Source organism: Sphingobium sp. RS1, assembly GCF_056156825.1.
In genome coordinates this window covers 452,092-509,762 of record NZ_JBLZXE010000002.1, presented here as the reverse complement: position 1 = coordinate 509,762, position 57,671 = coordinate 452,092, and the positions used below count along the sequence as shown (strand labels likewise).

The 57,671-nt window shown below is 64.1% G+C and carries 49 protein-coding genes and 1 pseudogene (2 of these 50 only partly in view); 22 read left to right on the top strand and 28 right to left on the bottom strand.

From position 1 onward, the window contains the following. From istA to ACNHGR_RS04085, 4 genes and pseudogenes are all read right to left on the bottom strand, one after another. Positions 1-1,387: the 5' portion of an IS21 family transposase gene (gene istA / locus ACNHGR_RS04100; RefSeq protein ID WP_011950768.1), read on the bottom strand. 107 nt of this gene lie to the left of the window's left edge; 1,387 of the gene's 1,494 nt are visible here — the first part of the coding sequence; the start codon lies at positions 1,385-1,387; the stop codon falls past the left edge of the window. A 97-nt stretch (positions 1,388-1,484) separates the two neighbouring features. Then, positions 1,485-1,712: pseudogene (locus tag ACNHGR_RS04095) on the bottom strand (methylmalonyl-CoA mutase family protein); the annotation flags it as partial. Between the two features lie 179 nt (positions 1,713-1,891). After that, positions 1,892-2,344: a methylmalonyl-CoA epimerase gene (gene mce / locus ACNHGR_RS04090; protein ID WP_475284224.1), complete on the bottom strand. Its 453-nt coding sequence runs from the start codon at positions 2,342-2,344 to the stop codon at positions 1,892-1,894. A 109-nt stretch (positions 2,345-2,453) separates the two neighbouring features. Further along, positions 2,454-3,986, bottom strand: coding sequence for an acyl-CoA carboxylase subunit beta (locus tag ACNHGR_RS04085; protein WP_475284223.1), 1,533 nt, complete (start codon positions 3,984-3,986; stop codon positions 2,454-2,456). A gap of 184 nt (positions 3,987-4,170) precedes the next feature. On the opposite strand from ACNHGR_RS04085, the gene ACNHGR_RS04080 reads away from it, so the two are divergent. Beyond that, positions 4,171-5,586, top strand: coding sequence for a helix-turn-helix transcriptional regulator (locus tag ACNHGR_RS04080; RefSeq protein WP_184264862.1), 1,416 nt, complete (start codon positions 4,171-4,173; stop codon positions 5,584-5,586). An 83-nt stretch (positions 5,587-5,669) separates the two neighbouring features. Here ACNHGR_RS04080 and ACNHGR_RS04075 read toward each other — a convergent pair whose 3' ends face one another. Continuing rightward, a complete protein-coding gene (locus tag ACNHGR_RS04075) occupies positions 5,670-6,641 on the bottom strand; it encodes a nucleoside hydrolase (protein WP_475284222.1) in 972 nt (323 codons plus the stop codon). A gap of 143 nt (positions 6,642-6,784) precedes the next feature. Next, positions 6,785-7,681 carry a LysR substrate-binding domain-containing protein gene (locus ACNHGR_RS04070; protein ID WP_475284221.1) on the bottom strand — a complete coding sequence of 299 codons (897 nt, stop codon included), beginning with the start codon at positions 7,679-7,681 and terminating at the stop codon, positions 6,785-6,787. A gap of 103 nt (positions 7,682-7,784) precedes the next feature. Here ACNHGR_RS04070 and ACNHGR_RS04065 point away from each other — a divergent pair, with 103 nt between their 5' ends. Then, positions 7,785-8,564: an SDR family NAD(P)-dependent oxidoreductase gene (locus ACNHGR_RS04065; protein ID WP_475284220.1), complete on the top strand. Its 780-nt coding sequence runs from the start codon at positions 7,785-7,787 to the stop codon at positions 8,562-8,564. Between the two features lie 147 nt (positions 8,565-8,711). Beyond that, positions 8,712-9,425 carry a 2OG-Fe dioxygenase family protein gene (locus ACNHGR_RS04060; RefSeq protein WP_475284219.1) on the top strand — a complete coding sequence of 238 codons (714 nt, stop codon included), beginning with the start codon at positions 8,712-8,714 and terminating at the stop codon, positions 9,423-9,425. A gap of 90 nt (positions 9,426-9,515) precedes the next feature. On the opposite strand, the gene gor is transcribed toward ACNHGR_RS04060, so the two are convergent. Together gor and pgi are read right to left on the bottom strand one after the other, a co-directional pair. Continuing rightward, complete coding sequence (gene gor, locus ACNHGR_RS04055) at positions 9,516-10,862, bottom strand: glutathione-disulfide reductase (protein ID WP_475284218.1); 1,347 nt, start codon at positions 10,860-10,862, stop codon at positions 9,516-9,518. Positions 10,863-11,030: 168 nt separating this feature from the next. Further along, the gene (pgi, locus tag ACNHGR_RS04050) at positions 11,031-12,536 is read right to left on the bottom strand and encodes a glucose-6-phosphate isomerase (protein ID WP_475284217.1); all 1,506 of its coding nucleotides are present in this window, start codon (positions 12,534-12,536) and stop codon (positions 11,031-11,033) included. A gap of 187 nt (positions 12,537-12,723) precedes the next feature. Here pgi and lepB point away from each other — a divergent pair, with 187 nt between their 5' ends. The 4 genes from lepB (at position 12,724) to ACNHGR_RS04030 (ending at position 15,997) form a co-directional block, all read left to right on the top strand. Beyond that, complete coding sequence (lepB, locus tag ACNHGR_RS04045; protein ID WP_475284216.1) at positions 12,724-13,548, top strand: signal peptidase I; 825 nt, start codon at positions 12,724-12,726, stop codon at positions 13,546-13,548. Continuing rightward, entirely contained in the window at positions 13,497-14,228 is a 732-nt protein-coding gene (gene rnc, locus ACNHGR_RS04040) for a ribonuclease III (RefSeq protein WP_475284215.1), read from the top strand. The genes lepB and rnc overlap by 52 nt, the downstream gene beginning before the upstream one ends. A gap of 83 nt (positions 14,229-14,311) precedes the next feature. Next, positions 14,312-15,208: a GTPase Era gene (era, locus tag ACNHGR_RS04035; RefSeq protein ID WP_475288315.1), complete on the top strand. Its 897-nt coding sequence runs from the start codon at positions 14,312-14,314 to the stop codon at positions 15,206-15,208. A 72-nt stretch (positions 15,209-15,280) separates the two neighbouring features. Beyond that, on the top strand, positions 15,281-15,997 hold the full coding sequence (locus ACNHGR_RS04030) for a GGDEF domain-containing protein (RefSeq protein WP_475284214.1): 717 nt from the start codon (positions 15,281-15,283) through the stop codon (positions 15,995-15,997). Positions 15,998-16,006: 9 nt separating this feature from the next. On the opposite strand, the gene topA is transcribed toward ACNHGR_RS04030, so the two are convergent. After that, complete coding sequence (gene topA / locus ACNHGR_RS04025) at positions 16,007-18,595, bottom strand: type I DNA topoisomerase (protein WP_475284213.1); 2,589 nt, start codon at positions 18,593-18,595, stop codon at positions 16,007-16,009. 133 nt (positions 18,596-18,728) lie between these two features. On the opposite strand from topA, the gene ACNHGR_RS04020 reads away from it, so the two are divergent. Beyond that, positions 18,729-19,598, top strand: coding sequence for a DUF4253 domain-containing protein (locus ACNHGR_RS04020; RefSeq protein ID WP_475284212.1), 870 nt, complete (start codon positions 18,729-18,731; stop codon positions 19,596-19,598). Between the two features lie 21 nt (positions 19,599-19,619). On the opposite strand, the gene dprA is transcribed toward ACNHGR_RS04020, so the two are convergent. The 3 genes from dprA to ACNHGR_RS04005 form a co-directional block, all read right to left on the bottom strand. Then, positions 19,620-20,702 (bottom strand): DNA-processing protein DprA, encoded by a 1,083-nt coding sequence (dprA, locus tag ACNHGR_RS04015; protein WP_475284211.1) that lies wholly within the window; start codon positions 20,700-20,702, stop codon positions 19,620-19,622. Further along, entirely contained in the window at positions 20,699-21,310 is a 612-nt protein-coding gene (plsY, locus tag ACNHGR_RS04010) for a glycerol-3-phosphate 1-O-acyltransferase PlsY (protein ID WP_475284210.1), read from the bottom strand. The genes dprA and plsY overlap by 4 nt, the downstream gene beginning before the upstream one ends. A 287-nt stretch (positions 21,311-21,597) precedes the next feature. Next, positions 21,598-22,140, bottom strand: coding sequence for a sugar O-acetyltransferase (locus tag ACNHGR_RS04005; protein WP_475284209.1), 543 nt, complete (start codon positions 22,138-22,140; stop codon positions 21,598-21,600). Between the two features lie 99 nt (positions 22,141-22,239). On the opposite strand from ACNHGR_RS04005, the gene murI reads away from it, so the two are divergent. Then, entirely contained in the window at positions 22,240-23,043 is an 804-nt protein-coding gene (murI, locus tag ACNHGR_RS04000) for a glutamate racemase (RefSeq protein WP_475284208.1), read from the top strand. A gap of 177 nt (positions 23,044-23,220) precedes the next feature. Next, a complete protein-coding gene (gene hemA / locus ACNHGR_RS03995; RefSeq protein ID WP_475284207.1) occupies positions 23,221-24,447 on the top strand; it encodes a 5-aminolevulinate synthase in 1,227 nt (408 codons plus the stop codon). A 209-nt stretch (positions 24,448-24,656) separates the two neighbouring features. Here hemA and ACNHGR_RS03990 read toward each other — a convergent pair whose 3' ends face one another. The 3 genes from ACNHGR_RS03990 to ACNHGR_RS03980 form a co-directional block, all read right to left on the bottom strand. Continuing rightward, entirely contained in the window at positions 24,657-24,863 is a 207-nt protein-coding gene (locus tag ACNHGR_RS03990) for a GIY-YIG nuclease family protein (RefSeq protein ID WP_475284206.1), read from the bottom strand. A gap of 126 nt (positions 24,864-24,989) precedes the next feature. Next, positions 24,990-25,634: a class I SAM-dependent methyltransferase gene (locus ACNHGR_RS03985; RefSeq protein WP_475284205.1), complete on the bottom strand. Its 645-nt coding sequence runs from the start codon at positions 25,632-25,634 to the stop codon at positions 24,990-24,992. Beyond that, positions 25,631-26,863: a BtaA family protein gene (locus ACNHGR_RS03980; protein WP_475284204.1), complete on the bottom strand. Its 1,233-nt coding sequence runs from the start codon at positions 26,861-26,863 to the stop codon at positions 25,631-25,633. Before ACNHGR_RS03980 ends, ACNHGR_RS03985 begins: the two co-directional genes overlap by 4 nt. A gap of 232 nt (positions 26,864-27,095) precedes the next feature. On the opposite strand from ACNHGR_RS03980, the gene ACNHGR_RS03975 reads away from it, so the two are divergent. The 3 genes from ACNHGR_RS03975 (at position 27,096) to ACNHGR_RS03965 (ending at position 30,320) form a co-directional block, all read left to right on the top strand. Then, the gene (locus ACNHGR_RS03975; RefSeq protein ID WP_475284203.1) at positions 27,096-28,088 is read left to right on the top strand and encodes a ligase-associated DNA damage response exonuclease; all 993 of its coding nucleotides are present in this window, start codon (positions 27,096-27,098) and stop codon (positions 28,086-28,088) included. A gap of 273 nt (positions 28,089-28,361) precedes the next feature. Then, positions 28,362-29,945 (top strand): cisplatin damage response ATP-dependent DNA ligase, encoded by a 1,584-nt coding sequence (locus ACNHGR_RS03970; RefSeq protein ID WP_475284202.1) that lies wholly within the window; start codon positions 28,362-28,364, stop codon positions 29,943-29,945. A 27-nt stretch (positions 29,946-29,972) separates the two neighbouring features. Beyond that, positions 29,973-30,320: a GFA family protein gene (locus ACNHGR_RS03965; protein WP_475284201.1), complete on the top strand. Its 348-nt coding sequence runs from the start codon at positions 29,973-29,975 to the stop codon at positions 30,318-30,320. A gap of 61 nt (positions 30,321-30,381) precedes the next feature. On the opposite strand, the gene ACNHGR_RS03960 is transcribed toward ACNHGR_RS03965, so the two are convergent. Continuing rightward, entirely contained in the window at positions 30,382-31,392 is a 1,011-nt protein-coding gene (locus ACNHGR_RS03960) for a hypothetical protein (protein ID WP_475284200.1), read from the bottom strand. A gap of 62 nt (positions 31,393-31,454) precedes the next feature. Between ACNHGR_RS03960 and ACNHGR_RS03955 the strand changes: the two genes are divergently transcribed. The 3 genes from ACNHGR_RS03955 to ACNHGR_RS03945 all read left to right on the top strand — a co-directional run bounded on the left by ACNHGR_RS03955 (position 31,455) and on the right by ACNHGR_RS03945 (position 35,385). Then, the gene (locus ACNHGR_RS03955; protein ID WP_475284199.1) at positions 31,455-32,660 is read left to right on the top strand and encodes a saccharopine dehydrogenase family protein; all 1,206 of its coding nucleotides are present in this window, start codon (positions 31,455-31,457) and stop codon (positions 32,658-32,660) included. 103 nt (positions 32,661-32,763) lie between these two features. Further along, a complete protein-coding gene (locus ACNHGR_RS03950; protein ID WP_475284198.1) occupies positions 32,764-33,936 on the top strand; it encodes a carboxynorspermidine decarboxylase in 1,173 nt (390 codons plus the stop codon). A 249-nt stretch (positions 33,937-34,185) separates the two neighbouring features. Beyond that, a complete protein-coding gene (locus ACNHGR_RS03945; protein ID WP_475284197.1) occupies positions 34,186-35,385 on the top strand; it encodes a type III PLP-dependent enzyme in 1,200 nt (399 codons plus the stop codon). 172 nt (positions 35,386-35,557) lie between these two features. Here the strand turns inward: ACNHGR_RS03945 and ACNHGR_RS03940 are convergent, their stop codons facing one another. The 7 genes from ACNHGR_RS03940 to ACNHGR_RS03910 are packed head-to-tail and all read right to left on the bottom strand — an operon-like array spanning position 35,558 to position 43,394. Further along, complete coding sequence (locus tag ACNHGR_RS03940) at positions 35,558-36,763, bottom strand: class I SAM-dependent RNA methyltransferase (protein ID WP_475284196.1); 1,206 nt, start codon at positions 36,761-36,763, stop codon at positions 35,558-35,560. After that, positions 36,760-38,124, bottom strand: coding sequence for an NAD(P)H-hydrate dehydratase (locus tag ACNHGR_RS03935; RefSeq protein ID WP_475284195.1), 1,365 nt, complete (start codon positions 38,122-38,124; stop codon positions 36,760-36,762). The genes ACNHGR_RS03940 and ACNHGR_RS03935 overlap by 4 nt, the downstream gene beginning before the upstream one ends. Beyond that, the gene (locus tag ACNHGR_RS03930) at positions 38,121-38,498 is read right to left on the bottom strand and encodes a hypothetical protein (protein ID WP_475284194.1); all 378 of its coding nucleotides are present in this window, start codon (positions 38,496-38,498) and stop codon (positions 38,121-38,123) included. The genes ACNHGR_RS03935 and ACNHGR_RS03930 overlap by 4 nt, the downstream gene beginning before the upstream one ends. Next, positions 38,495-39,211, bottom strand: coding sequence for an N-formylglutamate amidohydrolase (locus ACNHGR_RS03925; protein WP_475284193.1), 717 nt, complete (start codon positions 39,209-39,211; stop codon positions 38,495-38,497). The genes ACNHGR_RS03930 and ACNHGR_RS03925 overlap by 4 nt, the downstream gene beginning before the upstream one ends. Beyond that, positions 39,208-40,101 carry a 4-(cytidine 5'-diphospho)-2-C-methyl-D-erythritol kinase gene (locus tag ACNHGR_RS03920; protein WP_475284192.1) on the bottom strand — a complete coding sequence of 298 codons (894 nt, stop codon included), beginning with the start codon at positions 40,099-40,101 and terminating at the stop codon, positions 39,208-39,210. Before ACNHGR_RS03920 ends, ACNHGR_RS03925 begins: the two co-directional genes overlap by 4 nt. After that, the gene (locus ACNHGR_RS03915; RefSeq protein WP_475288314.1) at positions 40,088-41,722 is read right to left on the bottom strand and encodes a tetratricopeptide repeat protein; all 1,635 of its coding nucleotides are present in this window, start codon (positions 41,720-41,722) and stop codon (positions 40,088-40,090) included. Before ACNHGR_RS03915 ends, ACNHGR_RS03920 begins: the two co-directional genes overlap by 14 nt. Positions 41,723-41,741: 19 nt before the next feature. Further along, positions 41,742-43,394, bottom strand: coding sequence for an electron transfer flavoprotein-ubiquinone oxidoreductase (locus ACNHGR_RS03910; RefSeq protein WP_475284191.1), 1,653 nt, complete (start codon positions 43,392-43,394; stop codon positions 41,742-41,744). 131 nt (positions 43,395-43,525) lie between these two features. Here ACNHGR_RS03910 and ACNHGR_RS03905 point away from each other — a divergent pair, with 131 nt between their 5' ends. The 4 genes from ACNHGR_RS03905 to ACNHGR_RS03890 all read left to right on the top strand — a co-directional run bounded on the left by ACNHGR_RS03905 (position 43,526) and on the right by ACNHGR_RS03890 (position 47,930). Further along, positions 43,526-44,266: a uracil-DNA glycosylase family protein gene (locus ACNHGR_RS03905; protein ID WP_475284190.1), complete on the top strand. Its 741-nt coding sequence runs from the start codon at positions 43,526-43,528 to the stop codon at positions 44,264-44,266. Next, on the top strand, positions 44,263-46,044 hold the full coding sequence (locus tag ACNHGR_RS03900; protein ID WP_475284189.1) for a lytic transglycosylase domain-containing protein: 1,782 nt from the start codon (positions 44,263-44,265) through the stop codon (positions 46,042-46,044). Before ACNHGR_RS03905 ends, ACNHGR_RS03900 begins: the two co-directional genes overlap by 4 nt. Beyond that, positions 46,044-46,571, top strand: coding sequence for a molybdenum cofactor biosynthesis protein B (gene moaB, locus ACNHGR_RS03895; RefSeq protein ID WP_475284188.1), 528 nt, complete (start codon positions 46,044-46,046; stop codon positions 46,569-46,571). The genes ACNHGR_RS03900 and moaB overlap by 1 nt, the downstream gene beginning before the upstream one ends. 291 nt (positions 46,572-46,862) lie before the next feature. Further along, complete coding sequence (locus tag ACNHGR_RS03890; RefSeq protein WP_475284187.1) at positions 46,863-47,930, top strand: PA0069 family radical SAM protein; 1,068 nt, start codon at positions 46,863-46,865, stop codon at positions 47,928-47,930. 191 nt (positions 47,931-48,121) lie between these two features. Here the strand turns inward: ACNHGR_RS03890 and dnaE are convergent, their stop codons facing one another. Continuing rightward, positions 48,122-51,664, bottom strand: coding sequence for a DNA polymerase III subunit alpha (gene dnaE / locus ACNHGR_RS03885; RefSeq protein ID WP_475284186.1), 3,543 nt, complete (start codon positions 51,662-51,664; stop codon positions 48,122-48,124). A 156-nt stretch (positions 51,665-51,820) separates the two neighbouring features. On the opposite strand from dnaE, the gene ACNHGR_RS03880 reads away from it, so the two are divergent. After that, positions 51,821-53,629, top strand: a complete 1,809-nt coding sequence (locus tag ACNHGR_RS03880) for a GGDEF domain-containing protein (protein ID WP_475284185.1) — start codon at positions 51,821-51,823, stop codon at positions 53,627-53,629. 113 nt (positions 53,630-53,742) lie between these two features. Here ACNHGR_RS03880 and ACNHGR_RS03875 read toward each other — a convergent pair whose 3' ends face one another. The 3 genes from ACNHGR_RS03875 to ACNHGR_RS03865 form a co-directional block, all read right to left on the bottom strand. After that, a complete protein-coding gene (locus ACNHGR_RS03875) occupies positions 53,743-54,420 on the bottom strand; it encodes an ABC transporter ATP-binding protein (RefSeq protein WP_184264778.1) in 678 nt (225 codons plus the stop codon). Continuing rightward, positions 54,413-55,663 (bottom strand): lipoprotein-releasing ABC transporter permease subunit, encoded by a 1,251-nt coding sequence (locus ACNHGR_RS03870; protein ID WP_475284184.1) that lies wholly within the window; start codon positions 55,661-55,663, stop codon positions 54,413-54,415. Before ACNHGR_RS03870 ends, ACNHGR_RS03875 begins: the two co-directional genes overlap by 8 nt. Before the next feature lie 431 nt (positions 55,664-56,094). Beyond that, the gene (locus tag ACNHGR_RS03865) at positions 56,095-56,373 is read right to left on the bottom strand and encodes a hypothetical protein (protein ID WP_475284183.1); all 279 of its coding nucleotides are present in this window, start codon (positions 56,371-56,373) and stop codon (positions 56,095-56,097) included. A 23-nt stretch (positions 56,374-56,396) separates the two neighbouring features. On the opposite strand from ACNHGR_RS03865, the gene ACNHGR_RS03860 reads away from it, so the two are divergent. Further along, entirely contained in the window at positions 56,397-56,861 is a 465-nt protein-coding gene (locus tag ACNHGR_RS03860; RefSeq protein ID WP_311269710.1) for an Hsp20 family protein, read from the top strand. 72 nt (positions 56,862-56,933) lie between these two features. On the opposite strand, the gene ACNHGR_RS03855 is transcribed toward ACNHGR_RS03860, so the two are convergent. Further along, positions 56,934-57,671, bottom strand: partial view of a potassium transporter Kup gene (locus ACNHGR_RS03855; protein WP_184264772.1) — the 3' end only. 1,188 nt of this gene lie beyond the right edge of the window; only the last 738 of its 1,926 coding nucleotides appear in the window; the start codon falls outside the window, past its right edge; its stop codon occupies positions 56,934-56,936.

Sequence of the window (57,671 nt, the reverse complement as noted above, 5' to 3'; positions counted from 1 at the left end):
GCGGTACGCGTTCGATCCGGCACAGGACGAGGTGCTTGACGGCATCGAAGCCGATGGCGCCAAGATCGATGGCCTGTTCGACCGCCGCCTGGAGATCGGCGAGGGTGAACGTTTCCAGCAGGCGCAGTACCTGCACATATTCGCGCCTGCCATGTTTGTGCATGCGCCCTTCCATCAACCGCTGCAGTGTCGTGAACGCTTCGGGCAGGTCCCAGCCCTGCAAAGGCGCAGCCTGGTCGAATGCGTTGATCTTCTGCTCGATCAGCGGGAGATAATGGAGCGGGTCGAAGACAACCTCCTCGCGGGCATAGCAACGAGGATGACGGGCGATGACTTCGCTGCGGCAGCCGATCACCACCTCATCGACATAGGCCCTGATCCAGACCTCCTGATGGCCCCAGGCCACCGGAACCGAATAATCGTTGGTCCTGTAGCGCACCAGGGATTGCGAGGAGACCCGCCCGCCTTTCTGATCGCAGGCCTCGAAGGGTGTAGCGGGCAGAGGCTGCATGGCCGCGAGATCGCGCTGCAGCCGCTCACCGATCGTCTCGCTCTGCCCGCGCACCTTGTCCTGCTGGCGCTTGCGGCATTGCTCCTCCAGCCACAGGTTGAACGCCTCCCAGGTCGGGAACTTCGGGATCGGCACCATGAAGTTGCGCCGGCAATAGCCTACCAGCCCCTCCACATTGCCTTTCTCGTTCCCCTTGCCCGGGCGAGCATAGCGGTCGCGGATCACGTAATGTGACAGGAAAGCGCTGAACAGCGTGGCACGCTGCCGCGTGCCGTCGGGCAGGATCTTCGTCACAAGGCAGCGATCGTTGTCATAGACGATCGAGCGCGGTACCGCGCCGAAAAACGCGAAGGCATGCACGTGTCCGTCCACCCAGGCCTCCGCCACCGCCGCCGGATAGGCCCGCACATAGCAGGCATCACTGTGCGGCAGATCGAGCGCGAAGAAGTAGGCCTTCTGCTCCACCCCGCCGATCTCCACCAGCGCTTCCCCGAAATCGGCCTGCGCATCTCCCGCAGGGTGCGCCAGCGGCACGAACATCTCCCGGCTGCGCTGTTCGCGCTCCCGGATGTAATCCTTGATGATCGTATAGCCGCCGGTGAAACCATGCTCGGTGCGCAAACGGTCGAATACCCGCTTCGCCGTATGGCGTTGCTTGCGCGGGACACTGCGGTCACCCTCAAGCCATCCATCAATGATCGCCACAAACCCGTCCAGCTTCGGGCGCTGCGGTACGGACTGGCGCCGGTAACCCGGCGGCGATGAAAACGACAGCATCTTGCGTACCGTTTCGCGCGACACATTGAAACGCTTCGCCGCCGCCCGTTGGCTCATGCCATCCGCGCAAGCCAGACGGACCTGAAGATAAAGTTCCACGCTGTAGATCCCCACACCTCCCTGACTCGGCAGAAAGGCTTCAAGGTGGACGACTTTTACGCCGCCCGCAGCAGGACTATCCCGCCGCTACCGTGGTCGAATATTGCTCCGCCGTTCTCATCCAGGGGCGTCCCGCATACATGGAGGCGCGCACGCCGCGCGTGAACGGCGCAAAACCCGGCAGGCCCGGATCGACGCTGACGTCATCGGCCGTGTAAAGCGGCTTTACCGTGATACCTTCCGGGGTATCCCAGTTCAGATCCTTGCCCTTCACTTCCTTGGCGGCAGCGGCGGCCCACTGGTCCAATGTCGGCTTGTCGGTCATCTTTGCTCTACCCCAGCTTCTACCCCCTCCCGCAAGCGGGAGAGGCAACGAGACTTAGGACCGCACAGCGGGCCTTAGTCGCAGTGGCGAGGGTCTTTCGCTACCCATCCCCTCACCAACTTCGCCTAGGCGGGCAAGCCGCCAAGGCTTCATATCCTCTCCCGCTTGCGGGAGAGGCGTTAATGCGCAGCGCCCTTCGGCGTCTCCATGATCTCGGTCAGCACCCCGTTCATGTCCCTGGGGTGGACGAAGAAGATCGGCGTGCCATGGGCGCCGATGCGCGGTTCGCCCAGTATCTTCTTGCCCAGTCCCTCGAACCAGGCTTTCGCTTCCATGATATCGGGCACTTCATAGCACATATGATGCTGCCCGCCGGCCGGGTTCTTCGCGATGAAACCGTGGATCGGGCTGTTCTCGCCCAGCGGCTCGATCAGTTCTATCTGCGTGCCCGCCGTTGGTCCATTCGGGCCATGCTCGCCCGGCGTATCGACGAAGCACACCTTCACGCCCTGCGCTGGCAGGTCGAAGGGTTCGTGCGTCAGCGTCGCGCCCATGACGTCGCGATAATAGGCCAGGCTCGCCTCCAGCGAAGGCGTGGCGATGCCGATATGGTTGAGACGGCCGAGTTTCATGGCTTCACCTATTATGTCATCCCAGCGAAGGCTGGGATCTTATGCCTTAACAGACCAGACGAGCCGCCCAAGATCCCAGCCTTCGCTGGGATGACGACCTTTCAGGCCGTCACAGCGGAATATTGTCGTGCTTCTTCCAGGGGTTTTCCAGCGCCTTGTTCTTGAGCTTGCGCAGGCCCAGCGCGATCCGCTTGCGCGTCGAATGCGGCTGGATCACCTCATCGATGAAGCCCTTGCTCGCCGCCACGAAGGGGTTGGCGAAGCGCGTTTCATACTCAGCCGTCTTCTGCGCAATCTCTTCCGGCGTCTTGCCGCGGAAGATGATCTCGACCGCGCCCTTGGCCCCCATCACCGCGATCTCGGCGGTCGGCCAGGCATAGTTGAGGTCGCCGCGCAGATGCTTGGACGACATGACGTCATAGGCGCCGCCATAAGCCTTGCGGGTGATGACGGTGATCTTCGGCACGGTCGCCTCGGCATAGGCGAACAGCAGCTTGGCGCCATGCTTGATGATGCCGCTATGCTCCTGCGCGGTACCCGGCAGGAAGCCCGGCACGTCGACAAAGGTCACGATCGGAATCTCGAACGCATCGCAGAAGCGCACGAACCGCCCGGCCTTCTTGGACGAATTGATGTCCAGCACGCCCGCCAGCACCATCGGCTGATTGGCGATGATGCCCACGGTCTTGCCCTCGATCCGGCCGAAACCGCAGAGGATATTGCCGGCATGGGCGGGCTGCACCTCGAAGAAATCGCCCTCGTCCACCACCTTGCGGATGACTTCGTGCATGTCATAGGGCTGGTTGGCGTTGGCGGGGATGACCGTGTCCAGGCTGTCCTCGATCCGGTCCCACGGGTCCGCGCTCGGCCGCTCCGGCACCGGTTCCTTGTTGGAAGCCGGCAGGAAGTCCACGAAATCGCGCACGGCCAGCAGCGCCTCGATATCATTGTCGAACGCCACGTCCGCCACGCCCGACTTGGTCGTATGCGTTACTGCGCCGCCCAGTTCCTCCTGCGTCACCACCTCGTTGGTGACGGTCTTGACCACGTCCGGCCCGGTCACGAACATGAAGCTCGAATCCTTCACCATGAAGATGAAGTCGGTCATCGCCGGCGAGTAAACCGCACCGCCCGCGCACGGCCCCATGATCACGCTGATCTGCGGCACCACGCCCGAAGCCAGCACATTGCGCTGGAAAATCTCCGCATAGCCGCCCAGCGAGGCGACACCTTCCTGAATACGCGCACCGCCCGAGTCATTCAGCCCGATCACCGGCGCGCCGACCTTCAGCGCCATATCCATGATCTTGCAGATCTTCATCGCGTGCCGTTCCGACACCGCGCCGCCATAGACGGTGAAATCCTGGCTGAATACGAACACCAGCCGGCCGTTGACCGTGCCCGATCCGGTAACGACGCCGTCGCCCGGAATATGCTGCTCGTCCATGCCGAAATCGATGCAATTATGCTCGACATACATGTCCAGCTCTTCAAAGCTGTCCTCGTCCAGCAGCACGTTCAGCCGTTCGCGCGCGGTCAGCTTGCCCTTGGCATGCTGCGCGTCGATCCGGCGCTGGCCGCCGCCCATCCGCGCGGCTTCGCGCTTGGCTTCCAGCTGTTCGATGATGGCGAGCTTCGACATGTAAGGCTTCTCTCCGGTTCAGGCGAACGGTTGTTATGCCACTCCCCTACCCAGCCTCATGCAAAGTTCGCAAATGTAAATTTGCTAATTTGCAAATCGCGACTTCGCAATTAAGGTCCATCTTTGCGTCACCATCACAGCCTTAGCAAAGCGGTGCGTGGCGCAGAGGGAAGGCAGAAAACATATGGCACGCGGCAACCGCATCTTCGCAGGTCCTCGCCTGCGCCAGCTTCGTCTGGATCATCGGATGGATCAGGCGACGATGGCGCAGGCACTGGGCATATCCGTATCCTATCTTTCGCAGATGGAAAATGACGATCGCCCCCTGACCGCCAAGGTCAAGGCCGCGCTCGCCAGCGCCTTCCCGACCGACTGGGCCAGCTTCGACAGCCGCGAGGAGGAACAGCTTCTGGGCGCCTTCACCTATGCGCTCGCCCATCCCGAACTGCCCGGCAACCAGATGGAGCCGGAACGGATAGAGAAGCTGCATCTGCAATTCCCTGAATTCGCGGCGCGCTATGTCGATCTCTACAACGCCCATATGCGCGCCAACGAACGCATCAACATGATCGAGGAGGCGATCGCCAACGATCATGAAGTGCAGGCCCGCCTGCCATGGGAAGCCGCGCGCGACTGGTTCCACGAAGCCGGCAATTATGTCCACACGCTCGACTGCCTGGCCGAGGAGATGGCGGAAAGCTTCACCCAGGGACAGGTGCTGGACGAAGGCATGCTGGTGGAGGCTCTCGCCCGCCGCCACGGCATCGAAACGCTGATCGCCGACACGCCGGACAGCGCGCTGCGCGCCTATCGCGCCTCGGAACGCAAGCTGTTCATCAACGCCGCCCTGCCGACCGAAAGCCGCAAATTCATGCTCGCGCATCAATTGATGATGCTGGAGGGGCAGGCGGTGATCGCCGACGTGGTGAAGAAGGCCGCCCTGCCCGTCCCCGGCGCCGACCGCTTGCTGGCGATCGGCCTTGGCAATTATGCCGCCGGCGCACTACTCCTCCCCTACGCCGCCTTTCGCGAAGCCGCCCGCACCATGCGTCATGATATCGACCGGATTGCGCGCACCTTCGGCGTCAGCTTCGAACAGGCCTGCCACCGCCTCTCCACGCTCCAGCGCCCCGGCCTGCGCGGCATCCCCTTCTTCTTCTGCCGCGTCGACATGGCCGGCAATATAACGAAACGCCACAGCGCCACCCGCCTGCAATTCGCCCGCTTCGGCGGCGCCTGCCCGCTCTGGAACGTGCATGAGGCCGTCGCCGTACCCGACCGCATCAACGTCCAACTGGGCGAAACCCCCGACGGCGTCCGCTATGTCTCCATGGCGAAAGGGCTGGTAAAGCCCTCGGGCAGCTACAAGCGCACCCCGCGCCGCTATGCCGTGGTGCTGGGCTGCGAAACCGCCCATGCGGCGAACTTCGTCTATGCCGACGGCCTGCATCTGGCCGAGGAAGGCGCAGCCACGCCGATCGGCATCACCTGCCGCCTCTGTCCCCGGCAGAGCTGCGACCAGCGCGCCTTCCCCCCCGCCGACCGCCCCATCCATGTCGATCCCGACAATCGCCAGATCGTGCCCTACTGGATTGGGTAGGGATAGCCCCTCACTCCAAGTCCGTTCGCTTCGAGCGAAGTCGAGAAGCCGGGGGCGCTACATCTGGATGAGCACGCCCCCGCTCACCCCTTCGCCGCGTGCATCCGCATCAGCGACAGGAAATCCTCGAAGGTCAGGCGTGCGTCCAGCATTTCATAGACGCGCACCATCCGCCCTTTGCCGACCGGGTCGCCATAGCTGCCATCCGGCTTGATCCGCAGCGCCGGGCGATCGACATATTGGCTGCTTTCCCCGGAAATGGCGCTCAGCAAAACGGTCGGGCTGTCCCCCAGCGGCCAGCTTCCGCCGACATCGACAAAGGCAGGCGGCGTCGTGAACTTGTCGTACAGCCAGCCCCCGAAGTCCGAAATCGGCCGCATCCGATCCTGCAATTCCGCGACGGAAAACTGCATCTGGCGATAGGCGTTCTGCGGTATCTGCCAGATCGGGATCGCCGACTCCTCGATCACGATCCGCGCCGCCGCCAGATCGGCCGACAGATTATATTCCCATCCCCCCTGCGGATAGCGCCCGCCACCGATCCAGATCAACGTCATCCGCCCGGCGATCTCCGGTTTCAGCCGGATCGCCGCCGCGACATTGGTCAGCGGCCCGCCGCAAGTGATATAGAGCGGCAACTTGTCGTCGCGCATCGCCTCCGTCACGATCGCCTTCGCCGCCAGACTTGCCTCGGGTTCATCCAGGTTGAGCCGTTCGGACCCGGCCTCCACCGGCGGCGCGTCGCTTATCTTCGCCCGCCGGATCAGTTCCAGCGCGATATCCTTGCCAACCGCAGCGGAACGATCCGGCGGCACGCTGCCGACCAGCTTGCGGTCCAGCGCCGATGACGTGCACAGCACCGTGCGCGTCTTGGGCGTCAGCAACTGGTGCGCCAGCGCCACCAGCCCGTCCGGGTCGCCCGAAAAATCATTGTCCACGATAACGCGGGCGGAGGCGCGCTGCGGTATCGTACGGAAGGGGGCAGCCCATGCCGGGCCGGACAACAAAGCCGCCGATCCGCCCAACGCTTTCCCGAACTGACGGCGTGTCAACATGCCCTCCCCCTCCATAATAGAATATTTATTCTGATATAGCCGGATTTGACAATCTGGCAATGGCGTCATTGCCGACATGCGCCCATGCGGTAAAATATGATTATCATGCCTCGCCATAGCCCCTCACTATGGCAAGCCGAGCGTCACCCCTCGATCACCATCGCCTCGTCCAGAAAGTCGAGAAAAGCCCGCACCCGCGCCGCCGCCCGGTCCTCCGCCGCATAAAGCGCGTGAATATCCTCGCCATCGCCGGCGTTATGATCCGCCAGTACCTCCACCAAACGCCCTTCGCGCAGGTCGCGCGCAACATGGAACCGCCCGTGCCGCGCAATGCCGGCGCCCGCGACCGCCATCTGCCGCACCACCTCGCCCGAATTGCCAAAGAAGCGCCCCTGCACCGGCCGCTGCACCAGTTTCCCCTTCACACGAAACGGCCAGCTATCCACCGACCGGCGGAAGCTGAAGCGCAGGCAGTCATGCGCATCCAGATCGTCGGGTGTCGCGGGCGTCCCGCGCCGCGCCAGATAATCGGGGCTGGCCACCAGTAACATTCGGCTATGCCCCAGCTTCTTGGCGCGCAGGCTGGTATCGCGCAGCGGCCCGATGCGAATGGCGATGTCCGCGCGTTCCTCGACCAGATCGACAATCTCGTCGGTCAGCGTCAGGTCCACCGTCACCGCCGGATGGAGTGCCCCGAACTGCGGCAGGATCGGGATCAGATATTCCATGCCGAAGGATGGCGAGGCGTTGATCCGCAGCAGCCCGCGCGGCCCCTGCCCTTCGGTTCGCAGGCTGTTCTCGGCCTCATACATGTCGCCCAATATCGCGATCATCCGGTCATGATAGGCCTGCCCCTCGCGCGTCAGCGCCAGCGACCTTGTAGTGCGCCGCACCAGCGCCACGCCCAGCCGCTGCTCCAGCCGCGCGATCGACCGGCTCACCGCCGATGGGGTCAGGCGCAGCGCCTTGGCGGCGGCGGCAAAGCTGCCTGCGCCTGCCACCATCAGGAAATTCTCGACGTCGCCGAAGCGGTTATCCATGATTTCAATTCACTTCTGAAGTGATGTCATTCCCTCTAATCATCAATACGCAAATATCTATCTACCTGTCCAACTCGCTGTCTCACTGGAAAGGGAAACACCCATGGACATGAAACTCACTGGCAAGAGCGCCATCGTCACCGGATCGACCGCCGGCATCGGCCTCGCCATCGCCAGGCGCCTCGCGCAGGAGGGCGTCGCCGTCACCATCACCGGCCGTAACCAGGCCAAGCTGGACGCCGCTGCGGCGGAAATCGGCCTGCCGGTCAACGCCGTCCTCGCTGATCCTGCCACGGCGGAAGGGGCCGCCGCGCTCATCGCCGCCGTCCCCGCGACCGACATCCTCGTCAACAATCTGGGCATCTACGAAGCCAAGGATTTCGCCGACATCAGCGACGCGGACTGGCACCATCTGTTCGAAGTCAACGTCGTCAGTGGCGCCCGCCTCTCGCGCCATTATTTCCCGAAGATGCTGGAAAACAACTGGGGTCGCGTGATCTTCATCGCCAGCGAAAGCGGCCTGCTGCCGCCCGCCGAGATGATCCATTACGGCATGACCAAGTCGGCCCAACTGTCCATTTCGCGCGGCCTTGCCGAACATACGCGCGGCACCGGCGTCACCGTGAACAGCGTGCTCCCCGGCCCGACCCGTTCGGAAGGGATTGTCGATTTCATCCGCTCCGTGGTGGATAACAAGGACGCGCCCGAAGCGGAACGCGAAGCCGAGTTCTTCACGAAGCTCCGCCCGCTCTCGCTCATCAAGCGGCTGATCGAAGCGGATGAGGTCGGCGCCATGGTCGCCTATCTCGCCAGCCCCCTCGCCGCCGCCACCAATGGCGCCGCCCTGCGGGTCGAAGGCGGCATGGTGCCGACGATCGCGTAAATATACACGTCATTGCGAGCGTAGCGAAGCAATCCATCGGAGTGACATTGGATTGCTTCGCTGCGCTCGCAATGACGAATGGCCCACAATCCGCCTTGCGGAAACTGGCCCTGTCGCTCGTCTCCTGCCTCCACTAGAGGAATGATGATGAGCGACACGGACAGCCTTTCCAGAATCGAAGACGCCCTTTTGACGGACGGCTATGCCCGCCTGTCCGGCGCGACCATGTTCGACCGGCTGGACATTGCCGAGCCCGACTGGGCGGCCTTCGCGCAAAGCTGGAACGATCTCGGCCCCGATCTCTACATGGCCGATGGCGGCCGCTACCGCCGCCGTCGCCACGCAGCCTTCGCGCTGGAACAGGGCCGCTTTACCCGCAAGCCGCACCAGCCCCATTATCAGAGCCGCGACTATAACCCGCTCAACGGCGATGTGCAGCGCTGGTTCGATCCGGTCGAGGACGCCACGGTCGACAGCCCCGTACTCCGTTCCATCTTCGCCTTCTGCGCCGACAGCTTCGATCCCTCCGCCAAGGGCAAGTGGCATGTCGAAATGCACCAGTTCCGGATCGAGGCGAAACCCGACGAGCAGGGCCGCCCCACGCCCGAAGGCATGCACCGCGACGGCGTCGATCATGTGCTGGTGATGCTGGTCGAACGCCGCAATGTCCGCGAAGGCGTCACCCGCATCGGCGCCCCCGACGGCACGGCGCTGGGCGAATTCACCCTGACCGACCCGGCCGACACGATGCTGATCGACGATCATCGCATCCTGCACGGCGTCACGGAAATCCACCCCGTCGATCCCGCCGCCCCCGCCTGGCGCGACGCGCTGGTGGTGACGTTGGTGGCTGCCGCATAACCAAAAGCCGTTCGCTTCGAGCGCAGTCGAGAAGCGGCCAGCGCTACGCTTCTCGTTTCTCGACTATGCTCGAAACGAACGGATTTTAGCTTACTTCAACAGCACCAGCTCTTCCGCCATGCTGGGATGCAGCGCGACCGTGTCGTCGAAATCCTGCTTGGTCAGCCCCGCCTTCACCGCAATCGCGGCGGCCTGCAATATCTCCGGCGCATCCGGCCCGATCATGTGCAGCCCGACCACCCTGTCGGTCGTCGCGTCCACCACCATCTTGTAGAGCGCCCGTTCCTCCCGGCCCGCCAGCACATTCTTCATCGGCCGGAAATCGGACGTATAGACCTTCACCGTGCCATATTGGTTCTTGGCCTCCGCCTCGGTCAGGCCCACGCCCGCCAGCGGCGGATGACTGAACACGGCGGAGGGGACGCAGCCATAATCCACCTTGCGCTTGTTGCCCCCGAATACCGTGTCGGCAAAGGCATGCCCCTCGCGGATCGCCACCGGTGTCAGTTGCAGCCGGTCGGTAACATCGCCCACGGCATAGATGCTCTCGCATGTGGTCTGGCTATAGTCATCGACCTTGATCGCGCCCTTCTCGGTCAGGTCCACCCCGGCCGTTTCCAGCCCCAGCCCGTCGGTCAGCGGCCGCCGCCCCGTCGCAAACAGCACCACGTCGGCCGCGACCGGATCGCCATCCTTGAAATGGACGCACAGCGTGCCGTCCTCATTCTTCTCGATCCGCTCCATCTTCGCATTGAAGCGGAAATTGATCCCCTTGGTCATGCTGATCTGTAGCAGCCGGTCGCGGATCTGCGCATCGTAGCCGCGCAGCAGGTCGCTGCCGCGATTGACCATCGTCACATGGCTGCCGAACTGGTGGAAGATGCCGGCAAATTCATTGGCGATATAGCCGCCGCCGACGATCACGATCCGCTTGGGGCATTCGTCCAGATGGAAGACTTCGTTGCTGGTGATGCCATGTTCGGCGCCATCCACGTCCGGCACCACCGGCCAGGCGCCGGTCGCGACCAGAATGACCTTGGCCGTCACCTCGCGCCCGCTCGCCAGCCTGATGCCATGCGGCCCGGTGATGGTCGCCCGCTCGCGGATCACCTCGACCTTGTGGCTGCTCAGCGTATTGCCATAAAGGCCCTCCAGCCTATCGACATCGGCCAGCACATTGTCACGCAACGTGGTCCATTCAAAGCCGCATTCCGGCACGTCCCAGCCAAAGCGGCGTGCGTCCTTCAGATCCTCGGCGAAATGCGCACCATAGATGAGCAGCTTCTTGGGCACGCAGCCGCGAATGACGCAGGTGCCGCCGACCCGAAATTCCTCGGCCACCGCGACCTTCGCGCCATGCGCCGCCGCGACGCGGGAAGCGCGTACGCCGCCCGATCCTGCACCGATGACGAAAAGGTCGAAATCAAACTCGCTCATGCCTGGCCTCCGATTATTGAGGCGGGATATGGCGGCTAGGGCCCGGAGTTACAAATGGGAATCTTGTTGCTGGTAGCCAAACCACCTCCGTTCGCTTCGAGCTTGCCGAGAAGCGGGTAGCACTGTGCCCACGTTTCTCGACTTCGCTCGAAACGAACGGATGTTGGGTTACTCCCCGCCCAGCGCGAGGTCGATCAGCGCCATGGTCGACGGATCGAAACCGGTAGGCCCATTGGCCTCGATCGACTTGGCAATCTCCTTGCCCAGCTCGACGCCGAACTGGTCGAACGGATTGATCCCCATCAGCACCGCATTGGCGAAGGTGCGATGCTCGTAGAAAGCGATCAGCGCGCCCAGCGCCTCGGGCGTGACATCGTCCAGCAGGATCGTCGTGGACGGCCGGTTGCCGGGATAGGCCCGCGCCGGATCATCCGCATTCTCCTTGCCGCGCAGCAGCGCCGCGCCCTGCGCGAAGCAATTGACCAGCAGCGCGCGATGATGCGCCGGGTCGAGCACATGGCCCGGCTCGATCGAGGCGATGAACTCCACCGGCGACACGACCGTGCCCTGATGCAGCAACTGGAACACCGCATGCTGCGCATCGGTGCCCACCCCGCCCCAGGTGATCGGCGCGCTCGGCCCGACGACCGGTTCATTGTCGCGGGTCACGCTCTTGCCGTTGCTCTCCATCTCCAGCTGCTGAAGATAGGAGGGCAGCAGCGCCAGCCGCTCGTCATAGGCAAAGAGGGCGCGGGTCTGATAGCCCAGCACGCGCGCATAATATTGGTCGACAAAGGCCGCGATCAGCGGCGCATTTTCGGCCGGGGCGGACAGGCGGAAATGGCGATCCATCGCCGCCGCGCCCTCCAGCAGGCTCTCGAACGCATCCCAGCCCAGCGCCATCGCGGCGGGGAAGCCGATCGAGGACCAGAGCGAATACCGCCCGCCCACGCTTTCGGCAAAAGGCAGGATGCGGGTTTCATCGACGCCCCATTCCATCGCCTTTTGGGGCGCGGCGGTCAGCGCGATCACCTTGCCATAGGGATCGTCCACGCCCGCTTCGACCATCCAGTTGATCGCACTCGCCGCGTTCAGCATCGTCTCGCTGGTGGTGAAGGTCTTGGACGCGATCGCGATCAGCGTCGTGTGCGGGTCGAAATCCGCGATCGCCCGCTCCAGCGCGGTGCCGTCGACATTGGACACGATCGCCACGTCATAGCGCACGCCATCGCCGTCCAGCGCATCGACGATCAGCTTGGGGCCAAGCGCCGACCCGCCGATGCCGATATGCAGGACATGGCGCACCTCGCCCAGCGCACCTGCCTCGATCGCGTCGATCAGGCCGCGCATCCGGTTGTGCAGCATCTTGGCATGGGCGACGCTGTCGGCATTACCCTCGCCCCGTTCGGCGGGATGTTCCGCCGCGCGGCCTTCGCTGTTGTTGACCGCCTGCCCCGCAAACAGCGCATCGCGCCAGCCAGCGAAATCCTGTTCCTGCGCCAGCGTCAGAAACTGCGTTAGCACATCGTCGGTCAGATGGGTCTTGGACCAGTCGAACCGGATCGGTCCCTGGCTCAGCACCAGCTTGGACAGGCGATCGGGATCGGTCGTGAAAATCGACTTGAGATCGGCTTGCGGGAGCGCGGCGATGGACGCCAGTGCAGGGCTGGTCATGCAATTTCCTCTATGACGTTGGTCGATATCGACGCTGCACCGGTCGATTCCCGCTATGCTTAGCCGAAAGCGGCGCGCTTTGCCCAATGCTTTACAAATCCAAGGACTGCTTGACGCGCTCCGCCCCAGGCTCCAAAAGCCGCCACGGCCGCTTTATCGGCTCCATCAAGGGATCAGACGACACTCCATGACTGCCAAATCGGAAACGCGGGACTTTCTCTGGTTTCTCGCCAAGCTCGGGCTGTTCGTCTTCATCCTGCGCAGCTTCATCATATCGCCGTTCAACATTCCGTCGGAATCGATGCAGCCGCGCCTGCTGATCGGCGACTATCTGCTGGTCGCTAAATGGCCCTATGGCTATTCGCGCTACTCGCTGCCGTTCAGCATCCCGCTGATCCCCGGCCGCATCCTCGCCTCCACGCCCGAACGCGGCGACGTGGTGGTGTTCAAGGCGCCGCCGAACCAGAAGAACGACTATATCAAGCGCGTCATCGGCCTGCCGGGCGACATGGTCGCCGTGCGCGGCGGGACTGTCTATCTGAACGGTCAGGCCATTCCGAAGCAGAAGGTCGCCGATCTCGTCATTCCGGTGACGCAGAACATGATCGACGCTTCCGCCAGGGAAGGCGCCCCCTCGCCCTGCTATCGCCCCGATTTCGAGGAAGCCGCGCCCGGTGGTGGCAAGCAGTGTCGCTACCCGCAGTTCCGCGAGACGCTGCCCGGCGGAAAGAGCTACAATGTCCTCGATCTGCTGCCCGATGGCGCGGCCGACGACCGCGACACCGTGCTGGTGCCGCAGGGCCATCTCTTCATGATGGGCGACAATCGTGATCGCAGCGCCGACAGCCGCTTCCCCGCCGTCGAAGGCGGCGGCATTGGCCTCGTCCCCGAAGAAAATCTGGTGGGCAAGGCGATGATCTCCGTCTTCTCGACCGACGGCAGCGCCAATTGGCTATTGCCATGGACCTGGTTCACCGCCGCGCGCTGGAGCCGGATCGGGGAAGGCTTTTGAAGCTGACCGTTCATGCGCCTGACACCGCCGGCTGGCTTAGCGAACTTATCGGCCGCGCGCCGCAAAATCCTGCGACCTTCGAACAGGCGCTGACCCATGGCAGCGCCAAGGCCGTCAATTATGAACGGCTGGAGTTCCTCGGCGACCGCATCCTTGGCCTGCTGATCGGCGAATGGCTGTTCGAACGCTTTGCGGAGGAGCCGGAAGGCAAGCTGTCCCGCCGCTTCAACGCATTGGTATCGGGCGAAACCTGCGCCGAAGTTGCGCGCGGTGCCGGCGTGCCCAAACATCTGGTTCTGGGCAAGCAGGCGCGCGACGACGGCGCCGCCAACAGCGACAATGTGCTGGGCGACGTGATGGAGGCGCTGATCGGCGCCCTTTATCTGGAAGGCGGGCTGGAAGAGGCCCGCGCACTCGTACGCCGCCTCTGGGCTGACCGGGTCGACACCCAGACCAGCGCCCCTCGCCATCCCAAATCCTATCTTCAGGAATGGGCTGCGGCCAATAAGCGCAAGCCACCCGAATATGTCCTGACCGACCGCTCCGGTCCGCACCATGCGCTGCGCTTCACCGTGACCGTCTCGATCAAGGGCGCCGGCGAAGCCAGTGCGACCGGCGGGTCCAAGCAGGAAGCCGAAACGGCAGCGGCCAAGGCCCTGCTGGAGAAACTGGCGGGCTAAATCTGATTTTATGTTATGAGGCAGGTCTGCAATTGCAGGCCCGCTATGCGTTGTGAATGGATGGAATGAATTTGACGGTTGATATGGATAACCAGCGCTGCGGCGTCATCGCCATCGTCGGCGCGCCCAATGCGGGCAAATCGACGCTGGTGAACGCACTTGTGGGGCAGAAGGTGGCGATCACCAGCCCCAAGGCGCAGACCACCCGCACCCGCGTCATGGGCGTCGCGATCGAGGGCGATGCGCAACTGGTGCTGGTCGACACGCCCGGCGTCTTCGCACCCAAGCGGCGGCTGGACCGCGCCATGGTGCAGGCGGCCTGGGGCGGCGCACAGGGCGCGGACCTCATCGCCATGGTGATCGACGGCAAGGCGGGCCTTGGCCCCAAACTGGAGCCGATCGTCGAAGCGCTCAAGCATCGCAGCGAACGCAAATGGCTGATCATCAACAAGGTGGACATCGCCACCAAGGAACGGCTGCTGGTCCACACGGAAAAGCTGAACGACCAATTGGGTTTCGATGAAATCTATTTCGTCTCAGCCGCGACCGGCGATGGCCTGCCCGAACTCAAGACCGCCTTCGCGAACGCCATGCCGCAAGGGCCGTGGCACTTCCCCGAAGATCAGGTGTCGGACGCCACCGACCGGATGCTGGCGGCGGAAATCACCCGCGAGCAGCTTTATCACCAGCTCCACGCCGAACTCCCCTATGCCGCCGCGGTCGACACGGAGCAGTATAAGGAACGCGACGACGGCTCGGTCGAAATCCACCAGCAGATCCTGGTCGGCCGCCCGACCCAGCGCGCCATCGTGCTGGGCAAGGGCGGGCAACGCCTCAAGGAAATCGGGTCGAAGGCTCGCGCCGAACTGGCCAGCCTTTTGGGCGTAAAGGTCCATCTCTACCTTCACGTCAAGGTGAAGGAAGATTGGGAGGATGATCGCGGAATCTATCGCGATATCGGCCTCGACTGGGTGGAATGACGATCGGGAGGGTAGCGGTAAGGAAGACAGGGTAAATCCATTCTTTACCTTGTCTCGTTACGGCCCCGTTCCATGGGACCGAAACAGAAAATCGCCTTCGCCGTGGGCATCTCCGTTTTCGGTACGATCATCATCATGGTGATCGTGTCGGCCATCCCCGGCATGTTCATCCCGCTGCGCTATTTCGGCGTCGGCATCTTCTGTTCGGGCAGCATCTCGACGCCCGTCTGCGTCCTCCTCGTCCGCCAGGGCGAGGAGAACCGCCGGTTGCGGCAGGAACTGGAATTGCGCGTGGCCGAACTGGCCCGGCTGGCCCAGATTGACGGGCTGACCGGCCTACTCAGCCGCAACGCCTTTTTCGACCGGGCCGGGCAGGTCCATCGCCAGCCGGGCAACTGGTACCTGCTGATCGACATCGATCATTTCAAGCGCTTCAACGACGATCATGGCCATCAGACCGGCGACGCCGTGCTGCATGCGGTGGCGACCGCGATCGGGGAAGCCCTGCGCCCCACCGATCTGTGCGGACGGCTGGGCGGCGAGGAATTTGCCGCCTGCCTGATCGACTATGACGAGGATCAGGCCGAACGGCGCGCCGAACGTGTTCGCATATCGATCCAGACGCTGCGGGTCCGCGCGCCAACAGGCGGCACGGTCCGCGTCACGGCCAGCATCGGCCTCAGCGCGTCGGAGCCGACCCAACCGATCGAGGCCAGCCTGCATCTGGCTGACCTCGCCATGTATGCCGCCAAGACGGGCGGTCGCAACCAGGTGCGCCGCGCCGCCTGAGCGTCCAGCTTATTCGGCCGCCTCAGCCTTCTTCTTGGGCGCTGCCTTCTTCGCCGGGGCCTTCTTGGCCGCAGGCTTCTTTTCAGCCGCATCCTTCTTGGGCGCAGCCTTCTTTTTCGCCGGCGCCTTCTTGCCCTTCTTCGTCGGCGCAGCGGCGGCGCGGGCGTCGATCAGCTGCGCCGCTTCCTCCAGCGTCAACTGGTCCTTGTCGACCGTCTTGGGCAGCGTCGCATTGGTCGTGCCGTCGGTAACATAGGCACCATAGCGGCCCTCCATCAGCTTGATCTCGGCCTCGGTCCGCGGATGCGCGCCCAGGATCTTCAGCGGCTCGCGCCCGCCGCTAGACCGACCGCCCCGGTTCGCCGCCTCGGCCAGCTTGACGACAGCCATGTTCATGCCGACCTCGAAAATCTCCGACGTCGATGACAGCCGGCCATATTTGCCGTCATGCAGCAGATAGGGGCCAAAGCGCCCGATATTGGCCACGATCGGCTTGCCCGTTTCCGGGTGCAGACCGACTTCACGCGGCAGGCTCAGCAGCTTGATCGCCCAGTCGAGCGTCATTTCGCCGTCGGGCAGATCCTTCGGGATCGACCCGCGCTTGGCCTCCTTGCCCTCGCCCATCTCGATATAGGGACCAAAACGACCGGACTTCTTCACAATATCCTGCCCGGTCTCGGGATGCTGGCCCAGTATTTCCGGCCCGGTATCGGCGCCATCGCTGCCGCCCGGCTGGCCGAACTTGCGGGTATATTTGCACTCGGGATAATTGGAGCAGGCGATGAACGCCCCAAAGCGACCGCCGCGCAGCGACAATTGCCCGTCGCCACACATCGGGCAGGCGCGCGGATTGCTGCCGTCGGCCTTGGGCGGGAACAGCATCGGCTCCAGAAACTTGTCCAGCTCCGCCGTGATGTCGGACGGCTTCTGTTCCATGATCTCGGCAGTCTTGGGCTTGAAATCCTTCCAGAAGGCTTCCAGCACTTCCTGCCACTGCGCTCGGCCGCCGCTGATATCGTCCAGCTCGTCCTCAAGCCCGGCGGTGAAGTCATAGGAGACATAGCGCTCGAAGAAACGCTCCAGGAAGGCCGTGACCAGCCGCCCGCTTTCCTCGGCGAAGAAGCGGTTCTTCTCCACCCGCACATAGTCGCGGTCCTTCAAGACCTGCAATGTCGATGCATAGGTGGAAGGCCGCCCGATCCCCAGCTCCTCCAGCTTCTTGACCAGCGACGCTTCCGAATAGCGCGGCGGCGGCTGGGTGAAATGCTGCTCGGCGCTCACCTTCTTCTTGGCCGGCGCGTCGCCCTCGCTCATGCGCGGCAGGATCTTGCTGTCGTCGTCGTCGCTATCGTCGCGACCTTCCTCGTACAGGGCGAGGAAGCCGGGGAACATCACGACCTGACCCGTCGCGCGCAGCGCATGCTGGCCAGTGCCGTCGACCAGATCGATCGTCGTCCGCTCCAGCCGCGCCGACGCCATCTGGCTCGCCAGCGCGCGCTTGAAGATCAGGTCATAGAGCCGTGCATGATCGCCGCTGCCGACCTTGTCGCGGCCGAACTCGGTCGGACGGATGGCTTCATGCGCTTCCTGCGCATTCTTGGCCTTGGTCTGATATTGGCGCGGCTTTTCAGGCAGGTAGCCGCCGTCATAGCGCTCCGCGATCGCCTTGCGCGCGGCGGAGATGGCGCTGCCGTCCATCTGCACGCCATCGGTACGCATATAGGTGATCGCGCCGTCCTCGTAGAGTTGCTGCGCGATCCGCATCGTGTGACTGGCGGAAAAGCCCAGCTTGCGCGCCGCTTCCTGTTGCAGCGTCGAGGTGGTGAAGGGCGCGGGAGGATTCCGGCTGACCGGCTTCGTATCGACCTTGTCGACGGTGAAGCGCCCCGCCTCCACATCGGCCTTGGCCGCCATGGCATCGCCTTCCTTGCCGATGGTCAGGCGGTCGATCTTCTCGCCCTTCCAGCGGACGAGGCGCGCGGTAAAGCCCTGCCCGCCCTGCTCCATCTCGGCCGCGACCGACCAATATTCCTGCGGCACGAAACTTTCGATCTCGCGCTCGCGCTCCACCACCAGGCGCAACGCGACCGATTGTACGCGGCCCGCCGACTTGGCGCCGGGCAGCTTGCGCCACAGCACCGGCGACAAAGTGAACCCCACCAGATAGTCGAGCGCCCGGCGCGCCCGATAGGCGTCGATCAGATCCTCGTCCAGCGCGCGCGGCTTGGCCATCGCGTCCAGTACCGCCGCCTTGGTGATCGCGTTGAACGTCACCCGGTCGACCGTCTGCGGCAGCGCCTTCTTGGCGCGCAGCACTTCCTGCACATGCCAGCTGATCGCTTCCCCTTCGCGATCAGGGTCAGTCGCCAGGATCAATCGGCTGGCCTTCTTCGCCTCATCGGCGATGGCCTTGAGCTGCTTGCCCTTGTCGCCATAATTTTCCCACGACATCGCAAAGCCCGCATCGGGATCGACCGACCCGTCCTTGGCCGGCAGGTCGCGGATATGGCCATAGCTGGCGAGGACATGGAAATCGCCGCCCAGATATTTCTCGATGGTCTTCGCCTTGGCCGGCGATTCGACAATGACAAGTTGCATGTGCGTCCAGTAGTTGCTTACGCGTGTGCGTGTAAGGTGGGGAGCAAAGACCCGATGCGTCAAGCCAGTCTGACAAATGGCTTCAATGACGAATTGTTTCCCCCCGACAAACTCGTTCCTAGCGGAGCAGCGAATGATGCGGCGGAATTTTTTGGCCATGTTGATGGCAGCGGCAACGAGTTTCCTGAATGGAAGCAGGCAAAATGCGCGCGCCGCTTCAAATGATGGCAATGCCAGTCCTGTTGATGCCGCATCCGCTATGCAAGAGAGGATGCGAGTAGCCCTGCCCTACCGATATGTTACGGTAGCTGGAGAAAAAGCGCTCACAGAGTGGACACGCCTTCGGAATTCAGGCGAAGGCTGGCCTGTGGTCATCGGCGATGATGAAGCGCTCGACCGTATCGCCGAGCAGTTTAGCCTGGAAGATGCTGCTGTCTTTCCGCAACCCGCCAACGCTCCAGCAAACTCGCCTCCAACTCCTGATGAAATAATCGCCGCTTCAAGCGCCGTCAAAACGCCAGAAATATTCGAGCAGCTTTGGCATGATGAATATGGTGGCGACCCCGAAGACGACCTTATGCCAGCTGAGGGGGCGTGGCCAAGTTCGACCACAGATGTGCAACCGGGCTTCACCATCGCCAGTGACATATTAACGGGAAAGCCGTTAGCGCGCGTCCATATCCTGATCATACCCACGACGAACTCCTATGAGGTGCCAGCCTATCTGCGGTGGGGCAATTGGAACGCCTGTCCTTCTCCCGAAATCCATGTTGCTGCTATGCGATATTGGCATGACCGCTATGGCGCAGAACTGATCGGTATCAACGGCGATACGATCAACATGCGAGTTGCCAACCGCCCGAAAACACGAGCAGAAGCATTGACCCTTGCTCGCCACCAGTTCTTCTATTGTGCGGACATCGTTTATCAGGGCACCGACACCTTGGCGCCGTTGGCAGCCGGACTGTTGGAATCGGATTGGTGGTTCTTCTGGTGGGATTGATCACGTCTAGGGAGTGAGCGTTTACATCAAACTCACCCGTCCGCCCGCCTGCCGCTCCAGTCCGCCCGCCAATTCCAGTTCCAGCAGCACCGTCTGCACCACCGCCGGCGACAGGCCGGACAAACGGATAATCTCGTCCACCGCGACCGCCACAGGCCCCAGCAGCGCGATCACCGTCGCCCGCTCCTGCTCTGCCACATCGCTCGACACCGGCGCGCCGATGAAGTCGAAGCTGCCCTGCCGCACCATCCGGGGATCGAAGCCGCCGATCGCCTCCATGATATCCGCGCCATTCTGCACCAGAATAGCGCCCTCGCGAATCAACGAGTTACAGCCTTGCGCGCGCGGATCGAGCGGCGATCCCGGCACCGCCATCACCTCGCGCCCTGCTTCCCCGGCCAGCCGCGCGGTGATGAGCGAACCGGACTTGGGCGCCGCCTCCACCACCACGGTTCCCAGCGCCAGTCCCGCGATGATCCGGTTGCGCGCCGGAAAATGCCGCGCGAGCGGCTGCACGCCCGGCGGATGCTCGGTAACGAGCAGCCCCCGTTCCGCAACCTCCGCCTGCAAATCCTCGTTCTCCGGCGGAAACACCACGTCGATCCCGCTCGCGATCACGCCGATCGTGCCGCTGTCGATCGACCCGCGATGCGCCTCCGTATCGATGCCCCTCGCAAGGCCGGACACGACCACTGCGCCCCGCTGCCCCAGATCCTGCGCCAGACTGCGCGCAAAACGGCATGCGGCGGCCGAGGCGTTGCGCGCGCCGACCATCGCGACGCACGGCCTTGCCGCCAGCGCCCCGTCGCCCCGCACGATCAGCGCCGGTGGCGCGCCTTCCATCTGGTCCAGCAGCGCGGGATAATCGGCATCGCCCATCAACAGATAGTGCGCGCCCAGCGCCCGTGACGCGGCAATCTCCCGCTCCACCGCACCGGCATCGGCAACGCTTGCCTTGCCACCGCCACGGGCAGCAAGATCGGGAATCGCGCGCAGCGCTTCCGCCGCCGTCCCAAACCGCGCGAGCAATTGCCGATAGCTGACCGGACCGATCCGGGGGGAGCGAATGAGCCGTAGCCGGTCGAACCGCTCCCGCTCGCTCATTGCGGGGATGCGCCCTTGGCCTTGCCGATCTTCGGCTCCTCGCCCTTTGCCAGCCGCGCGATATTGGCGCGATGCCGCCACAGCAGGATCAGCGCCATGGCCAGTGACACCGGTACCAGATCGATCCGCCCGAACAGCCACATGCCCACCGGCGCGCTGATCGCCGCCGACATGCCGCCGACCGACGACCATTTAGTCCCGAACAACATGCCCAGCCACACCAGCGCGAACACGATCCCGGCTGGCCAGTACAGCGCCGTCACTACGCCCATCATCGTCGCCACGCCCTTGCCCCCGGCAAAGCGCAGCCAGACGGGATAGCAATGGCCGATAAAGGCCATCGCGCCGGCCATCGGCCCGCCGCCATCGACCAGTGCCGCGCCGATCAGAACCGCCGCCACGCCCTTGAGCAGGTCCAGCAGCAAGGTCGCCGCCGCCAGCCCCTTGCGCCCGGTGCGCAGCACATTGGTAGCGCCGATATTGCCCGACCCGATCTGCCGCAGGTCGCCCGCACCGGTAAAGCGCGTCAGCAACAGGCCAAAGGGGATGGAGCCGAGCAGATAGCCCAGAGCCAGGACGAAAGCGGGAAGAAGCCAGGGAGGGGTCATGAAAATCGCCGATAAAGCGTTTTCGAAGCAGGTGGAACAGCTGCTGACTCGGAAAACGCGGAAAATCAAAAGACCAGAGCAGGACAGCCGATGCAATCGACTGTCCTGCTCTAAATGTTGCGCGCGACCATAGAGTGACAAGCGCAGGAGGCAATGGGGGTTAGAAGGAGATGATTTATAGCTGAATCGTCATTGCGAGCGTAGCGAAGCAATCCACCGTGGCGCGACTTGGATTGCTTCGCTACGCTCGCAATGACGGGCTGGGTTAACCTCGCGCCATCGCGCGCTTAACGCACCCGCGCCGGATTGCCCACGACGGTCGCGCCCGCCGGCACGTCGCGCGTCACCACGCTGCCCGCGCCGATCAAGGCATCGTTGCCGATCGTCACGCCCGGCAGGATGATCGCGCCGCCGCCGATCCACACATTGCGCCCGATACGGATCGGCCGTCCCCATTCGACACCGGTCGCGCGCTCGGTCGCATCCCGCGGATGGTCGGCTGTCAATATCTGGACGCCCGTCCCGATCTGCGTGCCGTCGCCGATCGTCACCTCCACTACGTCCAATATGACGCAGTTGAAGTTCAGGAACACGCCGTCACCCAGGAATATGTTGAAGCCATAGTCGCAATGGAAGGGCGGCCGGATGGTCGATCCCGCCCCCAAAGCCCCCAGCTGCTCGCGCAGCAGTCCCTCCCGCTCCGGCGGCAGGGTGGCGTTGAACCGCCGCATCCATTCCGCCGCCGCCAGTTGATCGGCAATGATCTCGGGGTCATTGGCATGATAGGGTTCGCCCGCGATCATCCTCTGCTTCATGCTGCGCTCGGCCATCATCATCTCCTTGATCTTGCGTGCGAAGTGGCAGCGGCCAGCCGGCTTTGCAAGCGCAGGCCGTTGACAGCCTGCCGCCATGACGCGACATGAACCGCCATGACGGTTGCACCAGACGCTCCCATCCTTTTCTTCGATTCCGGCGTAGGGGGGCTTTCCATCCTTGCCCCCGCTCGCGCGGCGCTCCCGACCGCCCGGATCGTCTATGCCGCCGACAGCGCCGGCTTCCCCTATGGCACGAAAAGCGAGGCGGAAATCGCCGCGCGCGTCCCCGCGCTCCTCGGCCGGCTGGTGGAACGCTATCGCCCGCGCCTCGCCGTCATCGCCTGCAACACGGCGTCGACCATCGCGCTCCAGCATGTCCGCGCCGCGCTCGACATTCCCGTGGTCGGCACCGTCCCGGCGATCAAACCCGCCGCCCTGCTCTCCAGAAGCCGTGTCTTCGGCGTGCTCGGCACTGACGCAACCGTGCGCCAGCCCTATGTCGATCGGCTCGCGGCCGAACATGGCGCCGACTGTACCGTGCTGCGCCATGGTTCCGCCGCGCTGGTGCAACTGGCCGAGGCGAAGCTGCGCGGCGATCCGCTCGACCCGCAGGTCGCCCGCGACGCGCTGGCCGGCCTCATCGACCAGCCGGGCGGTGAGCATATGGACATGGTCGTCCTTGCCTGCACCCATTTTCCGCTGGTGGAACAGGAACTGGCCGCCGCGGCCCCGCATCCCATGGGCTTCGTCCATGGTGGCGAGGGCATTGCCCGTCGCATCCTCTATCTGACACAGGGCCAGCCATGGCCGGATGCGCCGGCTCCCGGCATCGCGGTCTTTACCCGGATCGATGGAAGGCAGGAAGCCTTGCGCCCCGCCCTCGCCAGCTATGGCCTGGACCGCATCGAAGCGCTTTGAGTGGCATGGGCCATTTGTCCAATGGCCAATCCCTTCTATCAGTCTGATAGGTATTTCTCCCTAAAGTTGCGAGCGGTTATCGCTGGTAATGGCGGGGCAGCGCAGGTAAATGCAGCATCCGGGCAGAGGATGGCGCAGCGACAAAAACAGCGCGCGAACAACGGGAAGACAGGCGTAGTGAATTACAAGCACATCTTTTCGCAGGCGATCGACCGGCTCCATAGCGAGGGCCGCTATCGCGTGTTCATCGACATCCTGCGCAACAAGGGCGCCTTCCCCAACGCCCGCTGCTTCCATGGCCATAATGGCCCCAAGCCGATCACCGTCTGGTGCTCGAACGACTATCTCGCCATGGGCCAGCATCCCAAGGTGGTCGCCGCCATGGAAGAAGCGCTCCATGATGTCGGCGCCGGCTCGGGCGGCACCCGCAATATCGGCGGCAACACCCATTATCATGTCGATCTGGAAGGCGAACTGGCCGACCTGCATGGCAAGGAAGCGGCGCTGCTCTTCACGTCGGGCTACGTCTCGAACGAAGCGACGCTCTCCACCCTGGCCAAGCTGCTGCCCGGCTGCATCATCTTCTCCGACGAACTGAACCACGCCTCGATGATTGCGGGCATCCGCAATTCCGGCTGCGAAAAGCGCGTCTTCCGCCACAATGACGTCGATCATCTGCGCGAGCTTCTGGCCGCCGAAGATCCCGATGCGCCCAAGCTGATCGCCTTCGAAAGCGTCTATTCGATGGACGGCGATGTCGCGCCGATCGCCGCGATCTGCGATCTGGCCGACGAGTATAACGCGCTCACCTATCTCGACGAAGTGCATGCCGTGGGTATGTATGGCGCGCGCGGCGGCGGCATTTCGGAACGCGACGACGTCGCCCATCGCCTGACCATCATCGAAGGCACGCTGGGCAAGGCATTCGGCGTCATGGGCGGCTATATCGCCGCCGACCAGATGATCGTCGACGTGATCCGCAGCTATGCGCCCGGCTTCATCTTCACCACCTCGCTCTCGCCCGTGCTGGTCGCCGGCGTGCTGGCGAGCGTCCGGCATCTGAAGGCATCGAGCGAAGAACGCGAAGGCCAGCAGGCGTCCGCCGCCAAGCTCAAGCAGTTCATGCGCGACGCCGGCCTGCCGGTGATGGATTCGGTCACGCATATCGTGCCGCTGATGGTCGGCGACCCGGTCAAGGCCAAGCGGATCAGCGACATTCTGCTCGCCGAATATGGCGCCTATGTGCAGCCCATCAACTATCCCACCGTCCCCCGCGGCACGGAGCGCCTGCGCTTCACCCCCGGGCCGGCCCATACCGAAGAGATGATGCGCGACCTGGTAGAGGCGCTGGCCGAAATCTGGGACCGTCTGGAACTGGAAAAGACGGCGCGTCAGGCGGCGTAAAGGTAGCGGGGAGAGCAGCACAGCCTCTCTCTCTCTCAGTCCCAACATCCGTTCGTCCTGAGCCTGTCGAAGCCTGTCCTAAGCGACGCCGCAGGCGGCGTCGAAGGGGACGCTAACCCACGCCCACCTCATTGATCCTGTCGATTGCGCGCAAGGAGTTTCAACCGCTCCCAATCGCCATCGATCAAGGCCTGCTTCTTGGCACGGCTTCATCCTTTGATCCGACGCTCGGCAGCCAGCGCCTCATCCCGCGTCCCGAAATTTTCCGTCCAGACCAAAGTTAATGGCCTACGAATAGCGGTATATCCGCCAATCAAACCCAGTTGATGCTGGGCGATACGGCTTTCCAAATCCTCCGCATGTCCTGCGTAGAAAGACCCATCGCTGCACCGGAGAAGATAAGCATGGAACGCCATGCAATAATCTAAGCTGCGCACGCGTCCTTCGACAAGCTCAGGACGAACGGATGTGGGTTTCTGATGCGGGTCACATGGCCATGGCATGAAAGCAGCGGGCGCATTTCCGTCACCCGCCGATACCCTTCAAACCCGTATCAACCCGCCCCGCACCGCATAGCCGCGATACAGCGTCCGGCTATGCGGAAACCCGCCCACATCCTGCGCCAGCCGTTCGATCGCGATCGCCAGTCCCCGGCGCGGGGAGACATGGAACTTGCCCAGCCACCCGAACAGCGCCCGCTTCCATACCCCCGGCAGCGCCTCCTGCTGCCCGAAGTCGACGATCTCCAGCTTGCCGCCCGGCGCCACGCAGCGCGCAGCCTGCGCCAGCGCCATTTCCCATTCCGGGATCATCGACAGCGCATAGCTGATGAATACCCGCTCGAACGTCCCGCGACCAAACAAGGCCTCAGCATCGAAGCCGCAGGCATCCCCCTGCGCCAGCGCCACACGGTCGCCCATCCCTGCCTTCGCCACAGAAGCCCGCGCCGTTTCCAGCATCGCCTCGCTGATGTCGACACCATAGAGCCGCGCCTGCGGCCAGGCCTTACCCACCGCGATCAGGTTGCGCCCTGTGCCGCAGCCAATCTCCAGCACCGCGCCGCCGGCCGGCGGATCGAGATCGGCGATCAACCCATCACGCCCCAGCAGATAATATTTGCGCGTCAGGTCATAGATATGCCGCTGGTAGCGATAGACCCCGTCCATCAGCCCCTTATGATCGCTCACAGCGCACCCTTCAGCACATAGAGATGGACGCCGCCATAAATGGCCGACCGGTCGCGCGCGGTATAATCGAGCGAAGCCTCCGCCCGATAATCCCAGCGGTTCAGCACGGCATCGACCACTCGGCCCGGCAATATGCTGGGTTCACCCGCCGTGCGGAACAGCACGCGCGCGCCCGACTTCGCCGTCCGCGTGATCTGCGCCCACAGCGCGTTCAGTTGATCGTCGTCCATCCAGTCCTGCGCGTCCAGCAGGATATAGCGGTCACATGACTGATCCGGCTGGCTGGCAAGGAAGTCGGTGAAGTTGACATGGCGCACATCGACCCGCCCGGCCCGCGCGCGCACCGCATCATGGTTCGCGGCTTGCAGATAGGGCGGCAAAGGCCCTTCGCCGCCATGATAGCCCCGGCCAAAAGCCTGCACCGCGAAATAATTATCCTTCAGGTCGAAGTCGCAGGCCAGTTTCTTCAGCCGCGCCTTCAGGACATTGTCCATCCGGTCATCGCCCGCCAGCGCCTCGAACTGCGCGGGCGGGATGCCCAGGCCAAAGAGCGACGCCGGCTGGCTGGTCAGCCAGCGCACGAACCCCTTGTCGAAGATCGGTGCCAGTTCGCGCTCGAAAATCTCGACCTGCTCCTCGCGGCTCTGCGCGTCCAGCATCCGCTTGGGGTTCACGCCATGCACCCGCGCCAATAGATGCGCTGCGCCGATGAAGCGACCGAGCAAGCCGTGCTTGTAGATGCCCCGCGCAAAGCCGCCAATCCGGCGCCGGCCGATCAGGTCGCGCCCTTCCCAGTAACGCCGCGTCGCCTCGTCCAGATGCGGGGCGACATGGCTGTGATAGGCCGCGACATTGGCCTTGTCGTTTGCCCGGGCGAAGAAGCGATGGAAGGCTTCATGGTCGGGCAAGGTCTGCGCCGCCGTCCGCTTCAGCCTGTTGAGCGCGATGTGCGCGGTGTTGAGGTCGACCGCCGTGATCTTGGCCGGATCGGCGGTCAGGTAGGACAGCACATTGCAGCCGCCCGACGCAATCGTCACCACATGGCAATCGGGCGTGATCGCCAGCGCCTCCATGTCCACCGCCGGGTCTTCCCAGATCTGGGCATAGACCAGTCCACGAAAGGCGAAGGTGAAGGCGCGTTCCAGCAATCCCTGTTTCGACAGATGCCGGTGCCGGTGCACCGCGTTGGTGATCTTGTCATGGGCCTTCTGATCTGTTGCCGCTGCCATGGCGCACTCCTCGCTGCCGGGTCGTTGGAGCATTCTCAAGTCAGGTAGAATTACCTGACAACTCGGAGAATGCGTCAAAATAAAGCTTAGAGCGGTCGATCCGATGCAATCGGATCACCGACCGCTCTAGCGCGCCGATAGGGCAATGGCATGTCGCCTGCATGACCGACCGATGACGGGGCGATGACTCCCCTTGCGGAACCATGACGCCCTCTCCCATCTTCTGCATGCAATGGCTCACTGGATCGAACCGCACCCCACCGGCATCTATGTCCGCCCCGTCGACGCATGGATCGACCCGTCCTTGCCACAGGCGCGCGCGCTGGTGACGCACGGCCATGCCGATCACGCGCGCGGTGGCCACGGTCATGTCTGGGCCACGCGAGAAACGCTTGCGATCATGGGCCTGCGCTATGGCACCGCCAGCGGGACGGCGGTCGGCTATGGCGAGGAGATCAGGCTGGGCGGAGTCACCATCCGCTACGTTCCGGCCGGTCATGTGCTGGGATCGGCGCAGATCATACTGGACCATGCCGGCGAGCGCGTCGTCGTCACCGGCGACTACAAGCGTCGCCCCGACCCCACCTGCAAAGCCTTCGAGCCGGTCCCCTGCGACATCTTCGTGACGGAAGCGACGTTCGGCCTCCCCGTCTTTCGCCACCCCGACACCGGCAGCGAAATGGACCGGCTGCTCGCCGCGCTTCACGCCCATCCCGACCGCTGCGTACTGGTCGGCGCCTACGCACTGGGCAAGGCGCAGCGGGTTATCTGCGAACTGCGCGCGCGCGGACACCACGACCCCATCTATATCCACGGCGCCATGGAACGCATGTGTGCGCTCTATCAGGATTTCGGCATCCACATGGGCGAACTGCGCCCCGCGACCGGCGTGCCGGCGAAGGAAATGCGCGGCCATATCATCGTCTCGCCCCCTTCCGCCCTCAACGACCGCTGGAGCCGCCGCCTGCCCGATCCCATCACCGCCATGGCATCGGGCTGGATGCGGGTGCGCCAGCGCGCGCGGCAGAAGAATGTCGAACTGCCCCTTGTCATTTCCGACCATGCCGACTGGGATGAACTGACCGACACCATCCGGGAAGTCGCGCCGACCGAAACCTGGATAACCCATGGTCGGGAGGAAGCGCTGCTCCACTGGTGCATGACCCACCAGATCCGCGCGCGCGCGCTGGCGCTGGTCGGCCGCGAAGAGGAGGATGAAGGATAGGATGGAGAAATTGGTTCGCGCAGAGGCGCAGAGAACGCAAAGAAGCAAATGGAGCGGCAACGCTGCCTTCCTGCACATCTCCGCGTACTCTGCGCCTCTGCGCGAAAATATCAACAAGTTCGCGCGGAGACGCAGAGGCGCGGAGATAGCCTGCCGCGTGGCAAAGTCGCGCTGCCTCCATGGACGGTCGCCATTCTACAGCTCACGGCGCCTCGCCATCCCTCCGCGTCTCCGCGTCTCCGCGCGAACAAAATCCTGTCTGGGTCGCGTCTGATGCGCGCCTTTTCCCAACTCCTCGACGGCCTGGTCTACACCCGCTCGCGCAATGGCAAGCTGGCCCTGATCGCCGCCTACATGCGCGAAGCGCCCGATCCCGACCGGGGCTGGGCGCTCGCGGCGCTCACCGGCAATCTCGACCTGAAAGCGGTCAAGGCCTCCGCCATCGGTGAAATGATCCGCGCCCGCACCGATCCCGTCCTTTATGAAATGAGCCGCGACTATGTCGGCGACCTCGCCGAAACCGTCGCGCTCCTTTGGCCGAAACGCGACGACCAGCCCGCCGAACTGGACGACGGCTCGCTCAGCCTGTCCGCCGTCATCGACCGCCTCCATGGCGTCAGCCGCGCCGCCGCGCCCGACGCACTGGCGCAAATGATGGATCATCTCGACGCCTCCGGCCGCTTCGCCCTGCTCAAACTCGCCACGGGTGGCCTGCGCGTCGGCATCTCCGCCCGCCTCGCCAAGACCGGCTTCGCCCAGGCCTTCCACCTCGATGTCGATGATGTCGAACAGGTCTGGCACGCCCTCGCTCCACCCTACACGGCACTATTCGACTGGGCCGAAGGCCGCACCGGCCGCCCCGACCCCGAAGGTACGCCCTATTTCCGCCCCTTCATGCTCGCCCACCCGCTCGAAGCCGACAGCGTCGACCTCACCGACTATGCCGCCGAATGGAAATGGGACGGCATCCGCATCCAGATCGTCGGCACCGGAACCGAAACGCGCCTCTACAGCCGCGCGGGCGACGACATATCGGGCAGTTTCCCTGAAATCGCGCAGGCCTTCACCGGCCATGCCGTGCTGGACGGCGAACTGCTGGTGAAAGGCGACACGCAAGGGGGCGAGGCCGCCAGCTTCAACGCCCTGCAACAGCGGCTCGGCCGCAAGGCGGTCAGCGCGAAGATGATGGCCGATTATCCCGCCTTCGTCCGCCTCTACGATCTGCTGATCGAAGGCGACGACGACCTGCGTGCCCTCCCCTGGGACCAGCGCCGCGCCCGGCTGGAATCCTATATGGCGCAGCTTCCCGCCGACCGTTTCGACCTCTCCGCGCTGATCGAAGCCCCCGATTTCGAGGCCCTCGCCGACATCCGCGCCGGTGCCCGCGACGCCGCAATCGAAGGCGTCATGCTCAAGCGCCGCGACAGCCCCTATGTCGCCGGGCGCAAGGCCGCGCTGTGGTATAAATGGAAACGCGATCCGCTGACCGCCGACTGCGTCATGATGTATGCCCAGCGCGGCCATGGCAAACGCTCTTCCTTCTATTCGGACTACACGTTCGGCTGCTGGACCGAAGACGGCGAATTGCTGCCCGTGGGCAAGGCTTATAGCGGCTTCACCGACGAAGAATTGAAATGGCTCGACCGCTTCGTCCGCCAGAACACGGTCGCCCGCTTCGGCCCTGTGCGCGAAGTGGAAAAGACGCTGGTGCTGGAAGTCGCGTTTGACAGTATCCACGACAGCAAGCGCCACAAATCCGGCCTCGCCATGCGCTTCCCCCGCATCGCCCGCCTCCGCAAGGACAAGCCGGCGGCGGAGGCTGATACGGTCGAGGGATTGAAGCGGCTGGTGAGTTGATCCATAAGGATCAAAAGGAGAACGGATATGACCTATGAAGGAAGCTGCCATTGCGGCGCGGTGACGTTCAGCGTCGCCGCCGACGCGCCGACCGAAGGCATGAGTTGCAATTGCTCTCATTGCAGCCGCAAGGGGTTTGTCCTGACCTTCGTGCCGGCCGACCAGTTCACGCTGGAAAGCGGCGCCGATCACCTCACCGACTATCTCTTCTACAAGCACAATATCACGCATCAATTCTGCAAGACCTGCGGCGCGCAAGCCTTCGCGCTCGGCAAGTCACCGCAGGGCGACATGCGCGCCATCAACCTGCGCTGCGTGCCCTCTGTAGATATCGATGCTCTGACGATCCAGAAGGTCGATGGAGCGAGTTTCTAGGGAGCGCGGTTCATCTTGCGCACGGTAGAGCGGAAATTAGCCACCTCCGGACTATCGCCCTTCAATCCAGCCGCCGCACCCGCGCGCCATTGCCGCCCTTCTGCCCGCCAGCCTCGATCGATCGGATATAGCTGCCGTTAATGACCATCCCCGTGGCAGGATCGATATCGGCCTCCAGCACATCGTTGATCCTGATGTCGCCCAATGCCTTGCGCATTTCGGCGATCTTGCCTTCCGGGGCCTCGTCGCCGCTCGCCCGGATCATCGCTTCCAGATAGGATGTGATCGCGTCACCGGCCGTCTTCGGGTCCATCTCCGTATGTTGTTCCCAATGATAGGCCGTCGCCGGACGGCTCAGCCGCATGCGGCTGGTCGCTGGCAGCGGCATTGGGAAAATGCCGGTGTCCAGTTCGATCTGCGCCTCATACCATTCGCCCAATTCCCGGGGATTTCGTCCCAGCCCCAGGAAGGTCGCCCAGGGTTTCAGGAACATCTGGGCCGCCTGCTCCGGCGTCAGTTGCTGGAAACCCGCGGCCATCTTCTCGATCATCGCGGCGGCCGGCGCCCGCTTGGCTTCATCCGGCTCGATCAGCGCGACCATGTCCTTCATCCCCGCGCCGATCTTGCCCTTCAGCGCGTCCCAGTCGCGCAGTCGCAATACCGCGCCATCAGCGCCCACATCATATTCCATCGGCTCCATGAAAGGGCGCAGCGATGGCGGCATCTTCGGATCGCCAACTTTCAGGTTGAACTCGGTCAGGCCCGGCAGCGTCCCCTTCACCAGTTCGATGCGCAGCACATAGCCTTCCCCCTCGCGGCGGAACCGCATCACCTGCTCGACAATCCCCTGCTGTTCCTGCCCGGCCCGATTGCGAAGGGTCGACACTTCATAGCGCAGCGGCTGGTCCAGCGGCGGTGCAAAGGTCAGTTTCACCTCGCCTTTCGTCACCTGCGTCTCGGCCGTCTGTTCGGCCGCCCGCACCGCCGGTATGCCGCCCATCATCGCCATCAGGATCAGCCCGGCGACCATCGGCTTTTTGACACAGAACCAACTCTGACTTTGCGCTGTCATTCGAGCCTCCTATATGGGCGCTTTCGCGCGTCTGGCGCGACCATAGCCATGGAGCAGTTGTAGTGAGCAAGGTTCTTGTTATCGGCGCGGGCGGCGTCGGTTCTGTCGCAGTCCACAAGATGGCGATGAACCCGGATATTTTCAGCCATATCACGCTCGCCAGCCGCCGCATCGTCAGCTGCGAAAAAGTCGCCGAATCAGTAAAGGCGCTGGTCGGCGTGGACATCGACGTGGCGCAGGTTGATGCCGACAATGTCGAAGAGACGATCGCCCTCATCCAGAAGATCAAGCCCAAGCTGGTCGTGAACCTGGCCCTGCCCTATCAGGATCTGGCGATCATGGACGCCTGCCTGGCTACGAAAACCGACTATCTCGACACCGCCAATTACGAACCGCGCGACACCGCCAAGTTCGAATATAGCTGGCAGTGGGCCTATCAGGACCGCTTCAAGGAAGCCGGCATCATGGCGCTGCTGGGCTCGGGCTTCGACCCCGGCGTCACCAGCGTCTTCGCCTCCTACATCAAGAAGCATCTGCTCGACCGGATCGACACGCTCGACATCCTCGATTGCAATGGCGGCGACCATGGCCAGCATTTCGCCACCAACTTCAACCCGGAAATCAACATCCGCGAAGTGACCGCCCCGTCGCGCCATTGGGCGAACGGCGAATGGGTCGAAGGCCCTGCGCTCAGCCACAAGCAGAGCTTCGACTTCGATCAGGTCGGGCCGAAGAACATGTACCTCATGTATCATGAGGAACTGGAATCGCTCGCGAAATTCTATCCCGAAATCAAGCGCATCCGCTTCTGGATGACCTTCGGCGACGCTTACCTCAAGCATCTCGAAGTGCTCCAGAATGTCGGCATGACCCGGATCGACCCGGTCATCTATAATGGCCAGGAAATCATCCCGCTCCAGTTCCTCAAGGCTGTACTGCCCGAACCGTCGAGCCTGGGGTCCACCACCAAGGGCAAGACCAATATCGGCGACATCGCCACTGGTGAGAAGGACGGCCAGCAAAAGACCGTCTATGTCTACCAGATCTGCGACCATGAGGAAGCCTATGCCGAAACCGGCAATCAGGCGGTCAGCTACACCACCGGCGTGCCCGCGATGATCGGCGCGGCGATGATGCTGACGGGCGCATGGAAAGGGGCAGGCGTGTTCAACATCGAACAGTTCGATCCCGATCCCTTCATGGACATGCTGAACAAGCACGGCCTGCCCTGGCAGGTGAAGGAACTGGACGCGCCGCTGGCCTTCTAAGCGCCGCGCTGAGAAATAATCGTCATTGCGAGCGTAGCGAAGCAATCCAATGGCGCTCCCTTGGATTGCTTCGCTGCGCTCGCAATGACGGAGTTGTGACTTCATGGAAACCAAGGCCGGCGATCCCGCCGCTTTCGCCCATTTCGACCTGTACCGCGTCCCCTCGCCCGCCTTCGTGGTGGACGAGGCCGCGGTGCGCCGGAACTTGGCCGTCCTGCGCGACATTGGCGAGCGCGCCGGCATCAAGGTGCTGGGCGCGCTCAAGGCCTTTTCCATGTGGTCGCTCGGCAGCGTCGTTGGCGAATATCTGGATGGCGTCTGCGCATCGGGCATCTATGAAGCCCGCCTCGGCCGGGAGGAATATAAGGGTGAGGTCGCGACCTATTGCGCCGCCTACAAGCCCGCCGACCTTGCCGAAATCCTCAGGATTTCGGACCATGTCATCTTCAACAGCCCCGGCCAGATCGCCCGGATGAAGCCGGTGATCGATGCCGCCCGTGCCGAAGGGCGCATCTTCGACATCGGCCTGCGCCTCAACCCTCTCAATCCGGAGGGGGAAGTGCCCAAATATGACCCGTCGCAGCCTCACAGCCGCCTCGGCTTCCCGATCGACCAGCTCCGCGCGGAGCATCTGGACGGCGTCGACGGCCTTCACGTCCATAACCTGTGCGAACAGGATTTCCTGCCGCTCGAACGGACATGGAAGGCGATCGAGCCGTTCGTCATGCCCCATGTCGAGGGCCTCAAATGGCTGAATTTCGGCGGCGGCCACCATGTCACCCGCGCCGACTATCAGATCGACGACCTCATCGCCTTCCTTCAGCGGATCAAGGCGCAGACCGGCCTCGAACTCTATATCGAGCCGGGCGAGGCGATGGCGCTCGACGCCGGCATATTGATCGGCGAAATTCTCGATGTGATCGACAATGGCATGCCCGTCGCCATCACCGACATCAGCGCCACCTGCCATATGCCTGATGTGATCGAGGCACCCTATCGTCCCGCCATGCTGCATGAGCCGGAAGAAGGCCCGGTCACCCGCCTTGGCGGCCCGTCCTGCCTCGCCGGCGACATTATCGGCGATTATCGCGTGCCTGGCGGCGCCGAACCGGGCGCCCGTATCGCCTTCCTCGATCAGGCCCATTATTCGATGGTGAAGACCAACACCTTCAACGGCGTGCCCCTGCCGGCCATCTGGCTCTGGAATAGCGAATCCGATCAACTCACGGAAATCCGATCCTTTTCATATGACGATTTTAAGTCTCGGCTATCCTGACTTTCATCGCTCAGGCGCCTGACAACCTGCGTTAATCGGGCGGAAACCATCTTCCGCCCGATCGGAATATCCTTTCTTTTCAACATCTCACCTAAGCTCCCGCACGGTTCGTGGCAGGCTGCGCAACAAAATTCAGATGCGTGCTTTACAGGGGGAACCCCTACGCATATATCGGCCGCTCGCTGCCCCATGGGACTTCCACCGCAAGGCAGCTTTTTTCGCCCTGAACTACACTGGAGGTCCCTTGAATTGCACAAGCATCCTAGCGCGCTGGGGGTAGCGACCGCCCTCAAACCGGCAGCACCGGTAACGCTGATTCGCCCCGAGGCCGCTGCTCGGGCCGCCCAATTCTTCACTGAGAAGTTTCCGGGTCGCTCTCTCTATGCGGTCAAGGCCAATCCGTCTCCTGATCTGATCCGCACGCTTTTCGCATCGGGCATCACGCATTTCGACGTGGCCTCGATCGCTGAAGTGCGTCTGGTCGCAGAGACGCTTGCCGGGGAAGAGGGCGTCAAGCTCTGCTTCATGCACCCGGTCAAGGCCGAAGAAGCGATCGCGCTGGCTTATCATGACTATGGCGTGCGCACCTTCTCGCTCGACACGATCGACGAGTTGGAAAAGATCATGCGCGCCACCGGCGATGCGACCGATCTGGAGCTGTGCGTTCGCCTGCGCGTATCGTCCGAACATTCGGAACTCAGCCTCGCGTCGAAGTTCGGCGCGGAACTGGGCGAAACTCGCGAACTGCTGATGGCCACTCGTCAGGCCGCCGATGCGCTGGGCATCTGCTTCCATGTCGGCAGCCAGGCGATGAGCCCGCAGGCCTATAGCGATGCGATCGAGCGCGTGCGCGCCGCCATCGTGGACGCGGCCGTCACGGTCGACATCATCGATGTCGGCGGCGGCTTCCCGTCCATCTATCCGGGCATGGAACCGGTCGCGCTCGAAAATTATTTCGAAGCGATCCACCGTGGCTTTGAAAGCCTGCCGGTCAGCTATTCGTCGGAACTGTGGTGCGAACCCGGCCGCGCGCTGTCGGCCGAGTATAGCTCGATCATCGTCCGCGTCGAACGCCGCCGTGGCGACGAACTCTACATCACCGACGGCGCCTATGGCGCGCTGTTCGACGCCGCGCATATCGGCTGGCGCTTCCCCGTGGCTCTGCTGCGGGAAGACGAAAGCGAGGAGGAACTGACCGGTTTCTCCTTCTACGGCCCGACCTGCGACGACATGGACCATATGGTCGGCCCCTTCATGCTCCCGTCGGACGTGAAGGTCGGCGACTATATCGAAATCGGCATGCTCGGCGCCTATGGCGCGGCGATGCGCACCGGTTTCAACGGCTTCACGTCGGAAGCGACGATCGAGGTGGAGGATGAGCCGATGGCCAGCCTCTACACCGAAGTTCTGCCGGCCCGCCGTCGCGCAAACGTCATCAAGCTGGGCTAACCGCCTCGCAAGAGAGGATTAAGTCCCTCGCCGCTTCCCCTTTGCGGCGAGGGATTTTTCTTATCTACGATAGCTTCACCCCGCCTCACTCCGTCATTGCGAGCGCAGCGAAGCAATCCATGCGCGCGCCAGTGGATTGCTTCGCTGCGCTCGCAATGACGCGGCTTACAGGTTATTTGCGAAAGATGCCCACCAGTTCGACATGGGTGGTCCAACGGAACTGCCCGACCGGCTTGACGCTATCCAGCCGATAGCCCGCCGCCGTCAGATGCACGGCATCACGCGCGAAGCTGGCGGGATTGCAGGACACATAGGCAATCACCGGCACGCTCGAAGCTGCCAGTTGCAGCACCTGCTCCTTCGCACCTGCGCGCGGCGGATCGAGCACCACGGCGGCAAAGCGGTTCAGTTCCTCCGGCGTCAATGGCCGGCGGAACAGGTCGCGATGATCCGCCACCATCCGCCGCTGCGCCCGCGCGCCAGCCTGCTTGAGCGCCAGGATCGCATCGCGCGCACCTTCCCCGGCATAGACCGGCCGCTTGCCGCCCAGCGCCAGCGCAAAGGTGCCCAGCCCCGCAAACAGATCGGCGATCGCCCCACTTTCCGGCAGCGCATCACGCACCGCCCCGACCAGCGCCGCCTCGCCATCGGGCGTGGCTTGCAGGAAGGCGAAGGGTGGAAATCCCACCGGTACCCCGCCAAAGCTGACCGTCACCGCTTCCGGCTCCCAGCGCGTCTGCGGCCCGTCCCCTTCATCGATGGTCAACCGCGCCAGCTCATGCCCGCGTGCAAAATCGCCCAGCGCCTCATCCGCGCTCAGCCCCTCCACCTTCACGCCCTCCAGCAGCAGGTCGACGCCCTGATCGACCAGCGACATCCGCACATGCGCCGCCCGTTTGTCCGGCAGGATCGTCGCCAGCAGCCCCCGCAAAGGCGCGAGCAGTCCGAACAGCGTCGGGTCCAGCACGCTGCACATGTCGAGGTCGATCAGCTTGTGGCTGCCCTCCTCGGCAAAACCGATGGTCACGCGCTTGCCCGCCCGCGCCGCGCGCAGCGACGCCCGCCGCCGCGTCATGGGCGGCGAGATATGCGGCGGCAGCACGGTACCTGGCACCACGCCCTGCCCGGCCAGCGCGCCCACGACGCGCCCGATCACGAAATCGGCATAGCTTTCATCGTCGAGCTGCTGGATCTGGCACCCGCCACAGGCCGGGAAATGGCGGCAGGGCGGCTCGACATGATGCACGCCGAAGACGATGCTGCCGTCCGGCGCGATCCGGTCACCCGGCGCGGTCAGCGGGAAATGGCGGCCGTCGGCCGTAATGCCATCGCCCCTGGCGGCGATGCGGATGATGGTGTCTGGGTCGCTATCTGTCACAATCGCGCGGCGATAGCCGCTGGCAGGCCGGCAAGCAAATCATCCGCGACAAAAGCCGGGCCCGCCCGCCGCGCCGCCTCGCCATGCAGCCACACCGCCTCGCATGCCGCGCGGAACGGATCGCCCGTTACCGCCAGCCGCCCGGCCGCCAGTCCCGCCAGCACATCGCCGGTCCCTGCGGTCGACAGCCATGGCGAAGCCCCGCTCGTCACCATCGCCCGGCCATCCGGCGCAGCGATGACGCTATCCGCGCCCTTGTAGATGATGACACTACCGCCGCGAGCAGCGGCAGCGAGAGCCCGATCGATCTTGCTGCTATCCATGTCGCCGAACATGTGATCGAATTCGCCTTCATGCGGAGTTACGATCGCCGGATTCGGCAAATCACCAAATCCCATTTCCGCGAACATACACAGCGCATCGGCATCGGCGACATAGGGTATATCCGCACTGGCCGCCGCGACCAGCCTGCTCCAGGCGACGGGATCACGCCCCAGCCCAGGCCCGACCAGCACTGCCTTGGCCCGATCGAAATCCAGCGTCCCGCTCCGCACGATCGCATGGCTCAGACCCGGAACCGCCGCATCCGCGATCAGCCTGACATAGCCCGCCCCGGATCGCGCCGCCGCTTCCGCCGACAGGCAGGCCGCGCCCGCTATGTCGCCGGCCACTACCGCCACAAGACCACGCCGATATTTATGCGCATCCGCTCCCGGCGCGGACAATGCGGGCGCCCCCAGTCGATGCACTGCACTCGGCACCGCAATGCCGATATCGGCCAGCACCAGCCGGCCCATATGGCTCGCCGCCGGCTGCAGCAGATGGGCCGGCTTCCACGCCCCCAGCGCAATACAGGTCGAAAAGCGCGGCACGGCGGACAGCAGCGCCCCGCTATCCGTATCCACCCCACTCGGCAGGTCTACCGCATGACTGATGGTCGCCGCCCCGGCCAGTTCGCCCAGCCGCGCCGCCACCGCTTCGTCCAGCCCGCGCGTCAGCCCGGTCCCGAACAGCGCATCGATCAGTTGCGTAGCCGGCCCGGCGCTCATCATATCCTCGACCGGTCCGTTCCACGCCGCCCGCGCCCGCTGGCTCGACACCGTCCGGCTCTCGCCCAATGCCGCCACCCGCACCGCCACGCCCCGTTCGCGCAGCAACCGCGCGATCACATAGCCGTCGCCGCCATTATTGCCCGGCCCACACAGGACCAGAACATCGCGCCGATGCCCCGCACGCCAGATGATCTCCGCCGCCGCCGCGCCGGCCGTCTCCATCAGTCCATATTGATCGACGCCCGTATCGAAAGCCGCCTGCTCCGCCGCGCGCATCTGCGCCGCCGTCAGGATCGGCCCGCTGCTCATGGCCTGCTGGCCACGCCGATCTGCGCCGGCAGCCGATAGCGGTCGCTCCCCGCCACCAGCTCGATCCGCTTGTCGTCCAAAATCGTCAGCTTCGCCGACTCCGCGCCATCGGCCGCTTCCAGCCCGCGCCCGTCATCCAGCACGCGAAACCGCCGGAACCCGCCATCAGGATGCCGCAGCGTCAGCATCTTGCCGACCCGCTCCACCCCGCAATCATGCGCCCATTCATGCGATCCGCCGAGCGCGCAATCCGCCTTGTCGTCGACTGGCCCAGCCTGCGCCGTCACTCCGGCCTGCTGCTGCGCAGTGGGCGCCTGCTCGCCACAGGCTGCCAAGGTCGCCAGCACCACCAGCGCGCATCCGATCCGCCTCATGCCAATGCGCTCCTGCACGCCAATGCCACCGGCCCCAATATCGACGCGAAACGCGCCTGTCCGGCGGCGTCGCCGACCAGATCCTGCCGCATCTCCACGCCCAGATAGGGGATGCCACTGGCCTCGGCATGGCGGTTCATCGTCGCATTGAGCAACGTCCCGGCATAGGGCAACTGGTCGCCGACCTTCAGCCCCGCCGCCTCCAGCATCGGAATGGCGATCCGCGCCGCCCGGTCGTCCCGATTATACAGCACGCCAATATCCCATGGCCGCTGCTGGTCGGGATCGCTCGCCAGCTTGGGCGTGAAGCTGTGCACCGACAGGATGAAGGGCGATGTCATCCCCTTCAGCAAGTGCGCCACCCGATGATGATAGGGATGGTGAAAGCGCATCATCCGATCGTTCAGATCGGCCCCGCGATTGCCGGGAATGGCATGGCCATCGCTCATCACCGGCAACAGGCCGGGCGCATCCTCCTCCCGATTGAGGTCGATCACCAGCCGCGACACGCCGCCCAAAATCGCCGTTACCCCCAATTCTGCCGCCAGCAACCGGCTGACCTCGGCCACGCCGATGTCGATCGCGATATGCTCGGCGAGCAGCGCCGGATCGATGCCCAGGTCGATATCCGCCGGCACATGGGCGGAAGCATGGTCGGCGACGATCAGCAGGTCCAGCCCGCCACCGTCAATCTGTTGATAGGCTTGCGTCATGCGCTCCTGATCCGGCTTTCCATCGTCCACCAATCGTCATGGGCCTCCGCCACCGCCCGCGCCGCCGCCGCCATGGCGGCCTCACTGCGGAACAGCGCAAAACAGGTCGCGCCCGATCCCGACATGCGTGCCAGCAACACATCCTCCTGTGCCACCAGCATCGCCAGCACATCCCCAATCACCGGCTCCACCGCCAAAGCCGCCGCCTCCAGATCGTTGCGGCCATCGGCGTACAGGGCGTCCAAGCTATCGGCATCCAGCGCGCCCCGATCGATCCGGTCCCACCCGGCAAAAACCCGCGCGGTCGATACCCCGACCCCCGGATTGACCAGCAGCATCGGCAGCCCTTCCAGCCCCTCGACCGCATGCCGCGCCAATGCCTCGCCGCGCCCCGTGACCATCTGGGTCACGCTCGCGACACAGGCCGGCACGTCCGACCCCAAATCCAGCGCCAGCCCGGCCAGTTCCTGCGGTTCGATCCGCACATCCCACAGCCGCGCCAGCAGGCGCAACGTCGCGGCGGCATCGGCCGACCCGCCGCCAATCCCCGAAGCCACCGGCAAATATTTCGTCAGCCGGATCGCCGCGCCCCGCTCCGTCCCCAGATAGGCCTGCAAAGCCCGCGCCGCCCGCACCACCAGATTGTCCGCGCCCGCATCCAGCGCCGCGCCGAACGGCCCGTCGATGCTGAGATCGATCGCCCCGTCCTCGCTCGCCCATCCCTGCACCACATCGCCATGCTCGGCGAAGACGAACAGGCTCTCTAGCGCATGATAGCCATCATCCCGCCGCGCACGGACATGCAGCGCGACATTGACCTTGGCATAGGCGATCTCGGTAACGGGCTCCGTCGGCGCATCCGCGTCCAGCGCCATTTCAAGGTGCGGCATATTCGGGCTTCATTCCCTCTTTGCGCTTCGCTTCAAGCCGCGCGGCCACGTCGCCCTCGGCAAACACCGATGCGGCGGCCCAGGCATAGCGCGCTTCATACCGGCGACCGGCAACCCACAGCGCATCGCCCAGATGCTCGTTGATCGTGCTATCGGTCGGCGCCGCCGCCGCCGCCCGTTCCAGCACCGGCACCGCTTCATCGACATTGCCGGTCACGAACTGCGCCCAGCCCAGCGAATCCGTGATGGATGCATCCTGCGGCTTCAGCGCGCTCGCTTTCTTCAGCAATGTCAGCGCCGCCTCGACATTCTGCCGCCGCTCAATCTGCGCATAGCCCAGATAGTTCAGGATCACCGGCTCGTTGGGCGCCATTATCGCCGCCCGCTCCAGCACGACCCGCGCCTCATCCCATCTTTTGCCCTGTTCCAGCGCGCTGCCCTCGAACAGCAGCAGCGTCCAGGGCAGTTGCTCCGGCGCATAGCCGGCCTGTGCCGCATGGAAAGCCGCCGCGGCGCCATCGAAATCCCGCTTCTGCGACAATAATCGGCCAAGGCGCACATGCCGTTCCGCTTCCGCGCCCGGTTCCGCTGCCTGCGCCCGTGCCAGCGCCAGCGCGCCGTCCATGTCGTCGCTCGCCGCCAGCGCGTCGATCAGTTCGGCCTGCGCCACCGCGCCATACCAGTCCTTCGCCGGCACCTTCCCCGCCTCGGCGACGGCACCGGCCGGATGCTCCTGCGTCGTCAGCAGGCGCGCGGTGATGATATGCACCTCGGCGCTGTCGGGGTCGGCAAAGGTGGCGATCCGCGCCAGCCGCAGGCCAAGCGGGGAGGCACTCGCATCGGAGGAGACATCCACGGCCAGCCGCGACAGCAGGCGGGCGAAGCCCTGCGCCGGCGTCACCGCCGCAGCCAGCGGCTTGGGTATCCTGCCCTTTTCGATATCCGCACGCGCCCGCGCGAAATTGGCGCTGCCCATCGGCAGCAGCACCAGCGCCTCCGTCCTGGCCCCGCGCGCCGCAAGCTGCCCCGCAACGGCCAGCCGCAACGCCGTGCCGTCGCCGCTCCGTACCGCCAACGCCTTGCGGATTGCCGGCACCGCCGTCGCCAGATCGCGCCGGGCGAGCGCTTGAAACGCGATATGTTCATCGGCATAACGCAGGCCCAGCGCCGCGAACCGGTCTTTGCCGTCGATCACCGGCGGCGCATATTGGCCCTCGCCCAGCGATATCCAGCTACGGATGATCGGCGCCAGAAAGGCGAAATTGCCTTCCTCCACCATCCGGTCGGTCATCGTCCGGGCGCCGGCCCAATCCTTCGCCGTCAGCGCATCGCCGATCCGCAACAGCGTACCGTCGCGCGGCAGGGCGCCGGCCGCATCCAGCAGCGCCGCCGATTGCCGCGCCAGCAACCGGTCGCCGCTCTCCATCCCCTGCGCATAGGACCGGCGCGCAATCTCGATCCGCGCCGGGTCCTGCTTCAACGCCTCGCGATAATTGGCGACCGCCAGCGTCAGCGCGCCATCGCCATCCGCCATTCGCGCCCGCGCATAGGCGTGGAGCGCTCCATCGGGTTCCACCGACGCGCCGGCGCCTGTCGGGAACAGGGCCGGGCTTGTCAGCAGCAGGACGGGGATCAGGCGCTTACATATTGGGATAGTTCGGCCCTCCACCGCCTTCGGGGACGACCCAGTTGATATTCTGGGTCGGGTCCTTGATGTCGCACGTCTTGCAATGGACGCAATTCTGCGCGTTGATCTGGAATTTGGGAAGCCCTTCATCCGCCCCAACCACCTCATAGACGCCGGCAGGACAGTAACGCTGCGCCGGCTCGTCATAAAGGGGCAGATTGTAGCTGATCGGGATCGCCGGGTCTTTCAGTTGCAGATGGACCGGCTGGTCCTCCTCATGATTGGTGTTGGACAGGAACACCGACGACAGCCGGTCGAAGCTGACTACGCCATCGGGCTTGGGATAATCGATCTTCGCGCAGGCGTCCTTCGGCCAGATCTTCTCATTATCGGCCTTGTGCTTCATCGTGAAGGGCAGGCCGATCTTGAGCGTGCGCATCCACATGTCGATGCCCGCCAACAGCGTGCCGATCGTCCCGCCAAACTTGCTGAGCAACGGCTCGGCATTCTTCACCAACTGCAATTCGCTCGCGATCCAGCTCGACCGCAGATTGTCCTCATAATCGGCCAGCGTATCGCCCGCGCGATCCGCCTGCACCGCCGCAAACGCTGCTTCGGCCGCCAGCATGCCCGACTTCATCGCCGTGTGCGTGCCCTTGATCCGCGGCACGTTGACGAAGCCGGCCGAACAGCCGATCAGCGCGCCGCCGGGGAAGACCAGCTTGGGGATCGACTGCCAGCCACCCTCGTTGATCGCGCGCGCACCGTAGGACACCCGGCGCCCGCCCTCCAGGAATTTGCGGATTTCCGGATGCTGCTTCCAGCGCTGGAACTCCTCGAACGGATAGAGATGCGGGTTGCGGTAGCCCAGCCCCACCACGAAGCCCAGCGCCACCTGCCCATTGGCCTGATGATAGAGGAACCCGCCGCCATAGGCATCGGTCAGCGGCCAGCCCTGCGAATGGATCACCAGACCCGGCTGATGCAGCGCAGGATCGATGTCCCACAATTCCTTCATGCCCAGGCCATAGACCTGCGGCTCGCTGTCCGCGTCCAGCGCGAACTGGCGCTTCAATATCTTGGTCAGGTGCCCGCGCGCGCCTTCCGCAAAGAAGGTATATTTCGCATGTAGTTCCAGCCCCGGCTGATAATCGCCCTTGCGATTGCCTTCGCGGTCGATGCCCATGTCGCCGGTGGCCACGCCCTTCACGCTGCCATCCTCATGGTAGAGGATTTCCGCCGCCGCAAAGCCGGGGAAGATTTCCACACCCAGCCCCTCGGCCTGCTCCGCCAGCCAGCGGCACAGATTGCCCAGCGATCCGGTATAGGTGCCCTTATTATGCATCCAGCCCGGCGTCATGATATGCGGCATGCTGATCTTGCCGTTCTTGGTGAGGAACCAGTGCTGGTTGTCGGTCACCGGCACATCGGCCAGCGAACAGCCCATGTCGCGCCACGCGGGCAGCAATTCATCCAGCGCCCTGGGATCGATCACCGCGCCCGACAGGATATGGGCGCCGATTTCCGACCCCTTCTCCAGCACGCACACCGCCACTTCCTGACCCGCATCATTGGCCAGCTGCTTCAACCGGATCGCCGCTGACAAGCCCGCAGGCCCCCCGCCGACAATCACGATGTCATACGGCATCGATTCCCGTTCGCTCATTCATCCCTCCATTCCGGCATCGGCGGGCTGCACCCCGTGTCATCCGATCGCCGCATTACTCCAACACTTTACCAGTCAAGGCGATGAAGCACCTTGACCCGATCGTCAACCTCTGGCCCTAGCTGATTGTGATGCGGGGTTTATTGCAGGATGATGCGGCAGTTTCCGCCGATGCCTATCTGGCATGGTGGCAACTGGCCGGGGTAGATGGCGCCGTAACGGAAGCGCCAGTCAACTGGCTGCGCCCCGCTCCCGCGCGGCCGACACCCGCGAACGAGGCTGTTTCGACCGCTTCCGTGGTAGAAAAGCCCCGAACCCTCGAATCGTTCCTTGCCTGGCTTGCTAGCGATCCGGCGCAGCCCGAACGGCGCTGGTCCGGCATACAGATCGCGCCGGTCGGCAAGGCGCAGGCCGCGCTGATGGTCGTGACCGACCTGCCCGATCCCGCCGATCTCTCCGAAGGGCGGCTCTTGGCCGATCGCGCCGGCCTTCTGTTCGACGCCATGCTGCGCGCCATCGGCCTCGACCGGGATGGTATCCATCTGGCCTCGCTCTTCACCGCCCGCCCACCCGGCGGCATGGTGGAGGCATCGGACCTTGCCATCGCCGCCACCCGCATGCGCACCCATGTCGCGCTGGCCCAGCCCCGCCGCCTGCTGCTGCTGGGCGATCGGACGATCCGTGCACTGCTTCCGACCGGCGACGACCCACACGCGCAGGCCCCCGCCAGCGGTTTACGCGACTTTAACCATGATGGCGGCAATGTGCCCGCCGTCGCCACATTCCATCCCCGGCTGCTGCTGTCCCAGCCCGCGGCCAAGGCGGAATGCTGGCGCACCCTGCAAAGCCTGATCGAGGAAGCCCGTCCGTGATTCGCGCCGCGACCCAAATATCCCGTCTTGCCCTGATTGCCATGGGCCTCGCCGCCGCGCTGCCCGCCACGGCTGAAACCACCCCGATCCTGCCGACCGCCCTCCCCGTCGAGGCTTCCCCGCTGCAACTGAGCGACGGCGACAAGGCGCGCTATCGCGCTATCTTCTCCGCCATCTCTGCCCAGCAATGGAATGATGCGAAGGCGATGATCGCCGCGCTCGACAGCCAGGATGCCGTCCGTCCGCTGGCCCTTTCCGAACTTTATCTGGCCAAGGGGTCGCCGCGCGTCGAACTGTTCGACCTGCTCGACCTGGTGAATAAGGCCGCCTGGCTGCCCAAGGCCGACCAGTTGTCCCGTCTGGCGCAGAAGCGCGGCGCGACCATCCTGCCCACTTTGCCGCAGATTCAGAAGATGGTCTGGCTGGGCGCGGCGCCCCGCCGCCAATATGTCGCCGCAGTGAAGACAGACGTCGCTGCGCAGGCGCTCGCCGGCCAGATTCAGAATTATGTGAAGAATGACGATCCGATCGGCGCCGAAGGGCTGCTGGCAACCGGCGAAGCAGGCCTCACCAATGAGGGGCTGACCGAAGTGCGCCAGCGCGTCGCCTGGGCTTATTATATCGAAAATGACGACACCAACGCCCGCCGCATGGCCGCGCGCGCGCTGGAAACCCGCACCGGCGGCGACTGGACCGTGCAGGCGCACTGGACCACCGGCCTCGCTGCCTGGCGCCAGAATGACTGCCGCACCGCCGCACCCGCCTTCGCCAATGTCGCCGCCTTGGCTGGCGACGCCGACATGCGCTCGGCCGGCGCCTATTGGGCCTCGCGCGCCTATATGGTCTGCGGCGAGGCGGAAAAGGTCGCCAATTATCTCAAGCAGGCGGCCCGTTCCGACGAAACCTTCTACGGCCTGCTCGCCCGCGAATCGCTTGGCCTGCCCTTGGGTGGCGCCCCGGTCGGCAGCCGCTTCGGCGCGCTGGAATGGAACAAGCTGAAAGGTAGCCCCAACGCCCGCGCCGCCATCGCCCTGTCCGCGATCGGCGACAATGGCCGGGCCGACGAACTCATCCGCTATCAGGCGAAGATCGGCGGCAGCGATCAATATGACGCGCTGCTCCGCCTCGCCAGCGCCTTGAACCTGCCCGCGACCCAGCTCTGGCTCGCCCATAATGGCCCGGCCGGCAAGCAGCCCGACAGCTTCGCCCGCTTCCCCGCGCCCGACTGGCGCCCGGACGGCGGCTGGCGCGTCGACCCCTCGCTCATCTACGCCCATACGCTCCAGGAATCCGGTTTCCGCGCCGATGTGGTCAGCAGCGCGGGCGCGCGCGGCCTGATGCAGGTGCGTCCCGGCACGGCGGGCGACGTCGGCCTCGCCAACGCATCGCAACTGTTCGTGCCGTCGACCAACATGGAATATGGTCAGCGCTACCTCGAATCCCTGCGCGACATGAGCGCGACGGGCGGCCTCCTGCCCAAGGTCATGGCCGCCTATAATGCCGGCCCGCTGCCGGTCGATCGCTGGAACACGCAGGTCCATGACAAGGGCGATCCGCTGCTCTTCATGGAATCGCTGCCCTATTATGAAACCCGCGCCTATGTGAACATCGTCATGCGCAACTACTGGATGTACCAGATCCAGGCGAAGGGCAGCGCCGATTGCCTGACCGGCATGGCGCAGGGGATGTGGCCGACCTTCCCCAATGCCAAGGGCGTGAAGCTGGTCCGCCTCAGCAAGGCCGACGGTCGCGGCAGCATGGGCGGCGGCTCCGACTGATGCCGATTGACGAGAGCCGGACCTTCATCCCGGTTCGCATCGCCGTGCTGACCATATCCGACACGCGCGGCCTGGCCGAGGATCGCTCCGGCGACGCGCTGGTCGAGCGGCTGGAGCATGCAGGCCATATCCTCGCCGCCCGCTATATCGAGCGGGACGACAAATCCGCCATCGTCGCCCGGCTCCACGCCTGGATAGACGACCCGCAAATCGACGTCATCCTCACCACCGGTGGCACCGGCGTCACCGGCCGCGACGTCACGCCCGAAGCGCTGGCGCAGGTGCAAGACAAGGAAATCCCCGGTTTCGGCGAACTGTTCCGCTGGCTGAGCTACCAGAGCATCGGCACCTCAACCATCCAGTCCCGCGCCACCGCCTGCGTCGCGCGCGGCACCTATATCTTCGCGCTGCCCGGCTCGACCGGTGCGGTGAAGGACGCGTGGGACGGCATCCTCGTCACCCAGTTGGACAGCCGTTTCCGCCCCTGCAACTTCGTGGAACTCATGCCCCGCCTGACGGAACGTTAGGGCGGGATGACATATGTCGGCATCGTCATTGCGAGCGGAGCGAAGCAATCCATGGCGCACCACAGTGGATTGCTTCGCTCCGCTCGCAATGACGGAATGGGTCAATGTGAAGTCATCTGGCTCTAGGGTCCGCAGCAACACCGCGATCCGTTCACGCTCGGCCTGCCCAAGCCTCGCTCTTGCCTATGACATTTTCATTAGTTAGCTAACTAAGTAAAACGATATAGCGATTTACCTGTCTGACTCGCTGTCTCACTTTGACATTTTGTTCCCAATATGTTCTCATGCTTCATGGCTATCGAGAAAGGCAGAGGCGCAACGCTGAACGGCGACAGCCGCCGCTTCAACCTGCCCCAGCGGGAAGCGGACGGCGACTGGCTCGATGCGCTCACCGACATTGACGGCCCGCTCGCCCGTACCCGGACACAGGTCACGGTCGAACATCCCCGCACCATCATCACCCGCAACGCCAGCCCCGACATCGGCTTCAGCCAGTCGATCAACGCCTATCGTGGCTGCGAACATGGCTGCATCTACTGCTTCGCCCGGCCCAGCCATGCCTATCACGACCTGTCGCCGGGGCTGGACTTCGAAACGAAGCTCTTCGCCAAGCCCGACGCCGCAAAGCTGCTCCGCGCCGAACTGTCGAAGAAGACCTACGCCGTCGCGCCGATTGCGATGGGGACCAATACCGATCCCTATCAGCCGATCGAGAAGGACTGGCGCATCACCCGCTCCATATTGGAGATCATGGTCGAAACCCGCCATCCGACCTACATCACCACCAAGTCCGACCGCATATTGCGCGACATCGACCTGCTGGCCGATCTGGCACGGGACGGGCTGGTCGCCGTGGTCCTCTCCGTCACCAGCCTCGACCCCGCGGTTGCGCGTACATTGGAACCCCGCGCGCCGCATCCGTTGCGCCGGGTGGACGCGATCCGCCAACTGGCCGAGGCCGGCGTCCCCGTCACCGCCAGCATATCTCCCATCATCCCGGCCATCACCGATCATGAAATCGAAGCGCTGGTCGCCCGCGTCGCTGCGGCCGGGGCCCGCGAAGTCACCTATATCCCCGTCCGCCTGCCGCACGAGGTCGCCCCGCTCTTCCGCGCCTGGCTGGAGGCCCATTATCCCGACCGCGCCGGCAAGGTGATGGCCATCATCCGCGACCTGCGCGGCGGGCGCGACAATGATCCGGACTTCGGCACGCGCATGCGAGGGCAAGGCGTCTGGGCCGACCTCATCCGCACCCGCTTCAGCAAGGCCCGCAAGCGGGCAGGCCTTGGCGCCGAACGCCTGACCCTGCGCACCGACCTGTTCCGTCCGCCCGAAGGCGCGCAGATGCGGTTATTTTAGACTGGGATGGATGGTTAGGGGACATAAGCCCCTCCCTTTCAAGGGAGGGGTTGGGGTGGGTGCGAGCAAAGCGAGCTTCGAACCTATCGACGGCAGAGCGCCGCTGCGCGGCGTACCCACCCCCGGCCCCTCCCTTGAAAGGGAGGGGAGAAAGAGTGTCCGCATCTGGCCGCCATCTGCCGCTAGCCCCCTCACCCCGCCAGTCGCATCGCCGACCGCCGCATCTTGGTGCGGTATCCATCCGCCTTCACGTCCATCCGTTCGAAGCGATGCACCGTCAGCCCGCGGATCGTGGCGATCGCGTCGACCTGATCCGCACCTAAACTATAATGGTCGCCCAGAAACAGCTTCGCGGCTTGCCCGTTGCCCACCGGCGCGCGCAGGAATATCTCGCTGCGGCCGCCACCGGCGCCAGCCAGCAACGCCGCCAGCGCGTCGATCGCCTCGGTCGTTTCCACATCGACCACCAGTTCCATGCGCGACGCGCTGGCGATGGTGCGGAAGGCTTCGATCCCGCGCACGGTCACGCGCGGCGTTTCTTCGCCCGGCAACCGATCCAGTTCCACGATCAGCAGCGCACAATCGCCATCGGCCGCCAGTTCCTCGATCGCCTTGCACGCCGCCTCGTCAAAGCAACTCGCCTGAAACTGACCGCTCTGGTCTGAGAAGGTGGCGTTGGCATAGCGCGCACCGCGCTTCGTTTCGCGCCAGCGCACATCCTCGACCATCGCCGCCATGATCGTCATCGCCCGCCCTTCAGCATTAGGCGCGGGCATGGGCGACTGGCAAACCAGGCCATAGCTTTTCGCGCCGCGCGCATCGGCCAGATGCTTGTAGCGATCAACAGGATGGGCGGAGAAATAGAAGCCGAATGCCTCTTTTTCCTGCGCCATGCGGTCCGCCACGGTCCAGGCCTGATGCGGCGGGATGCGGACATCGGCATGGGTCGTCTCGACATCGCCGAACAGGCCGCCCTGACCGCTCTCGCGCGCCGCTGCATTGCTCGACGCGACCGACAGGATGGTTTCCGCCGCCGCATGCACCCCGGCACGGTCGGCATGGATGCCGTCAAACGCCCCCGCCGCCGCGAGGCTTTCCAGCTGCCGCCGATTGAGCATCCTTGGCTCGATCCGGTCGGCAAAATCATCCAGCGACTTGAAAGGCCCGCCCTTGTCGCGCTCCTCGACAAGCTGCTCCATCGCCTTCTCACCCACGCCCTTCAGCCCGCCCAGCGCATAGCGCACCGCGAAACCAAGGCGCGCATCCTCGCCCTCATAAGGCACCGCCTCGACGGTAAAGTCCGCCTCGCTGCGGTTAAGGTCGGTCGGCAGGCAACTCAGCCCCATCCGCCGCATATCGTCCACAAACACGGTCAGCTTTTCGGTCAGATGGATGTCGAAGGCCATCGACCCGGCATAGAATTCCGCCGGATAATGGGCCTTGAGCCAGGCCGTCTGATAAGCGAGCAGCGCATAGGCGGCTGCGTGGCTCTTGTTGAAGCCATAGCCCGCAAATTTGTCGATCAGGTCGAACAGCTCGTTCGCCTTGGCCGGCTTGATGTCGCTGCGCGCGCAGCCCTCCACGAAGCGGGACCGCTGCGCGTCCATCTCCGCCTTCACCTTCTTGCCCATGGCGCGGCGCAGAAGGTCGGCGTCGCCAAGACTATAGCCGGCGAGTATCTGCGCGGCCTGCATCACCTGTTCCTGATAGACGAAGATGCCATAGGTTTCTTCGAGGATCGGTTTCAGGAGAATATGTGGATATTCAATCTCTTCCTGCCCGTTCTTGCGGCGGCCGAACATCGGGATATTGTCCATTGGACCGGGGCGATAGAGCGACACCAGCGCGATGATATCGCCGAAATTGGTCGGACGCACGGCGGCCAGCGTCTTGCGCATGCCTTCTGATTCCAGCTGGAACACGCCGACCGTGTCGCCGCGCTGGAGCAGGTCGTAGACCGCATTGTCGTCCCAGGCCAGCGTATCGAGATCGACCGTCACGCCCCGCCCGGCCAGCAACTGCACCGCCTTCTGCAACACCGACAACGTCTTGAGGCCAAGGAAGTCGAATTTCACCAGCCCCGCGCCCTCGACATATTTCATGTCGAACTGCGTCACCGGCATGTCCGATCGCGGATCGCGATAGAGCGGCACCAGCTGGCTGAGCGGCCGGTCGCCGATCACCACGCCCGCCGCGTGCGTCGAACTGTGGCGCGGAAAGCCCTCCAGCTTCATGGCGTAATCGATCAGGCGCTTGACCTGATTGTCATTGTCATATTCCGCCTTGAACTCGCTGACGCCGTTCAGCGACCGTTCCAGCGTCCAGGGATCGGTCGGATGGTTGGGCACCAGCTTGGCGAGCCGGTCCACCTGGCCATAGCTCATCTGCAACACGCGCCCGGTGTCCTTCAGTACCGCGCGCGCCTTCAACTTACCGAAGGTGATGATCTGCGCCACATGGTCCGCGCCATATTTCTGCTGGACGTAACGGATCACCTCACCGCGCCGCGTTTCGCAAAAGTCGATGTCGAAGTCGGGCATCGACACACGTTCCGGGTTCAGGAAGCGTTCGAACAGCAAACCAAGCTGCAACGGATCGAGGTCCGTGATCGTCAGCGCCCACGCCACCAGCGATCCCGCGCCCGAACCACGGCCCGGCCCCACCGGAATATCATGATCCTTCGCCCATTTAATGAAGTCGGCCACGATCAGGAAGTAACCGGGAAAGCCCATCTGGATGATGATGTCCGTCTCGAACTTCAGCCGGTCGAAATAGGGCGCGCGCGCCTCCGCCCCGATGATGCCGGCCTTTTCCAGCCGCATCTCCAGCCCCGCCGCCGCCTGCTCGCGCAGCATCACGCCCTCGCCCTCGATATCGCCGGCCAGGCTGGGCAGGATCGGCTTGCGCTTGGGCGCGGCAATGGCGCAGCGCTGCGCCACGACCAGCGTGTTGGCCAGCGCCTCGGGCAGATCCTCGAACAGGCGCTTCATCTCGCCCACCGGCTTCATCCAGGCGTCGGGCGAGCTGGTACGGCGATCGGGCGTCTCGACATAGGCGCTGTCGGCGATGCACAGCATCACGTCATGCGCCTCATGGAAATGCGGCTCGGCAAAGCAGGTCGGGTTGGTCGCCACCAAAGGCAGCCCGCGATCATAGGCCAGGTCGAGCAGTTGCGGCTCCGCCTTGCCCTCCACCGGGTCCAGCCGCCGGCAGATTTCGACATAAAGCCGGTCCGGAAACAGGGCCTCCAGCCGCTCGACATAGGCGATGGCTGCTTCGGGCTGATCCTCCGCAAACAACCGCGCCAGCGCACCCTCGCCACCGGCCGTCAGCGCGATGACGCCATCGGTCCGCCCCTCCAGCGCCTCAATCGTCACATGAGGCACCTCTTCAACCGGTCGGTCCAGATGCGCCATCGACACCAGCGCGCAGATATTGTCATAGCCGCCCGCATCCTGCGCATAGAGCGCGATCCAGTCATGCACCGGCGCCGCATTGGCCGGCCGGCCCGGCCGAAGCACACCCAGCATCGCGCCGATGATCGGCTGCACGCCCTCATCCTTGCACCCGTCGGAAAAGGCCATGGAGCCATAAAGCCCATTGCGGTCGGTGATCGCCGCCGCCGGAAAGCCCAATGCCTTGGCCTGCTTGGCAATCTTCTTGGGATCGATCGCCCCTTCCAGCATGGTGAAGGACGAGAAAACGCGCAGCGGAACGAACGGAGCATGAGGCATCGGGCCAATCTAGGCATGCCGTGCGATTCGGCCCACCCCCCGCACGACGAAATCTGTGGGTAAAGCTGTCTGGCGATGGTCTTTCCCGCGCCATCCTCCTCGATGGCCGCATCCTTAACGGATTACCAACCTGTCTGCGCTATCGTCGCCCGCACCATGCGTCTGTCCACGATCACCAATTGGGCCTATGGGGCCACCGTCGTCCTGACCCTCGCCTCGGGCGCCACCATGTTGATGGCCTCGGGCGCCGAAGAGCAGGAACGCGCCGCCGTAGCCCAGCGCGCCGCCTTCGATCAGGCAACCTCCACATTGGAGGAGGATGTCTATCGCCTGACCGAACAGGCGCGCGGCTTCGTCATCAGCGGCGATCCCAGCCACCTGATTGCCTATCGCCGCGAGAAGGAAGCGCTGCGCTCGGTCGAACAGCGCGTCGCCCACCTGCGCGATGCCGGCGCCAACGAAAGCGAACTGGCGGCCCTGCGTCAGGCGCTGCACTGGTCCGACGCGCTGACCGACGAGCAGGACGCCGCCATTCGCGCGTTCCAGGCCGGCGACGACAAGACCGGCCGCACTATCCTGTTCGGCGACGAATATGGCCGTGAACTGGATCGGGTCGCGGCACAGGTCGGCAAATTCCAATATATGCTGGACCAGCGGACCGAACATGCAGTGGATCGGGCGACCGACACGGCGCGAGAATGGCGCGGCATGTCGGAAGTCATGCTGGGCATTACCGCCCTCCTGTTCCTCTGCGTCCTCTATTTCGTCCTGAAACAGCGTATCCTGCACCCGGTGGTACGGCTCAGCGATGTCGTCACCCGCCTGGCGGCGCAGGATTGGGATGCCATCCCGCCGGACTCCGCCCATGTCGACGAGATTGGCGACATGGCGCAGGCGATCCGCATCTTCCGCGAAAACGGGCTGGAGCGGCAACGACTGGAACAGGAGCGTGACACCGATCGCACCATGCGCGACCTGCTGTCTCGCCTGACCCAGCGCTTGCAGGGCTGCGACAGCGTGACCGACCTTGTAGAGGTCGTCCGGCGCTTTGCCCCCGAAATTGCACCCGATTTTCCGGGCCGCCTCTACATCCACGACAATCGCCGCAATGCCATGACCCAGGCGTGCGACTGGCTCTCACCCGCTTATTCCCGTACCGAATTCTCGCCTTCGGCCTGCTGGGCGCTGCGCCGGGGCCAGACCCACCGCCCGATCGGCGACATGGTCGACATTCCCTGCGATCATCTGGACGCCATCGGCGCAGTCAGCACCATCTGCATCCCACTTGCGGCGCAAGGCGAAAGCATCGGCATGCTCTATTATGAGGAACCGATGCAGGCCAGTGCCGACCATCTGGAACGCACCGGCAAATATCTGGAGATGCTGGCGGAAAATATCGGCCTCGCCCTCGCCAATCTGCGCCTGCGCGACGTGCTGCGCGACATGGCGATGGCCGATGCGCTGACCGGCCTGCCCAACCGCCGCCAGTTCGACATCATGCTGCAAACGCTGGTGAACGAAGCGGAACGCAACCATTCGCCGCTCACCTGCCTGATGGTCGATATCGACCATTTCAAGCGGTTCAACGATAGTTTCGGCCATGATGCCGGCGATGCGGTGCTGCGCGCCGTGGGCAATGTGCTCGCTGACTCGCTCCGCGAAAACGGCCACGCCTTCCGTCTGGGCGGCGAGGAATTCGTCATATTGATGCCAGGCTTCAGCCTCGATCAAGCGCTGGGCCGCGCCGTCCAGATCCAGCGACGGCTGCAGGATTTGCAGATCGAACATCGCGGCAAGGAGCTGGGCGCCATCACCGCCAGCTTCGGCCTTGCAACCTTCCCCGACCATGGCCGGGCGGACAAGCTGCTCCAGACCGCCGACGCCGCGCTGCTTCGGGCCAAGGCCGAAGGGCGCGACCGCATCCTGGTCGCGACCGTACGGGATGGTGCCTCGGCGGCCGCCTAGCAAACATACCCGTTCGCTTCGAGCAGGTTCGAGCGAAGTCGAGAACCGTCTGTCGAGAAGTCAGCGCGCAAGAGTTCTCGACAAGCCCGAACCGAACGGTGGGGTAGGTTTCTCTAAGCCGCCTCCAACTTTCCTTCATGCAGGCGGACGACCCGGTCCATCTTCTCCGCCAGCCGCTCATTATGGGTCGCCACCAGAGCGGCCGACCCTTCCTCGCGCACCAGCCGCAGGAACTCGGCCAGCACCACGTCGGCGGTCCGCTCGTCCAGATTGCCGGTCGGCTCGTCCGCCAGCACCAGCGCCGGGCGATTGGCCAGCGCGCGGGCCACGGCCACGCGCTGCTGTTCGCCGCCCGACAACTGGCTCGGCCGATGGTCCAGCCGGTGCCCCAGACCCAGCGACGTCAGCAGCGACTCGGCGCGCGCCTTCGCCGCGCCCATCTCCACGTCGCGGATCACTTGCGGCAGGATGACATTCTCGGTCGCGTTGAAATCGGGCAAAAGATGGTGGAACTGATAGACGAAGCCCAGCGCATCGCGGCGCAGGCGGGTGCGCCCGTCATTGTCCAGCTTCGCCGCTTCCTCGCCATCGATACGGATCGACCCGTCGAACCCGCCCTCCAGCAGGCCGACCGCCTGCAACAGCGTCGACTTGCCCGAACCCGAAGGCCCCAGCAGCGCCACGATTTCGCCCGGCCCGACGCTCAGGTCGACGCCGCGCAGCACGTCGATAGTGACCCCGCCCTGCGTGAAACTGCGGGCAAGGCCGGTTACCTTGAGAATATCATTCATAGCGCAGCACCTGCACGGGATCGGTATTGGCGGCCTTGAAGGCCGGATAAAGGGTGGCAAGGAAGCTGAACACCAAAGCCATGATACAGATGATGGCGATCTCCACCGGATCGGCCTTCGACGGCAAATCCGTCAGGAAGCGGATCGAGGGGTCCCACAAATTCTGCCCCGTCACGAGCTGGACGAAATTCACGACGCTCTGGCGGAAGGCGAGGAAAGTGAACCCCAGCGCCAGACCCGCGACCATGCCCAGCGTGCCGATGGTGACGCCCACCGTCATGAAAATCTTGACCAGCCCCACCCGGCTCGCGCCCATCGTGCGCAGGATCGCGATGTCGCGCGTCTTGGCGCGCACCAGCATGATGAGCGACGACAGGATGTTGAACACCGCCACCAGCACGATGATGGACAGGACGACGAACATCGCCACCCGCTCCACCGCCAGCGCCTCGAACAGCGACGAGTTCATCTGCCGCCAGTCCGTCACGACCGCGCGCCCGGCGACCTTGGCCGCCAGCGGCTGCAATATCTGCCCCACCCTGTCGGCATTGACCGTTTCCACCTCGATCATGCCCACCGCATCGCCAAGCAATAGCAATGTCTGCGCGTCCTGGATGGGCATCACGACCAGCGCCTTGTCATAGTCGTAGACGCCGACTTCGAAGATCGCGGCGACCTGATACCCCACTTCCCGCGGCACCGTGCCGAACGGCGTGGCCCGGCCGGCCGGGTTGTAGATGGTCAGCGTGTCGCCGATCTGAAGGCCCAGATTTTCCGCCAGCCGCGACCCGATCGCCACCTTGCCGCTGCCGGGGGTCAGCACATTCAGGCTTCCCCCGATCATCTTCGCCTTCATCGTCTTGTTGTCGCGAATGTCGGCAACCGTCATGCCGCGGATCAGGGCAGGTTCGAACCGGCCCTGATAGATGGCGCCGAGCGGCTGGTCGATCATCGGCGTTGCCTTGGTCACGCCGGGCGTCGCCTTGGCCTCTTTCAGCACGGATTGCCAGTCGGGCAGCCGCCCGCCATAGCCTTGCACCACGGCATGACCGTTCAGGCCGACAATCTTGTCGAACAGTTCGGCACGAAAGCCGTTCATGACGCTCATGACGATGATGAGCGCGGCGACACCCAGCATGACCGCGACCAGGCTGATGCCGGCGACAAGGAAGATGAACCCCTCGCCCTTGCCCGGCAGCAGGTAGCGCTTGGCGATCATGCGTTCGTAACGGGATAGAATCATGTGGCGCAGACGGCCCTTTGATGATGGTTTAGGGGAAGGCTTAGGGATCAGCCGGCATAACGGCAAGCATTGCCCGATTGTTGCATCGCCGCCACAGGGACGGACTGAAAATCACAGCGCCCCGATTTTGCCCGTGACAGCGGCCTGCGCCAGTCATAGCAAGGCTTCGGAAGCACAGGTGAAAGGCCGTGGTTCAGGGATACTGCATCCCGCTTCGAGCTTAGGGGGCTAAGAAGCGGTCGAGGCAGGCCAAGGGGGAGACGAGCAATCGTCCATTAAGCACCCGGATCATGAAAACATGATCCGGGTGCTTTTTATTTGGGCTGTCCTATCCCGCTCTTTTCTTGCATCCTTCTGTTCGGTCCCACGCCCTGATGTAAAAAGGCATCGACTTTTCGATAGGATCGGGGCGGCGCAACTTAATTTCGAAATCAGCGGGAAATGTGCGAAGTTAAGGCCGCGATGATATGAGATTGATCCTCTCCGTCATTGCGATCGCGGCGAAGCAATCCACGTAGCGCCACGGTGGATTGCTTCGCTGCGCTCGCAATGAGGAATCCATGAAAAGTCACCCGCACCAAGACCACATTGTCCAACATCGCATGGCCCTTGAAAGCCGGATCGCCACGACCATATCCATGCTTGTCCAGCCGCCACATGGGGCCGGACATATCATCGCCGGACGCCAATATCGGGTCCGGTACGTACATCTGCCCTTTGGGAGATTATGACTATGCGTGGTTTCGACCTCACCCCCTATCGCCGCTCCACCGTCGGCTTCGATCGTCTGTTCGATCTGATCGAAAATAATGCCCGACTGGCGCAGGGTGACAATTACCCCCCCTTCAACATCGAACGCCTGTCGGAAGACCGCTATCGCGTGACGCTGGCCGTTGCCGGTTTCCGCCCGGAGGAAATCGACATCACCGCCCAGCAGAACCTGCTCCAGGTGATCGGGCGCAAGGATGACGCCTCGTCGGCGGATCGCTCCAAATTCCTCCATGTCGGCATCGCCAACCGCAGCTTCGAACGCCGCTTCGAACTCGCCGATTTCGTCCGCGTCGAAAAGGCAGACCTTGCCGATGGCCTGCTGACGATCGAACTGGTGCGCGAAGTGCCCGAAGCAATGAAGCCCAAGAAGATCGCCGTCAACGGTGGTCAACTGGTCGATATCAACAAGGACCGCGACGCCGCATAACCGGCCATCGCTGAAAAGACGAAGGGCGCGTGCCGCAAGGCCGCGCCCTTCTTATTGCCCTGTCAGCAGGCGTCAGATTTCGACCTGACTGCCCAGTTCCACCACGCGGTTGGTCGGCAATCGGAAAAACTCCATCGCGCTTTCCGCGTTGCGCAGCATCCAGGCGAAGATCTTCTCCCGCCACAGCGGCATGCCCGGCTTGGCCGATGGCAGCAACGTCTGGCGCGCAAGGAAGAAGCTGGTGTCCATCATCTTGAACGCCTGACCGCAGCCCGTGACATTCTTCAGCGCGGCCGGCACGTCCGGTTCCTGCATGAAGCCATATTGCAGCACCATGCGGAAGAAGCCGCGCCCCAGATCCTCCAGCTTGCACCGGCCGTCATCCTCGACGAACGGCACATTCTTGATCTTCACGGTCAGCAGGATCACCCGCTCGTGCAGCACCTTGTTATGCTTCAGATTATGGAGCAGCGCATGCGGAACCCCGTCCGGGGTCGATGTCATGAACACCGCCGTACCCGGCACGCGCACAGCGCTGTTGGCGGCGGACGCCACGAACACCGGGATCGGCATCGCCGCCTCCCGCAGCCGGTCCTGCACCAGTCGACGTCCGCGCGACCAGGTGGTCAGCAGGGTGAAGACGATGAAGCCGATCAGCAGCGGGAACCAGCCGCCATCCGGCACCTTGGTCAGATTAGCGGCCAGATAGGCGCCATCGACCAGATAGAAGACCGTCAGCAGCGGCGCGGCATAATACCATTTCCAGTGCCACAGGCGGTACAGCACGACCGTCAGTAGCACATTGTCGAT

What these genes read in the sequence shown, in the direction of transcription:
- ACNHGR_RS03975 (WP_475284203.1), top strand. Translation starts at nt 27,096, where the DNA reads ATGGCTCACTGGATCGAACCGCACCCCACCGGCATCTATGTCCGCCCC.
- era (WP_475288315.1), top strand. Translation starts at nt 14,312, where the DNA reads ATGGATAACCAGCGCTGCGGCGTCATCGCCATCGTCGGCGCGCCCAAT.
- ACNHGR_RS03870 (WP_475284184.1), bottom strand. Translation starts at nt 55,663, where the DNA reads ATGATTCTATCCCGTTACGAACGCATGATCGCCAAGCGCTACCTGCTG.
- dprA (WP_475284211.1), bottom strand. Translation starts at nt 20,702, where the DNA reads ATGAGCGAGCGGGAGCGGTTCGACCGGCTACGGCTCATTCGCTCCCCC.
- moaB (WP_475284188.1), top strand. Translation starts at nt 46,044, where the DNA reads ATGCCGATTGACGAGAGCCGGACCTTCATCCCGGTTCGCATCGCCGTG.
- gor (WP_475284218.1), bottom strand. Translation starts at nt 10,862, where the DNA reads ATGAGCGAGTTTGATTTCGACCTTTTCGTCATCGGTGCAGGATCGGGC.
- ACNHGR_RS04005 (WP_475284209.1), bottom strand. Translation starts at nt 22,140, where the DNA reads ATGGCCGAGCGCAGCATGAAGCAGAGGATGATCGCGGGCGAACCCTAT.
- mce (WP_475284224.1), bottom strand. Translation starts at nt 2,344, where the DNA reads ATGAAACTCGGCCGTCTCAACCATATCGGCATCGCCACGCCTTCGCTG.
- ACNHGR_RS04070 (WP_475284221.1), bottom strand. Translation starts at nt 7,681, where the DNA reads ATGGATAACCGCTTCGGCGACGTCGAGAATTTCCTGATGGTGGCAGGC.
- ACNHGR_RS03880 (WP_475284185.1), top strand. Translation starts at nt 51,821, where the DNA reads ATGCGTCTGTCCACGATCACCAATTGGGCCTATGGGGCCACCGTCGTC.
- ACNHGR_RS03890 (WP_475284187.1), top strand. Translation starts at nt 46,863, where the DNA reads ATGGCTATCGAGAAAGGCAGAGGCGCAACGCTGAACGGCGACAGCCGC.
- lepB (WP_475284216.1), top strand. Translation starts at nt 12,724, where the DNA reads ATGACTGCCAAATCGGAAACGCGGGACTTTCTCTGGTTTCTCGCCAAG.
- ACNHGR_RS03980 (WP_475284204.1), bottom strand. Translation starts at nt 26,863, where the DNA reads ATGGCAGCGGCAACAGATCAGAAGGCCCATGACAAGATCACCAACGCG.
- ACNHGR_RS03875 (WP_184264778.1), bottom strand. Translation starts at nt 54,420, where the DNA reads ATGAATGATATTCTCAAGGTAACCGGCCTTGCCCGCAGTTTCACGCAG.
- ACNHGR_RS03865 (WP_475284183.1), bottom strand. Translation starts at nt 56,373, where the DNA reads ATGTACGTACCGGACCCGATATTGGCGTCCGGCGATGATATGTCCGGC.
- ACNHGR_RS03960 (WP_475284200.1), bottom strand. Translation starts at nt 31,392, where the DNA reads ATGACAGCGCAAAGTCAGAGTTGGTTCTGTGTCAAAAAGCCGATGGTC.
- ACNHGR_RS03950 (WP_475284198.1), top strand. Translation starts at nt 32,764, where the DNA reads ATGGAAACCAAGGCCGGCGATCCCGCCGCTTTCGCCCATTTCGACCTG.
- murI (WP_475284208.1), top strand. Translation starts at nt 22,240, where the DNA reads ATGACGGTTGCACCAGACGCTCCCATCCTTTTCTTCGATTCCGGCGTA.
- ACNHGR_RS03970 (WP_475284202.1), top strand. Translation starts at nt 28,362, where the DNA reads ATGCGCGCCTTTTCCCAACTCCTCGACGGCCTGGTCTACACCCGCTCG.
- rnc (WP_475284215.1), top strand. Translation starts at nt 13,497, where the DNA reads ATGGACCTGGTTCACCGCCGCGCGCTGGAGCCGGATCGGGGAAGGCTT.
- ACNHGR_RS04075 (WP_475284222.1), bottom strand. Translation starts at nt 6,641, where the DNA reads ATGTTGACACGCCGTCAGTTCGGGAAAGCGTTGGGCGGATCGGCGGCT.
- ACNHGR_RS03935 (WP_475284195.1), bottom strand. Translation starts at nt 38,124, where the DNA reads ATGAGCAGCGGGCCGATCCTGACGGCGGCGCAGATGCGCGCGGCGGAG.
- ACNHGR_RS03905 (WP_475284190.1), top strand. Translation starts at nt 43,526, where the DNA reads ATGCGGGGTTTATTGCAGGATGATGCGGCAGTTTCCGCCGATGCCTAT.
- ACNHGR_RS04080 (WP_184264862.1), top strand. Translation starts at nt 4,171, where the DNA reads ATGGCACGCGGCAACCGCATCTTCGCAGGTCCTCGCCTGCGCCAGCTT.
- ACNHGR_RS03920 (WP_475284192.1), bottom strand. Translation starts at nt 40,101, where the DNA reads ATGCCGCACCTTGAAATGGCGCTGGACGCGGATGCGCCGACGGAGCCC.
- dnaE (WP_475284186.1), bottom strand. Translation starts at nt 51,664, where the DNA reads ATGCCTCATGCTCCGTTCGTTCCGCTGCGCGTTTTCTCGTCCTTCACC.
- ACNHGR_RS04085 (WP_475284223.1), bottom strand. Translation starts at nt 3,986, where the DNA reads ATGTCGAAGCTCGCCATCATCGAACAGCTGGAAGCCAAGCGCGAAGCC.
- pgi (WP_475284217.1), bottom strand. Translation starts at nt 12,536, where the DNA reads ATGACCAGCCCTGCACTGGCGTCCATCGCCGCGCTCCCGCAAGCCGAT.
- ACNHGR_RS04020 (WP_475284212.1), top strand. Translation starts at nt 18,729, where the DNA reads ATGATGCGGCGGAATTTTTTGGCCATGTTGATGGCAGCGGCAACGAGT.
- ACNHGR_RS03925 (WP_475284193.1), bottom strand. Translation starts at nt 39,211, where the DNA reads ATGACGCAAGCCTATCAACAGATTGACGGTGGCGGGCTGGACCTGCTG.
- ACNHGR_RS03910 (WP_475284191.1), bottom strand. Translation starts at nt 43,394, where the DNA reads ATGAGCGAACGGGAATCGATGCCGTATGACATCGTGATTGTCGGCGGG.
- ACNHGR_RS04030 (WP_475284214.1), top strand. Translation starts at nt 15,281, where the DNA reads ATGGGACCGAAACAGAAAATCGCCTTCGCCGTGGGCATCTCCGTTTTC.
- ACNHGR_RS04060 (WP_475284219.1), top strand. Translation starts at nt 8,712, where the DNA reads ATGAGCGACACGGACAGCCTTTCCAGAATCGAAGACGCCCTTTTGACG.
- ACNHGR_RS03990 (WP_475284206.1), bottom strand. Translation starts at nt 24,863, where the DNA reads ATGGCGTTCCATGCTTATCTTCTCCGGTGCAGCGATGGGTCTTTCTAC.
- ACNHGR_RS03860 (WP_311269710.1), top strand. Translation starts at nt 56,397, where the DNA reads ATGCGTGGTTTCGACCTCACCCCCTATCGCCGCTCCACCGTCGGCTTC.
- topA (WP_475284213.1), bottom strand. Translation starts at nt 18,595, where the DNA reads ATGCAACTTGTCATTGTCGAATCGCCGGCCAAGGCGAAGACCATCGAG.
- plsY (WP_475284210.1), bottom strand. Translation starts at nt 21,310, where the DNA reads ATGACCCCTCCCTGGCTTCTTCCCGCTTTCGTCCTGGCTCTGGGCTAT.
- ACNHGR_RS04065 (WP_475284220.1), top strand. Translation starts at nt 7,785, where the DNA reads ATGGACATGAAACTCACTGGCAAGAGCGCCATCGTCACCGGATCGACC.
- ACNHGR_RS03930 (WP_475284194.1), bottom strand. Translation starts at nt 38,498, where the DNA reads ATGAGGCGGATCGGATGCGCGCTGGTGGTGCTGGCGACCTTGGCAGCC.
- ACNHGR_RS03965 (WP_475284201.1), top strand. Translation starts at nt 29,973, where the DNA reads ATGACCTATGAAGGAAGCTGCCATTGCGGCGCGGTGACGTTCAGCGTC.